The sequence below is a fragment of the Rubrivirga marina genome (assembly GCF_002283365.1).
In the GTDB taxonomy this organism is placed as follows: Bacteria; Bacteroidota; Rhodothermia; order Rhodothermales; family Rubricoccaceae; genus Rubrivirga; species Rubrivirga marina.
Window position 1 is genome coordinate 1,106,202 of record NZ_MQWD01000001.1, and the last position, 54,266, is coordinate 1,160,467.

At 74.1% G+C, this 54,266-nt stretch carries 57 protein-coding genes and 1 tRNA gene (1 of these 58 only partly in view); 8 read left to right on the forward strand and 50 right to left on the reverse strand.

Annotated features, from left to right (window positions below; genetic code table 11):
- The 20 genes from BSZ37_RS21840 to BSZ37_RS04615 form a co-directional block, all read right to left on the reverse strand.
- On the reverse strand, window positions 1–577 hold a 577-nt coding region (locus BSZ37_RS21840; RefSeq protein ID WP_179299472.1), incomplete at its 3' end, for a flagellar biosynthetic protein FliO.
- A 103-nt stretch (window positions 578–680) separates the two neighbouring features.
- A complete protein-coding gene (gene fliN, locus BSZ37_RS04520) occupies window positions 681–1,025 on the reverse strand; it encodes a flagellar motor switch protein FliN (protein ID WP_095509399.1) in 345 nt (114 codons plus the stop codon).
- The gene (locus tag BSZ37_RS04525; protein WP_095509400.1) at window positions 1,022–1,897 is read right to left on the reverse strand and encodes a FliM/FliN family flagellar motor switch protein; all 876 of its coding nucleotides are present in this window, start codon (window positions 1,895–1,897) and stop codon (window positions 1,022–1,024) included. Before BSZ37_RS04525 ends, fliN begins: the two co-directional genes overlap by 4 nt.
- A 69-nt stretch (window positions 1,898–1,966) precedes the next feature.
- Window positions 1,967–2,449: a flagellar basal body-associated FliL family protein gene (locus BSZ37_RS04530; protein WP_095509401.1), complete on the reverse strand. Its 483-nt coding sequence runs from the start codon at window positions 2,447–2,449 to the stop codon at window positions 1,967–1,969.
- Window positions 2,436–3,185, reverse strand: a complete 750-nt coding sequence (locus BSZ37_RS04535) for an OmpA/MotB family protein (protein WP_095509402.1) — start codon at window positions 3,183–3,185, stop codon at window positions 2,436–2,438. Before BSZ37_RS04535 ends, BSZ37_RS04530 begins: the two co-directional genes overlap by 14 nt.
- Window positions 3,186–3,197: 12 nt before the next feature.
- Window positions 3,198–3,980, reverse strand: a complete 783-nt coding sequence (locus BSZ37_RS04540) for a motility protein A (RefSeq protein WP_179299473.1) — start codon at window positions 3,978–3,980, stop codon at window positions 3,198–3,200.
- 208 nt (window positions 3,981–4,188) lie between these two features.
- Window positions 4,189–5,421 (reverse strand): flagellar hook protein FlgE, encoded by a 1,233-nt coding sequence (locus BSZ37_RS04545; RefSeq protein WP_095509404.1) that lies wholly within the window; start codon window positions 5,419–5,421, stop codon window positions 4,189–4,191.
- 121 nt (window positions 5,422–5,542) lie between these two features.
- The gene (locus tag BSZ37_RS04550; RefSeq protein WP_095509405.1) at window positions 5,543–5,914 is read right to left on the reverse strand and encodes a flagellar biosynthesis protein; all 372 of its coding nucleotides are present in this window, start codon (window positions 5,912–5,914) and stop codon (window positions 5,543–5,545) included.
- 46 nt (window positions 5,915–5,960) lie between these two features.
- Window positions 5,961–6,686 (reverse strand): flagellar hook assembly protein FlgD, encoded by a 726-nt coding sequence (locus BSZ37_RS04555; protein WP_095509406.1) that lies wholly within the window; start codon window positions 6,684–6,686, stop codon window positions 5,961–5,963.
- 8 nt (window positions 6,687–6,694) lie between these two features.
- The gene (locus BSZ37_RS04560) at window positions 6,695–7,279 is read right to left on the reverse strand and encodes a hypothetical protein (RefSeq protein WP_095509407.1); all 585 of its coding nucleotides are present in this window, start codon (window positions 7,277–7,279) and stop codon (window positions 6,695–6,697) included.
- A 1,043-nt stretch (window positions 7,280–8,322) separates the two neighbouring features.
- Entirely contained in the window at window positions 8,323–8,862 is a 540-nt protein-coding gene (locus tag BSZ37_RS04570) for a hypothetical protein (RefSeq protein WP_095509409.1), read from the reverse strand.
- Window positions 8,859–9,308 carry a flagellar FliJ family protein gene (locus tag BSZ37_RS04575; RefSeq protein WP_095509410.1) on the reverse strand — a complete coding sequence of 150 codons (450 nt, stop codon included), beginning with the start codon at window positions 9,306–9,308 and terminating at the stop codon, window positions 8,859–8,861. Before BSZ37_RS04575 ends, BSZ37_RS04570 begins: the two co-directional genes overlap by 4 nt.
- Window positions 9,309–9,357: 49 nt before the next feature.
- Window positions 9,358–10,668, reverse strand: a complete 1,311-nt coding sequence (locus BSZ37_RS04580) for a FliI/YscN family ATPase (protein ID WP_095509411.1) — start codon at window positions 10,666–10,668, stop codon at window positions 9,358–9,360.
- Between the two features lie 3 nt (window positions 10,669–10,671).
- Complete coding sequence (locus BSZ37_RS04585; RefSeq protein ID WP_095509412.1) at window positions 10,672–11,403, reverse strand: FliH/SctL family protein; 732 nt, start codon at window positions 11,401–11,403, stop codon at window positions 10,672–10,674.
- 1 nt (window position 11,404) lies between these two features.
- Window positions 11,405–12,403 (reverse strand): flagellar motor switch protein FliG, encoded by a 999-nt coding sequence (locus tag BSZ37_RS04590; RefSeq protein WP_095509413.1) that lies wholly within the window; start codon window positions 12,401–12,403, stop codon window positions 11,405–11,407.
- A gap of 5 nt (window positions 12,404–12,408) precedes the next feature.
- The gene (gene fliF / locus BSZ37_RS04595; protein WP_095509414.1) at window positions 12,409–13,995 is read right to left on the reverse strand and encodes a flagellar basal-body MS-ring/collar protein FliF; all 1,587 of its coding nucleotides are present in this window, start codon (window positions 13,993–13,995) and stop codon (window positions 12,409–12,411) included.
- 30 nt (window positions 13,996–14,025) lie between these two features.
- Entirely contained in the window at window positions 14,026–14,343 is a 318-nt protein-coding gene (gene fliE / locus BSZ37_RS04600) for a flagellar hook-basal body complex protein FliE (protein WP_095509415.1), read from the reverse strand.
- The gene (locus tag BSZ37_RS04605) at window positions 14,343–14,573 is read right to left on the reverse strand and encodes a hypothetical protein (protein WP_095509416.1); all 231 of its coding nucleotides are present in this window, start codon (window positions 14,571–14,573) and stop codon (window positions 14,343–14,345) included. Before BSZ37_RS04605 ends, fliE begins: the two co-directional genes overlap by 1 nt.
- A 46-nt stretch (window positions 14,574–14,619) precedes the next feature.
- Window positions 14,620–15,117: a flagellar basal body rod protein FlgC gene (gene flgC / locus BSZ37_RS04610; RefSeq protein ID WP_095509417.1), complete on the reverse strand. Its 498-nt coding sequence runs from the start codon at window positions 15,115–15,117 to the stop codon at window positions 14,620–14,622.
- A gap of 2 nt (window positions 15,118–15,119) precedes the next feature.
- Window positions 15,120–15,452, reverse strand: coding sequence for a flagellar basal body rod protein FlgB (locus BSZ37_RS04615; RefSeq protein WP_095509418.1), 333 nt, complete (start codon window positions 15,450–15,452; stop codon window positions 15,120–15,122).
- 264 nt (window positions 15,453–15,716) lie between these two features.
- Between BSZ37_RS04615 and BSZ37_RS04620 the strand changes: the two genes are divergently transcribed.
- Window positions 15,717–17,123 carry a sigma-54-dependent transcriptional regulator gene (locus tag BSZ37_RS04620; protein ID WP_095509419.1) on the forward strand — a complete coding sequence of 469 codons (1,407 nt, stop codon included), beginning with the start codon at window positions 15,717–15,719 and terminating at the stop codon, window positions 17,121–17,123.
- 69 nt (window positions 17,124–17,192) lie between these two features.
- Here BSZ37_RS04620 and BSZ37_RS04625 read toward each other — a convergent pair whose 3' ends face one another.
- The 21 genes from BSZ37_RS04625 to BSZ37_RS04725 form a co-directional block, all read right to left on the reverse strand.
- Window positions 17,193–17,546, reverse strand: coding sequence for a flagellar biosynthesis anti-sigma factor FlgM (locus tag BSZ37_RS04625; RefSeq protein WP_095509420.1), 354 nt, complete (start codon window positions 17,544–17,546; stop codon window positions 17,193–17,195).
- Between the two features lie 76 nt (window positions 17,547–17,622).
- Entirely contained in the window at window positions 17,623–17,955 is a 333-nt protein-coding gene (locus BSZ37_RS04630) for a hypothetical protein (protein WP_095509421.1), read from the reverse strand.
- A gap of 2 nt (window positions 17,956–17,957) precedes the next feature.
- A complete protein-coding gene (fliD, locus tag BSZ37_RS04635; RefSeq protein ID WP_095509422.1) occupies window positions 17,958–19,415 on the reverse strand; it encodes a flagellar filament capping protein FliD in 1,458 nt (485 codons plus the stop codon).
- A gap of 9 nt (window positions 19,416–19,424) precedes the next feature.
- Window positions 19,425–19,763: a flagellar export chaperone FliS gene (locus BSZ37_RS04640; RefSeq protein WP_095509423.1), complete on the reverse strand. Its 339-nt coding sequence runs from the start codon at window positions 19,761–19,763 to the stop codon at window positions 19,425–19,427.
- Window positions 19,764–19,973: 210 nt separating this feature from the next.
- Window positions 19,974–21,143: a flagellin N-terminal helical domain-containing protein gene (locus BSZ37_RS04645; protein ID WP_179299474.1), complete on the reverse strand. Its 1,170-nt coding sequence runs from the start codon at window positions 21,141–21,143 to the stop codon at window positions 19,974–19,976.
- Window positions 21,144–21,501: 358 nt separating this feature from the next.
- Window positions 21,502–22,389 (reverse strand): flagellin N-terminal helical domain-containing protein, encoded by an 888-nt coding sequence (locus BSZ37_RS04650; protein WP_095509425.1) that lies wholly within the window; start codon window positions 22,387–22,389, stop codon window positions 21,502–21,504.
- A gap of 22 nt (window positions 22,390–22,411) precedes the next feature.
- Window positions 22,412–23,767: a flagellar hook-associated protein FlgK gene (gene flgK, locus BSZ37_RS04655; protein ID WP_095509426.1), complete on the reverse strand. Its 1,356-nt coding sequence runs from the start codon at window positions 23,765–23,767 to the stop codon at window positions 22,412–22,414.
- A 2-nt stretch (window positions 23,768–23,769) separates the two neighbouring features.
- On the reverse strand, window positions 23,770–24,183 hold the full coding sequence (locus BSZ37_RS04660) for a hypothetical protein (protein ID WP_095509427.1): 414 nt from the start codon (window positions 24,181–24,183) through the stop codon (window positions 23,770–23,772).
- A complete protein-coding gene (locus tag BSZ37_RS04665) occupies window positions 24,180–24,626 on the reverse strand; it encodes a hypothetical protein (RefSeq protein WP_095509428.1) in 447 nt (148 codons plus the stop codon). Before BSZ37_RS04665 ends, BSZ37_RS04660 begins: the two co-directional genes overlap by 4 nt.
- 9 nt (window positions 24,627–24,635) lie before the next feature.
- Window positions 24,636–25,751 (reverse strand): flagellar basal body P-ring protein FlgI, encoded by a 1,116-nt coding sequence (gene flgI / locus BSZ37_RS04670; protein ID WP_095509429.1) that lies wholly within the window; start codon window positions 25,749–25,751, stop codon window positions 24,636–24,638.
- A gap of 2 nt (window positions 25,752–25,753) precedes the next feature.
- Window positions 25,754–26,383 (reverse strand): flagellar basal body L-ring protein FlgH, encoded by a 630-nt coding sequence (locus BSZ37_RS04675; RefSeq protein ID WP_095509430.1) that lies wholly within the window; start codon window positions 26,381–26,383, stop codon window positions 25,754–25,756.
- Window positions 26,384–26,386: 3 nt separating this feature from the next.
- Window positions 26,387–27,052, reverse strand: coding sequence for a flagella basal body P-ring formation protein FlgA (locus BSZ37_RS04680; protein WP_095509431.1), 666 nt, complete (start codon window positions 27,050–27,052; stop codon window positions 26,387–26,389).
- Complete coding sequence (gene flgG, locus BSZ37_RS04685) at window positions 27,049–27,834, reverse strand: flagellar basal-body rod protein FlgG (RefSeq protein ID WP_095509432.1); 786 nt, start codon at window positions 27,832–27,834, stop codon at window positions 27,049–27,051. Before flgG ends, BSZ37_RS04680 begins: the two co-directional genes overlap by 4 nt.
- Window positions 27,835–27,892: 58 nt before the next feature.
- Window positions 27,893–28,612 (reverse strand): flagellar hook-basal body protein, encoded by a 720-nt coding sequence (locus BSZ37_RS04690; RefSeq protein ID WP_179299475.1) that lies wholly within the window; start codon window positions 28,610–28,612, stop codon window positions 27,893–27,895.
- Between the two features lie 191 nt (window positions 28,613–28,803).
- Window positions 28,804–28,877: transfer RNA gene (locus BSZ37_RS04695), tRNA-Lys, on the reverse strand.
- A gap of 107 nt (window positions 28,878–28,984) precedes the next feature.
- Window positions 28,985–29,572, reverse strand: coding sequence for a hypothetical protein (locus BSZ37_RS04700; RefSeq protein WP_095509434.1), 588 nt, complete (start codon window positions 29,570–29,572; stop codon window positions 28,985–28,987).
- Between the two features lie 100 nt (window positions 29,573–29,672).
- Entirely contained in the window at window positions 29,673–31,997 is a 2,325-nt protein-coding gene (locus tag BSZ37_RS04705) for a TonB-dependent receptor (RefSeq protein WP_095509435.1), read from the reverse strand.
- An 85-nt stretch (window positions 31,998–32,082) separates the two neighbouring features.
- Complete coding sequence (locus BSZ37_RS04710) at window positions 32,083–32,430, reverse strand: hypothetical protein (protein ID WP_095509436.1); 348 nt, start codon at window positions 32,428–32,430, stop codon at window positions 32,083–32,085.
- An 89-nt stretch (window positions 32,431–32,519) separates the two neighbouring features.
- Complete coding sequence (locus BSZ37_RS04715) at window positions 32,520–34,064, reverse strand: T9SS type A sorting domain-containing protein (RefSeq protein ID WP_095509437.1); 1,545 nt, start codon at window positions 34,062–34,064, stop codon at window positions 32,520–32,522.
- 101 nt (window positions 34,065–34,165) lie between these two features.
- Window positions 34,166–36,487 carry a CDC48 family AAA ATPase gene (locus BSZ37_RS04720; RefSeq protein WP_095509438.1) on the reverse strand — a complete coding sequence of 774 codons (2,322 nt, stop codon included), beginning with the start codon at window positions 36,485–36,487 and terminating at the stop codon, window positions 34,166–34,168.
- 133 nt (window positions 36,488–36,620) lie between these two features.
- Entirely contained in the window at window positions 36,621–37,319 is a 699-nt protein-coding gene (locus BSZ37_RS04725; RefSeq protein ID WP_095509439.1) for a hypothetical protein, read from the reverse strand.
- A 237-nt stretch (window positions 37,320–37,556) separates the two neighbouring features.
- Here BSZ37_RS04725 and BSZ37_RS04730 point away from each other — a divergent pair, with 237 nt between their 5' ends.
- Window positions 37,557–38,252 (forward strand): bacteriorhodopsin, encoded by a 696-nt coding sequence (locus BSZ37_RS04730; RefSeq protein ID WP_281253043.1) that lies wholly within the window; start codon window positions 37,557–37,559, stop codon window positions 38,250–38,252.
- Window positions 38,253–38,456: 204 nt separating this feature from the next.
- Complete coding sequence (locus tag BSZ37_RS04735) at window positions 38,457–39,881, forward strand: Na+/H+ antiporter NhaC family protein (RefSeq protein ID WP_095509441.1); 1,425 nt, start codon at window positions 38,457–38,459, stop codon at window positions 39,879–39,881.
- 68 nt (window positions 39,882–39,949) lie between these two features.
- Here BSZ37_RS04735 and BSZ37_RS04740 read toward each other — a convergent pair whose 3' ends face one another.
- From BSZ37_RS04740 to BSZ37_RS04765, 6 genes are all read right to left on the reverse strand, one after another.
- Window positions 39,950–40,138, reverse strand: coding sequence for a hypothetical protein (locus BSZ37_RS04740; protein WP_095509442.1), 189 nt, complete (start codon window positions 40,136–40,138; stop codon window positions 39,950–39,952).
- Between the two features lie 55 nt (window positions 40,139–40,193).
- Complete coding sequence (locus BSZ37_RS04745; RefSeq protein ID WP_143537558.1) at window positions 40,194–41,768, reverse strand: hypothetical protein; 1,575 nt, start codon at window positions 41,766–41,768, stop codon at window positions 40,194–40,196.
- 175 nt (window positions 41,769–41,943) lie between these two features.
- On the reverse strand, window positions 41,944–42,597 hold the full coding sequence (gene folE, locus BSZ37_RS04750; RefSeq protein ID WP_095509444.1) for a GTP cyclohydrolase I FolE: 654 nt from the start codon (window positions 42,595–42,597) through the stop codon (window positions 41,944–41,946).
- Window positions 42,587–42,994: a 6-carboxytetrahydropterin synthase gene (locus tag BSZ37_RS04755; RefSeq protein ID WP_095509445.1), complete on the reverse strand. Its 408-nt coding sequence runs from the start codon at window positions 42,992–42,994 to the stop codon at window positions 42,587–42,589. Before BSZ37_RS04755 ends, folE begins: the two co-directional genes overlap by 11 nt.
- Before the next feature lie 99 nt (window positions 42,995–43,093).
- Entirely contained in the window at window positions 43,094–43,852 is a 759-nt protein-coding gene (locus tag BSZ37_RS04760) for a creatininase family protein (protein WP_095509446.1), read from the reverse strand.
- 120 nt (window positions 43,853–43,972) lie between these two features.
- Window positions 43,973–44,374, reverse strand: coding sequence for a DUF805 domain-containing protein (locus BSZ37_RS04765; RefSeq protein ID WP_095509447.1), 402 nt, complete (start codon window positions 44,372–44,374; stop codon window positions 43,973–43,975).
- A gap of 452 nt (window positions 44,375–44,826) precedes the next feature.
- Between BSZ37_RS04765 and purL the strand changes: the two genes are divergently transcribed.
- Window positions 44,827–47,130, forward strand: coding sequence for a phosphoribosylformylglycinamidine synthase subunit PurL (purL, locus tag BSZ37_RS04770; RefSeq protein WP_095509448.1), 2,304 nt, complete (start codon window positions 44,827–44,829; stop codon window positions 47,128–47,130).
- A gap of 36 nt (window positions 47,131–47,166) precedes the next feature.
- Here purL and BSZ37_RS04775 read toward each other — a convergent pair whose 3' ends face one another.
- A complete protein-coding gene (locus tag BSZ37_RS04775; protein WP_095509449.1) occupies window positions 47,167–48,408 on the reverse strand; it encodes a sensor histidine kinase in 1,242 nt (413 codons plus the stop codon).
- Window positions 48,409–48,411: 3 nt separating this feature from the next.
- Window positions 48,412–50,493 (reverse strand): PAS domain-containing sensor histidine kinase, encoded by a 2,082-nt coding sequence (locus tag BSZ37_RS04780; protein ID WP_095509450.1) that lies wholly within the window; start codon window positions 50,491–50,493, stop codon window positions 48,412–48,414.
- Window positions 50,494–50,715: 222 nt separating this feature from the next.
- Here BSZ37_RS04780 and trxA point away from each other — a divergent pair, with 222 nt between their 5' ends.
- The 4 genes from trxA to BSZ37_RS04800 all read left to right on the forward strand — a co-directional run bounded on the left by trxA (window position 50,716) and on the right by BSZ37_RS04800 (window position 53,945).
- On the forward strand, window positions 50,716–51,051 hold the full coding sequence (gene trxA, locus BSZ37_RS04785) for a thioredoxin (protein WP_095509451.1): 336 nt from the start codon (window positions 50,716–50,718) through the stop codon (window positions 51,049–51,051).
- Between the two features lie 72 nt (window positions 51,052–51,123).
- Window positions 51,124–52,188, forward strand: a complete 1,065-nt coding sequence (gene trxB, locus BSZ37_RS04790; RefSeq protein ID WP_095509452.1) for a thioredoxin-disulfide reductase — start codon at window positions 51,124–51,126, stop codon at window positions 52,186–52,188.
- 22 nt (window positions 52,189–52,210) lie between these two features.
- Window positions 52,211–52,729: a LysM peptidoglycan-binding domain-containing protein gene (locus BSZ37_RS21400; protein WP_143537559.1), complete on the forward strand. Its 519-nt coding sequence runs from the start codon at window positions 52,211–52,213 to the stop codon at window positions 52,727–52,729.
- Window positions 52,730–52,787: 58 nt separating this feature from the next.
- On the forward strand, window positions 52,788–53,945 hold the full coding sequence (locus BSZ37_RS04800) for an SMP-30/gluconolactonase/LRE family protein (RefSeq protein WP_218830395.1): 1,158 nt from the start codon (window positions 52,788–52,790) through the stop codon (window positions 53,943–53,945).
- A gap of 184 nt (window positions 53,946–54,129) precedes the next feature.
- Here BSZ37_RS04800 and BSZ37_RS04805 read toward each other — a convergent pair whose 3' ends face one another.
- Window positions 54,130–54,266 carry the 3' end of a M23 family metallopeptidase gene (locus tag BSZ37_RS04805; protein ID WP_095509453.1) on the reverse strand. The gene runs 469 nt beyond the window's last position, so 137 of the gene's 606 nt are visible here — the last part of the coding sequence; the start codon falls outside the window, past its right edge — the gene reads right to left on this strand; it ends in the stop codon at window positions 54,130–54,132.

A 54,266-nucleotide genomic window follows, 5' to 3' on the forward strand; every position in this document is an offset into this window, starting at 1 on the left:
CGAACGACGGCGCCTGGGCGGGGGGCGGCGCGGAGGCGGCCGGGACGGCGGAGACGGCATCGTCGAGGGTCGGCCCGTCGGCGTCGAACTGGACGCGGGGCCAGTGTCGGAGCAGCGTGGTCCCCTCGGCCCCGACGGCGAGGAGGAGCACCTCGTCGGCGCAGGCGACGAGCTGGAGCGACTGGTTCGGACCGAGCGACCGCGTCTCGATCACGCCGAGCGCGGCGGCGGCGCCCGCAGCGGCGACCGGCCGGCGGCGGTGGAGCACGAGGGCGATCCCGCCCCCGGCCGCCAGCAGGACGACCGCCAGCACGCGCCCGCCGGTCCAGGACGAGCGGGGCGGCGCGGCGGGCCGCGCGGCGGAAACGCCTTCCGCCGAGACCGTCGCTTCGTTCCGGTCGGCGAGGGTCGTCGCGGCGGCCGGCCGGCCGGGGCCGAAGGCCTTCCCGGCGGCGAGCAGCGCGAGGAGCAGGAGGCTCAGGAGGCCCGCACGGCGCAGAGGGCCCCGATCGAGGGGGAGCGCGGCGAGCCGCGCGCGGAGCGGGGAGGGCGTCGACATCCGGGGAGAGCGAGTCATGCTTCCCGTCTCGCCAATACGATGCCGCCTGGCCCCTCGGCCCCGACGGCGCCCTCCCTTTCTTCCTCGGCCCCGCCCTGGCCGCCGCCCGCCCGAGGCGGACCTAGCCGGCCGCCGGGCCGGACAGGCTCTGGATCCGGACGCCGAACTGGCCGCCGATCACGACGGCCTCGCCCGTCGCGATCCGCCGGCCGTTGGCGTAGATCACGAGCGGCTCGCCAGCGAGGGTGTCGAGCTCGACGACGCTCCCGACGTCGAGCCGGGCGATCTCGCCGAGCGGCATCCGCCGTCGGCCGAATTCGACGCTCAGCTCGATCTCGACGTCGGCCAGCAGGCCGAGCGAGGCGGCCGCGGCGGGAGGCGCCGAGGCACCCGCCGGGGCCGTCTGGGAGTCGGAGAGGTCGGGGAGGGAGGCGGGGGCGAGCGGGAGGTCGGCGGTCTCGGTCATCGGTCGGAGGGAGGTTCGGGCGGGGTGAGGACTTGGAGCGCGAGCCGCGCCCCGCGGGTGCCGGCGCGGGCGTCGAATCGGAGGCGGTCGCCGATCCAGACCGGTAACGGCGCGTCGGGCGGTCGGCCGAGCGGGATCACGTCGCCGACGGCCAGGTGGAGGAGGTCGCCCGCGGGGAGGCGGACGCGGCCGATCTCGGCGCGGACATCGAGGTGGAGGTCGTCTACGCGCGTCGGTGCGACGGCGTCGGGGGCCATGGCCGGACCCTCGGCCGTCTCCAGCAGGGCGCGGAGGGTCGGGGCCGGGTACGCGAACGCGAGCCGGGCCGTTCGGCCGTCGATCTCAACCGCGAGATCGACGGCGACCGCCGCGGCCTCGGGCGGGCCGAGGGGGAGCGCGACGTCCGCCCGCGGCGGGAGCCCGCCCCAGGCCTCGGCGAAGGCCACCGCGACGAGCGGGAGCCAGTCGTGGGCCAGGACGGACCGCTCGAGATCGGAGAGCGGGCGGCCCTTCTCCGGGAGCGGGTCGGTGCCGCCGAACTGGCGCTCGACGAGGAACAGTGCGAGCGACGTCTCGAAGCCGAGCGCGAACGGCGGGGTCCCCAGCCCGAACCGGACCGTCGGGTCGCCCAGGCTCCGGTCGACGTCGACGGCCAGGACCTCGACGGCCGACGTGCACCGGGCCGCGACCGGCGCGCCGAGCGCGTCGCCGAACGCGGCGGCCAGCCCGTCGGCGAGCGCGGCGTGGACGTCGGCGGTGGCCCGGAGCTGGCGGTCCGAGAAGGACCGCGGCCGGGTGAAGTCGTAGGGCGTCGAGTCGGGCGGGTCGGCCCGCCCGGCGCGGACGAGGGGGGAGAGGGGGGGCGTCGGCATGCGGTAGGGGGTCGGCCGGCGCTCTCGCAAGGACCGGGCCAGACGTCGCTCCGTCCGCCCGGCGTGGCGCTACTGGAGCACGTACTGCGTGAAGTAGATCCGCGAGACCGGCCCGTCCTCGCCCAGCATCTCGTTGAACTGGCCGAGGATCTGGGTCTTCAGCGAGTCCCGCCTCGTGATGTCGGTCAGGGTCTCGACGGGCTGCGCGCTCAGCAGCTCGATCACGGCGTCGACGGCGGCCGGGCGGAGCACGTCGAGCCGGGCCAGCGTCTTGGCGTCCTCGGCCTCGACGCCCACCTTGACCATGAGGTACCGCCGGCCGTCGGTCCCGCGCGGGTTGACGACGATCCCGTCGAGCTCGGTGAACTCGCCGTACTCCACGGGAGGGGCCGTGTCGGCGACGGCGGCGGCGGCCGGCGCGGCGCCCAGGAGGCCGGCCAGCGGGCCGAACTGCGTCAGGCCGAAGGTGGCCGCGACGCCTACCACGAGCGCCAGGATCGGGGCGAGGACGCGCTTTTTCTTGGGGGCGGCGTCGGGGTCAGCGGAGGCCATGGGGCAGGGGGGGCTGGGCGCCCGCGACAGGGTCGTCGGGCGAGGTGCGGAAGAGGACGGTGATGCGGCGGTTGAGCGCCCGGTTCTCGGGCGTGTCGTTCGCGACGCGCGGGCGGAACTCGCCGTAGCCCACGGCGATGTAGCGGTCGGGCTCGAGCGCCGACGGCTCGGCGGCGAGGAACCGGACGACGGCGGCCGCGCGGGCCGCCGAGAGCTCCCAGTTCGAGGGGTAGGCGGGCGTCGAGATCGGGACGTCGTCGGTGTGGCCCTCGACCTCGACGGCCATCGGCCCGTGGATCGCCTCGGCCACGCCGTAGAGGACCTCGCGGGCCGTCTCGTTGAGGGCCACCGAGCCTGGTGCGAAGGCGACCGAGTCGAGGACGGTCACGCGGATCCCGCGCTCCGTGAGGTCGACGCTGACCGACGCCGCGAGGCCCTTCTCCTGAATCTCGCGCGCGATGGCTTCGAACACCTCGGCCTGCTCGCGGGCGTCCTGCTGGCCGGCCACGCCCATGATCCCGGGCATGAGCCCCTCCTGCTCCATCAGCCCGCGGCGCCCGGTAAAGTAGCTGAGGGCCTCCTCGAACTTCTTGACCTCGACCGACGACATCGCCACGAGCATCACGAAAAAGGTCAGGAGCAGCGTCATCATGTCGCTGAACGTCGCCATCCAGAACGGCGCCGTCGGCTCCTCCTCTTCCTGCAGGGGCGGGGCGCCCAGGTCCACGAAGTCCATGGCGGCGGAGGGCTAGGCGGCCTTGCGGAGCGGGGTCGGCTCGGCGGCGCCGGCCGGGACGCCGGTGTACCGGCTGAGCTGCTGGGCGAGCGCGCCGGGGGCCTCCCCGGTCAGGATGGCGTGGGCCCCGACGCGGATCATCTCGTGGGCCTTGGCCTGGGCCGCGATCTGGGCCTGCACCTTGCCCGCCATCGGCAGGAACACGAGGTTGGCCAGCAGCGCGCCCCAGAACGTCGTGATCATGGCCACGGCCATGGCCGGGCCGATGGCCGCGGGGTCGTTGAGGTTCTGGAGCATCTGAATGAGCCCGATGAGGGTACCCACCATGCCGAAGGCCGGGGCGTACATCCCGGCCTTGTTGAACACCTTGACGAGGAGCCCGGGGCCGGCCACGGCCTCGGCGGCCTCGGTCCGGAGCACGGCCCCGGCCTTCATCGCCGGGACGCCGTCGACGGCCATCTCGATGGCCGACCGGAGAACGGGGTCCTCGATCTCGTCGAGCCGCCCGTCGAGGGCGAGTGGGCCGTCACGCCGGGCCGTCCGCGCGAGGTCCGTGATCTGGTCCGCGAGCGCCTCGTAGTCCGGTGGCTGGAACCCCAGGAACCCCTTCGTCAGCGGCACCGCCTGCTTCATCTCGTCGATCGTGAACGTGACGAGCAGCCCGCACACCGTCCCGCCCATCACGATGATGAGCGACATGGGGTCGAAGAACGTGGCGGCCCCGTCGCCCATGGCGACGGTGCCGAAGATGAGGCCGAGGCCGGCGACTAGGCCGATGGGGGTGGACTTCTCCATGATGGGGGGCGTGTGGTCCCGTTCTCGATTCCCCCGGCCGCGCCTGAACCCCTCCCCGTTCGGGAGGCGCTGACGGAAACGGACGGTCCCGGACCGCCCGCGTGATTGAGCCGGCCCGCACTCCCGACGCATCGCCCGAACGCACGGCGGCCCCGGAGCCGATCGCCCCAGGGCCGCCGCGGAACCCCTTGTCTCGATCCGGGCGCGCCTAGCGCTTGAGCTGGACCGTCTCCTGCAGCAACTCGTCCGACGTCGTGATGACGCGGGCGTTGGCCTGGTAGCCCCGCTGGGCCACGATCATGTCGGTGAACTCCTGGGCGAGGTCGACGTTGCTCGACTCGAGCGCGCCCGAGACGATGCCGGCCGCGATCTCGGCCCCGGACCGGCCCACCTGGAGGTCGCCCGACGACGCCGTGGTCGCGTAGAACCCGTCGCCGATCTGGTTCAGCCCGTCGGGGTTGGCTACCATCCCGAGCGCCACCTGGGCGACCGGCCGGCGGACCCCGTTCGAGAACGACAGGATGATCCGGCCGTTCTGGTCGACCCCGAAGTCGACGAGGGCGCCCGCGGTCGAGCCGTCCTGGGCCGAGACCGACGCCGTCGTCGAGCCGCCGTACTGCGTCACGCCCGTGAGGTCGAGGTCGAACGCGAGGGCGGACCCGTTCGGGAACGCCCCGCTGATCTGGACCTCGCCGCCGGCCGTGAGCGTGCCGCTCTCGGGGTCGAACGTGAGGTCGCCGTTGGCCACCGTCAGGTCCACCTCGGCGTCACCGTCGACCAGCTTGGCCCCGACGACGGACCACGCGTCGTCGCCGGTCTTGACGATCTCGAACACGGCCGTGTGGGCCGTGCCCGTCCCGTCGTAGATCACCGACGACATCGTGACCGGGTCGTCGGTGCCGACCTCGCGCGCGGCCGAGAGGTTGCCGGTTGCCGTCATGCTGGACGTCGCGACGGGCGCCGCTGTGGCGGAGGGGTCGATCTGGAGGTCCTGGAGGGCCCCGGTCGCGATCGACCCATCGGCGCTGGCCGTCCAGCCCTGGACGCGGAGGCCGCCGGCCGTCACGAGGTAGCCGTCGGCGTCGAACTGCATGGCGCCGTGGCGCGTGAGGACCGTGCCCTGGGCGCTGTTGGCCAGGAAGAACCCGTCGCCAGCCACGGCGAGGTCCGTCGCGAGGTCGGTGTACTCGAGGGCGCCCTGGCTCCAGATCTGGTCGACGGCGCTGACGGACACGCCGTTGCCGACGTTCGAGACGGTGGACGGGTTGGAGCCGAGGAGCCGGCCGCCGGTCGAGATGCGCTGGGCGAGGGCGTCCTGGAACAGGACGCGGGACCGCTTGAACCCCGCCGTGTTGACGCCGGCGATGTTGTTGCCGATGACGTCGAGGCGGAGCTGGTTGGAGCGGAGACCGGTGATGCCGGTACGGAGGGAGCGAATCATGGGGGGGTGGGGAGGGCCGCGGCGTCGGTCGGTCGGCCACGGCGCCGGCGTCCCGGTGCGCCTCGGGGGCGCGGTGGGTCCAGCCGAATGGGAGGGAAACGAGGGGGCGGAGACCCCGGGGTTAGAGGAGGAGCGCGCTGTCGATCTGCGTGACCGCGCGGTCGCGCATCTCGTCGGGCGCCAGGGCCGTGACGACGGTCCGGTTCGGGACGTTGACGACGAAGGCGGCGTCGGGCCCGAGAAGGACGGCGTCGCGAGCGCCCTTGGCGTCGAGGGTGTCGAGGGCCTCGGCGATCCGGGTCTGGAGCGCGTCGGAGAACTCGATCCCCCGGTCGCCGAGCCGCTCGGCGGCGTGCGCCGAGAGGGCGACGGGCCGGCCGGCGGCGCGCTCGAGGAGGTCAGCGAAGGCGGGGCCTCGGGAGGGCGCGGCGCCCGGCGTCGCGGGCGGGGCCGGCGGCAGGGTGACGCGGCCGGCGATCTGTTGGACGGTCATGGCATAGGCGGGAGGGTGGTGAGGAAGGACCCGGGGGCTTGGGGGGTTAGAGGACGGCGAGGAGGGCGTCGAAGGCGAGCGGCCGGCCGCCGACCCACAGCGCGACGCCGTCGGCGTCGACCGTAATCCGCTCGACCGTGCCGGTCGTGACGGCCGTGGCGCCGACAGGCTGCCCGTCAGGCCCGACAGCCGAGACGGACACGGAGTAGGCGCCGGCCGGGGCGTCCGAACCGTCGGCGAGCGCGCCGTCCCACGCGATGGCGTGGGCGCCGGCCTCGAGCGACCCGGTGCGCAGCGTCCGGACCACGGCGCCGTCGGCGTCGCGGATGGTGACCTCGACCTCGCGCGCCGCGCCGTCGAGGCGGACGGGGACGTCGGTGGCCGTGGCGCCGTCCCACGAGAGCGTGGCCCCGGCCATCTCGACGGTCTGCCCGATGAGGGCCGTCGCGGCCTGGAGGTCGATCCGGCCCGAGAGCCGATTCGCCATGTCGGTCTGGCCGGTGTGGAGGCCGTCGACGGAGCCGGCCAGGGCGGCGAGCTGGCCGGCCTGGGAGCCGATCGCGGCGTTGATGTTCGTCAGCTGCTCGACCTGGGAGAACTGGGCGAGCTGGGCGGCGAACTCGTGGCCGTCCTGCGGGCTCGTCGGGTCCTGGTTGCGGAGTTGGGCGACGAGGAGTTGGAGGAACTCGTCGCGCCCGAGTTGAGCACCGCCCGGGCTCGCCGCGGTGGAGAAGGCAGAGGCCGCCGAGTTGGCAGAGGAGAGGGGAGACATGGGCTGGGCTAGCCGATCCACTCGCGCCGGCCGGCGGCCGTGCGTGCGATCGGGGGGGGAGGGTCGGGGGAGGCCGCCTCGGGCGCGGCGCCGTCGGTGCCGGAGGACGCGGAGGGGCGCCGGGCGCCACGATCGGCCGCGTCCTCGCCGCCGGAGTGGGGGCCTGCGTGAGCGCCCGTGTCGTTGAACTGGAGGCGGACGGGCTCAGAAAAGTGAGCCTCGAGGGCGTCACGGATCCGCGACGCGTGAGCACCGGCCAGCGCCTGGAGCTCGGGGTCGCTGAACTGGACGCGGACGGTCACGGCATCGGCCTCGCGGACCGTGTCGAGCCGGACGCTTCCGCCCTCAGCCAGCGCAACGCGGACGCTCGTCCGGCCGGCGGGCGTCGCCAGCGCGTGGAGCCACGCCGGGACGGCCAGGCGAGGAGGGACCGGCGCTTCCGCACGACCGGTAGAGGCGGTTGCGGACGGGAGCGCGAGGGACGCCGCGTCGGGGGTGGCATCGAGGTCGACTGCGTCGGGGGGCGCGTCGTCGAGGGGGCCGTGCGCTTCGGCCACGGCGGCGGCCACGGCCACGGTCTCCGCAGAGGTCATCGTTGGCGCGGAGCCCGGGGCTGGGACGACCGGCACCGTGCGGCCAGCGTCGGGCCGAGAAGAGGCCGGGGCGCCATTGGGCCGACGATCCTCGGGGGGGTCGGTGGAGGGGGGCTCCGGTTCTTTGCGCTCGGAGGAGGGGGACGGGCCGGACGGAGGCTCCGACGGGGAGGCCTCGAAGGTCGGCGCGGTTCGGGCCGGCGGGCGAGGCGAGGCGGAGTCCGAGGGCGGCTGCGAGGAGGCCGCGGTCGAGACGGCCTTCGGGGAAGGAGGCTCGTCGGGCGCAGCCTCCGGCGTCGCGGGCGTCGCGGGCTCCGTCGGGCTGGCCGATGCGAGGGGCAGCGCGGCGGAGCCCGCCTCCGGACGCGGCCCGACGGGAGGGCCCGTCGCTGGCCGATCGTTCGTGGGCGAGCGCTGGCTCTGCTCGTGCGAGCTCCCGCCGAGCTCCCGAGAGGACATGGCGGGGGCGGAGGGAGCGACGGCGGGAGGAGCCGAAGCGGCTCGGGTCGTGATCGCCGGATCTGGCACCTCGGCGGTCTCGTCCGCTGTAGGCGGAGCCGCCAGCTGGCGCGGGCCGACCGACGCCGCGGCGTCCGGAGTGGAGGCCGGGGGGCGTCCGTCGTGTGGCTGAGCCGGGTGACGGAAAGAGGGGCGGTCCGCAGAGTCACCCCCGTCTGGGGCGACCGTCGATCGGGCCGACTCCACGGCCTCGGGTGCAGCCGCCGGGGCCGCCGGTTCGGCCAGCGGGGCGGCGGGAGAGTCTGCTGCGACGGCCGGCGAGGACGCCGGCGTGGCAGGCGTCCGGGTCTGGAGGAGCTCGAGATGGGGCGGGGGGGCGCCTGTCAGCTCGGCCGCAGTCGGGTCCGCGTCGCTCGTCCCGTCCGTCACCTCGTCCGGGCGCGTCTCCGAGGCGGGGTGAGGCACCGCCGACGGTGCGGCCTCGGCCGCGAGGAGGGCGGAGAACCCTTCGGCCGGGGTGCCCGCCGGCGCGTCGTCGCGTGACGGAGCCGAGAGCCGGGTGGTCAGGGTGTCGAGGAGGGGCATCATGTCGCGTCGGCGGCCGTCGTGTCGCGCGAGGCCGCCGCGTGGGCCGGCCCCGACGACCCGCCGGGCAGCCGGTGGCGGACGAAGGCGGCGGCCTGGGTCGGCGTGAGCGCGTCGAGCAGGCGGAGCCGGTTCCGCGCCGAGGCGGCGTCGTAGAGCCGGACGAACGACGTGCCGTCGAGCCGCTGGACGACGCCCGAGAGCGCCTCCTCGTCGAGCTTGGTGAGCGTGGACGCGAGGTCGGCCGCCTCGGCCTGGGCCTCCGCTTCGAGCGTCTGCTCGTCCTCATGCCGGCCCTCGACGAGGACCCGGAGCGAGTCGGCGCGGGCCTCGGCGGCCGCGAGCTCCGTACGCATCTGGGCCAGCTGGCCGCGCAACTCGGCGACCTCGTCGGCGCTGGGAGGGGGAGCCGTGAGCGGCGCCGTCGAGTCGGCCGCGGGGCCGCCGAGGGCGGGGACGCCGGGGACCTTGCCGAGGTAGGCGAGCGCGCCGGCCGTGCCGAGGACGCTGAGGACGAGCGTGAGGAGGGCGGCCTTCATGACGGGGAGAGGGCCGAGGCGGCGCGTCCGGCGGAGGCGAGGTCGTCGAGCGCGGCGGTCTCGACGCGGAGGGCGTGGAGACGGTGATCGCGGGCGGCCTCCTCGCGGAGCCCGTCGAGGGCCTCGTGCTGGCGGATGGCGTCGGCGAGCGCGCGGCGGGCGCGGGCCTCGTCGGCGCGGAGGCGCTCGGCGGCCCGGCGCGCCTCGGCGACGGTGCGGGCGAGGCCGCCGCGGTGGGCCGCGGCGTGGCCCAACTGGCGGGCGGTCCGGCCGTTGCCGCCCGCCGCGAGCCCGTCCTCGAGCCGGGCCTCGGCTCGGGCCACGTCGGCCTCGGCGGAGGCCCGCGCGTCGACCGCGCGCCCGAGCGCCTCACGGGCGGCGTCGACGGCGCGCTCGCGGATCTGGAGCACGGGGGTGAGCGCGAACTGGAACGGGCGGGTCGGCATCAGGAGCGGTGGGAGGCAGTCGGGAGCCCGGCAATGACCGGGCCAGGATTCAGGAGAGGAGCGCGGCGAGCCGGCCCGCGACGTCGTCGGCGTCGGCGTCGGCGGGGCCCTGGCGGAGGAAGGCGGTGAGGGCCGGCGCGAGCTCGACGGCCCGGTCGGCCTCGGGGTCCTGGCCCGGCTCGAAAGCGCCGACGCGGACGAGCGGCTCGACCTCGCGGTAGGCCGCGATGAGCGCCCGCGCCTGCCGCGCGGCCTCCTGCTGGGCCGGCGGCGTCACGCGCGGCATCACGCGGCTCACGCTCGCGGGCACGTCGATGGCCGGGAAATGGCCCGAATCGGCCAGCTTCCGCGAGAGGACGACGTGGCCGTCGAGGATGCCGCGGACGGCGTCGGCGACGGGCTCGTCGAGGTCGCCACCGTCGACGAGGACGGTGAACAGACCGGTGATCGTCCCGCGCGCGCCGGGGCCGGCGCGCTCGAGGAGGCGGGGGAGGAGCGCGAACACGCTCGGCGTGTAGCCCCGCGTCGTCGGCGGCTCGCCGGCGGCCAGCCCGATCTCGCGCTGGGCTTGGGCCACGCGCGTGACCGAGTCCATCATGAGGAGGACGTCTTTTCCGGCGTCGCGGAAATGCTCGGCGATGGCCGTCGCCACGAGCGAGCCGCGGACGCGGGCCAGCGCGGCCTGGTCGCCGGTGACGGCGACGACGACGGATCGCTTGAGCCCCTCCTCGCCGAGCGTGTCGTGGACGAACTCGCGGACCTCGCGGCCCCGCTCGCCGATCAGCGCGATCACGTTGACGTCGGCCTCGGAGCGCGCGGCGATCGTCCCGAGGAGCGTGCTCTTGCCCACGCCGGACCCCGCGAAGATGCCGACGCGCTGGCCCTTGGCGAGCGTGAGGAGCGCGTCGATGGCGCGGACGCCGGTCTTGAGCGGGGCGTCGATGAGCTGGCGGTCGAGCGGCGGCGGCGGCTCGGCCCGGACGGGGCGGCGGTCGGGGAGCGCCAGCGGGCCCTTCCCGTCGATCGGCCGGCCGGCGGCGTCGACCACGCGGCCCAGGAGCGCGTCGCCGACGGCGACGGCGTGGGGGCGGGCGGCGCGCTCGACGAGGCTGCCGGCGCGGAGCCCCGCGGCCTCGCCGAGCGGCATCAGGAGCGCGGCCGAGCCGCGGATTCCGATGACCTCGGCCTCGACCGGGGCCACGCCGTCGGCCCGGCCGTCGGGTCGGATCGTGCACATCTCGCCGATGGCGGCGTCGAGGCCGGCGGCCTCGACCACGAGGCCGGTCGCGGAGCGGACGCGCCCGTAGCGGATCGGGCGCGGCGGGGCCTGGCGGAGCTCTTGGAGGCAGTGGCTGAGCATCGGCTAGAGCGGGTCGAGGCCGAGGCGGTCGCGGAGCCCGGCCAGCATCTCGTCGCGGACCCGACGGACGGTGGCGACGGACGTGGTGGCGGTCCAGTCGCCCTCGGCGAGCGACGGGTCGGGCTCCCAGCGGAGGCCCGGGTGGGCCCCGCCCAGCGACGCGGCGAGGCCGGCCTCCTCGATCCGGAGGAGGTCGACGGGGTGGAGCGCCACGACGACGGGGCCCTCGCCGGCGAGGGCGTCGATGGCCTCGGCCACGGCCGCCTCGGTGGCCGCCCGCTGGGGGTCGGAGAGGGGCGCGGCGAGGACGGCCTCGGCCGTCTCGATCGCGAGCGCGGCCAGCGTCGGCTGGAGCTCGCGGACGGCCCCGTCCCACAGTCCGCGCAGCCGCTCGGTGGCGGCGTCGACGGTGGCGGCGCGGGCCTCGGCGGCGGCTTCTGCCTCGGCGAGCGCGGCCCCGAGGCGGTCGACCTCGGCCTGGAGCGCCTCGACCTCGGCGTCGCGCGCGGCGTGGCCGGCTCGGCGGCCCTCCTCGAACGACGCGGCGGGGTCCGGCGGGGGCTCGGGCGTGGCCTCCGGCGGGGCCTCCGGCGGGGCGGCGGCGATCAGCCCCGCAAGCGGGACGAACGCAGGGAGATCGTTGCCAATCACCTGAGCGTCGGCCGTCAGCTCGGCGAAGCGGTGGGGCGCCGGCTCGGCGCCGCGGAGGACACGGACGGGGGGCGACGGCGTCACGTCAGGCCTCGCTAGGCTCGAGCGAGACCTCGCCGGCCTCAGCCAGCTCGAGCGCCACGCCGACGACGGTCCGCTGGGCGTCCTCGATGTCGGCCGCGCTGGGCGAGCCGGCCATCTCCATCTCCTCGCGGAGCGCGGCCCCGACGCGCTCGCTCACGCAGGAGAAGAGGCGGTCGGTGAGGGTCGGGTCGGCCCCGCAGAGGGCGCGGGCGAGCGCGCCCTGGTCGGCGGCGGCGAGGATCCGGCCGAGCGCGCGGCCGTCGAGCCGGGCGAGGTCCTCGAAGACGAAGAGGAGCCCCTCGATCCGGTCGGCGAGGTCGGGCGTGCGGGCCTTGAGGTCGTCGAGGACGGCCTGCCCGGTCGAGCGACCGGACTGCATGAGGATGTCGGCGGCGCGCTTGACGCCGTCGGGGCCGACGGGCCGGCCGGCGGGGCCGAACCGCTGGCGGAGCGCGGCGTCGAGCGCGGCGAGCCGCTGCGGCGGGGGCGGCGTCAGCGTCGAGAGCCGGCGGATCACGTCGGCGCGGGTCTCGGCGGGCAGTTGGGCGAGGGCGTCGGCGGCCGGCCGGGCCGGCAGCTGCGACAGCACGACGGCGGCCGTCTGCGGGTGCTCGAGCGTGAGGAACGCGGCCAGCTCGGCCGGCGGGACGGACTGGACGAGGTCGAACCCGGTCCCGGCCGTGGCCGCCTCGACGCGCGGGAGGATGGCCCCGGCGCGGGCCTCGTCGAGCCCGCTCTGGAGGAGGGTCCGGGCGGCGTCGAGCCCGCCGGCGGCGTCGGGCGGCGGCGGCGCGGCCGAGGCCGACCGGTAGGCGGCCAGGACCTCGGAGACGAGCGGGGCCGGGACGCGGTCGAGGCGGGCGACCTCGACCGAGAGCCGCTCGGCCTCGGCGTCGTCGAGGGTCGGGAGCAGCTTGCTCGCCGTCTCGACGCCGAGGGCGACGACGAGCACGGCGGCCCGCTGGGTGCCGGTGAGGGCGGCGGCGGAGGGGGCGATCATGGGGGCTAGGCAGTGGGGGTGTCCTCGCGGAGCCACGCCCGGACGACGTTGGAGGCGGCCTCGGGGTCAGCGTCGACCGCGGCCCGGAGGTCATCGGCCAGGGACGAGGTGTTGGCGAGGGCCTGGGCCTCGGGCGAGAGCTTGGCGGCGTACGGGTCGTCATCGACCGCCTCGATGGTGGCCCGGACGGGGGCGCTCTCGGGGAGCCCCAGGAGCTCGCCGTCCTCGCCGACGGCCAGCCCGTCCCCGAGGAGGCGGTCGGCCTCGGCGGCGTCGAGGGCCAGGGCCTCGCGCTCGGCCGGCGCGGCGAGCGCGTCGGCCAGCCGCTTCAGCAGGCGGTAGGCCAGGAGGAGGACCAGCAGGACGATGCCGTACCGCAGGCCGAGGCCCGCCCAGACCGTCGCGTCGGCCGAGGCGAGGAGGCCGCCGGCCTCGGCCGGCGTCGAGAACCGGAGCTGCTGGACCGCGAACCGGTCGCCGCGCTCCTCGTCGAACCCGACGGCGTTCTTGACGAGCGACTCGATCTGGCGCAGCTGGTCGTCGGTGAAGGGGGTCGGCGTGTCGGCCTCGGCCGCGGGGTCGGCCGGCGGCGCGGCCTCGTCGAGGAGGACCGAGACGGTCAGCGCGCGGATCGAGCCGGCCTCCTGCTCCTGCCGCGTCGTCGTCCGCGTGACCTCGTAGTTCCGGACGGTCGACGTGGCGCCGCCGACCTCACCGGCCTCCTCCTGGAGCTCCTCCGAGAGGACCGTCTGGCTCTCGGGGTCGACGGCGTTCGTCTCCGAGGTCGTGCGCGCCAAGTCTAGGTCGGCCGCGACGCGGACGACGGCCCGGCCCGGCCCCAGCAACTGGTCGAGCATCGACTGGCCGGCCTCGGCGAGGTGGCTCTCGACCTCCTCGCGCATCCGGAGCTGGGCCGTCGAGAGGCCGCCTTCGGGGCCGGCCGCGTCGGGGCCCGCGAGCATCCGCCCGGCCTCGTCGAGGACCGTCACCTCGTTCGTCGAAAGGCCCTCGACGGCGCCGGCCACGAGGGCCGTCACGCCGGCCACCTGGTCCGGCCCGAGCGAGCCGCGCACGCCGAGCACGACCGACGCGCTGGCCGGGACCTGCCGGTCCTGGAACGGGCTCCGCTCGGGGAGCACGAGGTGGACCCGCGCGCGCTCGACCTGGCGGACCGACGCGATCGTGCGGGCGAGCTCGCCCTCGAGCGCCCGCTTCACGTTCAGGCGCTGCATGAAGTCGGTCATGCCCAGCGTCCCGCCGTCGAACAGCTCGTAGCCGGCGGGCCCCTCGCTCACGACGCCCTCGGTCGCCAGCCGGAGCCGGAGGCCGTAGACGTCCTCGCGTGGGACGTAGATGGAGGCGCCGCCGTCGCGGAGGTCGTAGGCCACGCCCTGGCTCTCGAGCTGCTCCACGACCTGGCCAGCCTCCTGAGCCGGGAGGCCTCCGAAGAGGAGCGCGTAGTCGGGCTGGCTGGCCCAGCGGGCCACGAGAAGCAGCGCGCCCACGACCCCCACGACCACGCCCCCCAAGAGGAGGCGCCGGCGCGGCGGCAGCTGTTGGACGGCCTCACGGGCCTGGACGATAGCGGACATGGGCGGGGGAGTCGGGGGGCGGGCTCGCTATCAGACCTGCATCCGCATGAGCTCCTGGTAGCCGTCGAGGAGTTTGTTGCGGACCTCGGTGAGGAGCTGGAAGTGGAGCTCGGCCTGGTTCAGCGCGATCATCACGTCGTGGACGTTCTCGGTTTCGCCGGCCACGAAGGCCTCGACCTGGGCGTCGGCCGCCTTCTGGGCGCCGTCGACGCGGTCGACGGCCTGCGCGAGCGTGTCGCGGAAGGCCGGCCCCTCCGAAGGGCCCGGCGTGCCTTCGGACGGCTGGCTCTGGACGCGGACGGGGGTCCCCGGGCCCTGGGCGCGAGCGGCGATGGCGGCGACGGTCATCAGGCCGAGAGGTCGAGGCGCGCCCCGAGCTGGGGGGCCTGCTGGACCTGCCGGCTCGGGCCGTAGAGCTTCTGCGCGACGGCCGGCCGCGCGGGGAACGCGTCGGCGATCCGGGCCTCTTCAGCGGCCGTGAGCGGGGCGGCCGGAGCGGCGAGTGACGGGCGGGCCGTGCGGGTGGACGGGGCGGTCGGGGCCGTCGGGAGGGCGGTGTGGAGCGAAAGTCCAGTCATGGGGTGTGAGCCTGCGTGGTGGTGCTCGGGCCTCGCAGCGCGAGCGTCAGATCTCGAGCGAGCGCTTGATCATCTCCTTGGCCGCCTTCACCGAGGTCAGGTTGGCCTCGTAGATCCGGTTGGCGGAGATCATGCGCGCCATCTCGTCGACGACGTTGACGTCGGGGTAGTGGACGTACCCGTCGGCGTCCGCGTCCGGGTGCGTGGGGTCGTATTCGAGCCGCTCGCGGGCCTCGCCTACGACCTCGGTCGTGGGTCCTAGCTCGGGGCCGTTGGTGGCGAGCTGGTGGCGGACGCCTCCGATGTGGCGGCCGTTCGCCGTCTGGAGCGGGAGCCGGGCCGCGCGGAGGGAGGACTCGAAGGCGCGGAGCGCGGCGGGCGCCTCGTGGACGGCTCGCTTCGGCTGGTACGGCGTGCCGTCGGCCGTCCGCGTGGTGGTCGCGTTGGCGATGTTTTCGGTGGCCACGCCGAGCGCAACGCGCTGGGCCTCGAGGCCCCGGGCGGCCGTCCGGAACGGGCTGAACGAGCGGAGCGGAGACAGCATCGTTAGCCCGCGCGCCCGGTGATGCCCGTCCGGATCCGAGCGAAGTGCTCGTGGAGCGCCCGCGTCGCCAGCTGCACGCGCATCTGGGTGTCGGCGATCTCCATCAACTCGTCCTCGAGGAGCGGCGCCCGGCCTTCCTCGACCATCTCTGCTGCGACGGCGTCGACGTCCCCGTCAGCGCTGCGGCGGGCGTCCTGCAGCGACTCCTCGAACCGGACCGCGAGGCGGTTGTAGCCCGGCGTGTCGAGGTTGGCGACGTTGGAGGCGAGGCTTTCGAGGCGATATGTGTACGCCTGCATCGCGTTCTGAAGCAGGCGGAGAGGGGGGGGCGTCACGAGTCGAAGGAGGGTGGGAACCGGTGGGTGCGGATACCGCTGGGGGACGTCCTGAGGTTTTCGCCGAAACCGTGCCAACGCCTCCGATGGCCGCCAGTGGCGGCGTTAGTCGTGCATGCGAGAGGGTTAGGCCACGGTCAGGGTCCGTCCTGCACCGGGAAAACCCTTCCGGCGGCGGCAGCATCAGCCGGCCGGCGGGAGCCCCCTCCTCAAGGGCTATGTGTGGATGTAACCTTGTGTTTCTAGAGTTCGCCTCCCCCCGGAATGCCCTCCGCGCCTGACACGGCCCGTCCCCGCGTGCTATTCGTCGATGATGAGTTGCCTCTTCGTGACGTCGTATCTCGCCTGTTGGATCGCCGCGGGGTCGACGTCACGACGGCCGGCGACGCGATCACGGCCGTCGAGATCCTGCGCGACGAGCCGTTCGACCTCGTCCTGACGGACTTCCAGATGCCCGGCATGGACGGGCTCGAGCTGCTGGCCCACGTGCGCGAGCACTACCCGGATCTCCCGGCCGTCATGATCACGGGCCACGCGAGCGTCCAGCACGCGGTCCGAGCCATGGCCGGGGGGGCCGTCGATTACCTCCCGAAGCCGTTCGCCGTCGACGCCCTCGCGGAGCGCGTGCTCGAGCAGATCAGCGCGCGGGCGGCTCGTCGGGCGAGGCGGGCGGCCCGGCCCGATCGGCCCGTTCCGGCGAAGCGGCTGGCCGCCGGGGGGTTCGTCGGCGAGCACCCCGCGATCGTCCGGCTCCGCAACCTGGTCGACCTCGTGGCGGCGAGCCAGGCGCCCGTGTTCGTCCACGGTGAGAGCGGGACGGGGAAGGAGGTCATGGCCCGCTACATCCACCAGCGGAGCGAGCGGCCCGGCCCGTTCGTGGCCATCAACTGCGCGAACCTCCCGCGCGAGCTCGTCGAGAGCGCGCTGTTCGGGCACAAGAAGGGCGCGTTCACGGGGGCTACGGGCGACCACACGGGCGTGTTCGAGGAGGCCCACGGCGGGACGCTCCTGCTCGACGAGGTGACCGAGGTGGAGCCGGCCGTCCAGGCCAAGCTCCTCCGGGTGCTCCAGGAGGGCGAGGTCCAGCCGGTCGGCGCGAAGCGGCCGAAGAGCGTCGACGTCCGGATCGTGGCGACGACGAACCGGGACGTGTCGGGGGCGATCGCGGAGGGCGCGTTCCGGGAGGACCTCTACCACCGCCTCGCCGTCTTCCCGGTCAGCCTGCCGCCGCTCCGAGAGCGCGGCGACGACATCCGGCTCCTCGCCGAGCGGTTCGTCGAGAAGTACCGGGCGCTCTACGGGCTCGGGCCGAAGACGATCGCGCGCGAGCTGATGGACCGGTTCCTCGCGTCGGCGTGGCCCGGCAACGTCCGCCAGCTCGAGAACCTCGTCCATCGGGGCGTCGTGCTCTCGGCCGGTCGCGAAGCGATCGAGGTCGGCGACGTGGAGCACGTGGACCTCATCGACGCCACGCCGTCGGAGGGGGAGCACCGCCTGGCCCCTCGCGCCCATGCCGTGACGACGCTCGACGAGATGGAGCGGGCCATGATCCTCCGGGCGCTTGAGGAGACGGGGGGCAACCAGGTCCAGGCCGCCGAGCGGCTGGGGATCAGCGACCGAACGATCCGGAACAAGCTCAAGCGATACAAAGAAGAGGGGCACGTCGACTAGCGACGTGCCCCCGTGGCTCGTACCCCTACGAGCCCCCAGCCCGGTTGCCCGGGAGTCGTACCGGCCCGGCTACTCCGCGAGGTCGCGGGCCGCGGCCTCCGCGATCCGGTCGATGGCGGGCGGGTTGTCGTAGTACCCCGTCCGGACGCGCTCGCGGAGCTCGTGGAGCCGGGCGGCGTCCATCTCGCCGCCCTGTCGGAGGGCGAGGCGGGCGACCTCGATCTCGAGGCTGCCCGCCTCGGGGGCGCCGGCAGCGCGGGCGCGGGCCGCATCGGAGATCTCCAGCCGGTCGCCCTCGCTGGGCGCGGCGCCAGCGGGCGCGGTGTCGGAGCGGGGCCCCTCGGCCGACGCGGCGTCGGATCGGACCGGGCCGACGGCGGCGGCCGCAGCGGCGGGGGAGTCGGAGGCGGGACGGATGGTCATGGCGGAAACGGCAGCGGGGCCTGTAACGGACTCATCGAAGGGGGGCGGGCGACTTTAACCCCGTCCCGAAAAAAAATCAGCGCGGGGCCGTATCGAGGAGGGGGCGCACGGCCGCGGCGGCGTAGCGCCCCTGGGCCGCGGCGACGCGTTCGGTGCTGGCGCGGGCGTCGTCGAGCGTCGCGTGGAGGTCGGCGAGGGCCGTTCGGAGCCGGCGGTCCTGGTCGCGGAAGCGGACGGCGGCGGCGGTCGGCGGGCGCATGCGGGGCGCGGCCGACAGCGCGTCGATGACGCGGGCCCGCTCGGCGAGGGCGTCCGCCGCGGCACCGAGGTCGCCGGCCTCCAGGGCGTACACGACCCGGTCGCCGGCCTCGAGGGCCGCCTCGTGAAGGTCGGGGGTGGCGTCGGTCACGGCTAGAAGTAGAACAGCGACATGAGCGACGACTGCTGGGACTGGGCGACCGTCGAGATCTGCTCGAACTGGGCGAACTGGGCGCGCAGCGACTCCTCGCGGAACGAGAGCCGGGCCTCCCACCGCTCGATCTGGGTGTCGAGCCGCTTGATCCGCGCGTCGGCCGTCTCCTTGCGCTGCTCGATCGTGCCGGACGAGCCGAGGAGCCCGTCGATCCGGCCGGCCAGTCGCGCCACGTAGCCGTCGTCGTCGGTGAACAGGCGGCCGACGGCGTCGGGCGAGGCGGCGATGGCCGCCTCCAGCGCCGCCGTGTCGATGGTGAGCGTCCCGTCACGCTCGGTGGTGATGCCGAGGTCGGCGAGCCCGCGGAACGTGCCGTCGCCGGCCGCGCGGGTGAGGTCCGAGCGGAGGCCGGTGCGGAGGCCGCGGACGGAGGCGTCGCTGGCGAACGTTCCCCGCGTGCCGGCGTCGGCGTCGACTTTCGTCTTCGTGTTGAGGAACGTGGCGAGGCCGTTGTAGGCCTTGACGAACGCTTCGACCTCCTTGCGGATGCCGGCTACGTCGGTCCCGACGTCGAGCGAGACGGCCGCGTCGGTCGGCGCCGTGAGCGTGAGCGTGACCCCGTCGAGCGCGTCGTCGACGGTGTTGCTGTCGCGGTACATCGTGAGGCCGTCGAGCGTGAACGACGCGCTCAGCGCCGAGTCCTCGGCGCCGGTCCCGACGGCGTGGACGGCCCCGCCGCCCGTGCCGGAGGCGGCCGTGGTTCGGTCGACCTCGAGCGCGGCGAGGAGACCGTCAGGGTCGGAAAAGGTGAGGCGGTTGGCGTAGCCGGTGGCGTGGCCGCGCAGCGAGAGCCGCGACGTGCCGGCCGTCTCGTGGACGACGGAGGCGCCGAGGCCGGTCCCCTCGGCGAGGCGGCCGTCGCCCTCGGCCTCCGTCACGGCCGCGTTGACGGCGCTGGCGATCCCGGCCAGGACCTCGTCGTCGGTCGCGTCGGCGGCCACGGCGTAGGCCACCTCGAGGGCGACGGGGTCGCCCTCGGGCTGGGCGACGTGGACGGTGAACGAGGTCGTCGTCCCGCCGAACTGCGTGGCGAGCGCGGTGCCCGCGGCGTCGACCCGCTTCGAGATCCGGGCGTCGGCGCGGGCCAGCTGCGTCACGCGGACGTCGTGCTGGCCGAAGGCCGCGTCGTCGCTGGCGGAGGCCGTGAACCCGGCGCCGGACCCGGGCGTCGCGCGGCGCCCGGCGAACGGGGCCCGGAGCGGGTCGGCGAGCCGGTCGAGCACGGCGTCGAGGGCCGAGGCCTTGCTCGAGAAGTCGCTGAGGACGCCTTTGTAAACCGAGTGCTCGGTCTGCTCGGCCCGCAGCTTCAGCTTCGGCTGCGACTCCACGGCGATCACCTGACTGATGAGCTGCTCGTAGAGCGAGCTCGAGTTGTAGATGGTGGAGAGGTTGGCCATGGAGCGGGATCAGGCGGCTGCGAGGGCCGGGGCGCGCTCGGCGGCGAGCGGGCCGGCCCGCCACGCCTCGCGGAGCCCGCCGAGGAGCTCGGCGACCGTCGTGAAGTCGCCGGCGGTGACGGCGCGGAGGGAGAACTCGTAGAGGCCCTGGAGCTGGGCCGCGATCTCGCCGCCCCGCTCGAGGTCGAGGGCGGCCGTGAGCTCGACGAGGGCGCGGCGCGCGCGCGAGGCGTCGCCGGCGTGCGCGGCGGCCACGCCGATCTCGTAGAGCTTGTCGACGAGGGCGGCAGGCGAGGCGGAGCGCACGGCTTGCTGCTGGTAGAGGCGGACGGCGTGGAGAGCGGGCATGGCAAGCAAAGGGTGTTCCGGGGCGGGCATCGTGCCCGTACCGCTCTGATCGAACGCCGTGGCCGGTCTTAAAGGGGGGCGACGGCGCGGCCGCGGAAAAAGTGTCCGGCCCGCCAGCGCAGCGCGCCGGCGGGCCGGAAAGGGCGGGGCCCGGAGTGGTCGCCAGAACCGGGGGCCCCAGAGGCCCCGCCCTGGCCGCTCTCGGCGGGCCTAGAAGAACGAGAGGACCGACTGGCCGCTCGCGTTCGACTGGGCGAACATGGCCGAGCCCGTCTGCTGGAGGATCTGGAGCTTCACGATCTCCATCTGCTCCTTGGCGAAGTCGGCGTCGGCGATCCGGCTGTTGGCCGCCTCGTAGTTCGTCTTCGAGGTCTCGAGGTTCTGGGCCTTGAAGTCGAGCCGGTTCTGGACGTCGCCGAGGCTGGAGGCCGTCCGGCTGATCGACGAGATGGCCGCGTCGATCGTCGTCAGCGCATCGGCCACGCCCGAGTCTGAGGTGAGGTCGAGCGAGCTGGTGAAGTCGCCCTCCGTGACGGCCTCGGTCTTGGCCGTCAGGTTGAGCGTGAACTTGTCGCCGCTGGTCGCGTTGGTGTCGACCTCGATCGTGACGCCTTCGAAGCCACCCTTGGCCTCGTTGTTGGCATCGGCGATGGAAATGGTCTGCGTCCGGCCGTCCTCGTCTTGGTAGGTCAGGTCCGAGCCGTCGACGGTGAATTCGATGACCTTGTCCTCGGTGCCGGAGTAGGCGCCGCCGAGCGTGAAGCCGCCGGTGGTGATGGCCGTGCCGTCGCCGTCGTCGCTAACCGAAGAGACGGTCGCCACGGCATCCGCAGCGGGGGTGGTGGTGGTAGCGACCGTCCCGATGCCGAGCGACGAGACGCTGGTGCGGCCGATCGTGGTGCTGAAGGTGTCGCCGGACTTGTCGCCCACCTGGAAGGAGAGGTCGGTGCCCGCAGCGTCGTTGGTGAAAAGCTTGGTGCCGTTGAAGTTGGCGCCGCCCAGGATGTCCGAGACCTCGGCGCCGAGCGCCGCGACCTGGCTCTGGATGGCGGCGCGCTCTTCGTCGCCCATCGAGCTGTTGCCGGCCTGGACGGCCTTCTCCTTCATCGTCTGGAGGATATCCATCGTGGACCCGAGCGCACCCTCGGCGACGGTCAGCATCGACTTGGCGTCGCCGATGTTGCCGAGCGCCTGAGCCTGGCCCCGCGTCGTGGCCTGGAGCTTGTTCGAGATCGTGAAGCCGGCCGAGTCGTCGGCGGCCGAGTTGATCCGGCTGCCCGTGGCGAGGCGGAGCTGGCGGGAGCCGATCTCGCTCGTCGTCTTGTTGAGCGAGGACAGCGCGAGCGCCGACTGCGTGTTGGTGTTGATGCGGAAGGACATGGCGTGTACCCGTGGGGCGGTGTGGTGAGGTTCTGGCGAGCCGGGCTGTCCGGCCTCTGGCTCACTCATCGAAGCGCCCGGCGGGCTCTTTACCCTGGAGATCCTCCCCGCCACCGTTTTTCGTCTACCCGTCGCGGTGGGAACGAAACCGTTCCGTCGCGGCGACGCCAGACGCCGATCGGGCGGCCGCGGGCGGAGGGCGGGGCGGCCTGGTGCCGTGCCCGCCCTACCCGCCTCGGGGGCACCCGGCGCCACTCGGGACCGACCGATCGCTCGGGACCGTCCGAGGGCCGTTGCCTCGAGAGCGCCCGGCGCGGCGTCGCTCGACCGGTGGGGCCTGGCCTCCGGAGGACCTCGCCTACTGGAGGTAGTCCAGCAGCGACATCTGGACCGTCGCGGCGGAGGCGCGGAGGGCGGCCTCGAGGCCCGTCTGGCGGCGCTGGAGCTCGCCGAGGACCTCGGTCAGGTCGATCTCCTCAATCGACGCGCGGCGCTCGCCGATCAGGACGTCCTGCGTCTCGACGGCGTCGCGGGCGTGGGCGAGCGTCCGCGAGACGGCCCCGCTCTGGCCGCCGAGGCGGGCGTAGTGGTCGATCCCGGCGTTGGCCCCGTCGAGCGCGGCGGCCAGCGCGTCGGCGTCGCCGGAGCGGATGGCGTCGGCGAGGGCCTGGAGCCGGTCGGTCGCCGGGACGCCGCCAATGTGGAGGGCGTCGGTGGCGTTGAGCGTGACGGTCACGCCCGGGGCCACCTCGCGACGGCGCTGGCCCGAGAAGTCGCCGGGCGCCAGCGTTCCGTCGGCGTGGACGGGAGCGGTGTCGGTCGCGTTGCCGGCAAAAAGGTGCTCGTCGCCGCTCTTGGCGTTGAGCCGGGCGATGACCTCCTCCCGGAGTGACTCGACCTCGTCGGCGAGGCTCTCGGTGTCGAGGACGCCGTTGGCGGCGCGGAGGCCGAGGTCGCGGGCGTCGGCGAAGAGGTCCGAGAGGCCGTCGAGCTCGGCTTGCGTCCGGTCGGTCCAGAGCGTGGCCGCGTCGAGGCTCCGGCCGTACTGCGCGAGCCGGTCCTGGACCCGGCCGAGCGTGCGGGCCTGCGTGAACCCGCCGGGGTCGTCGGACGGCCGCTGGATCCGGTAGCCCGTCGCGAGCTGGCTGTTGAGGACGTCGACGGCCGTGCGGGCGTCGGGGAGTGCCCGCCGGGTCCCCGATTGGGCGACGGCGCGCGTGAGCGCGGTGACGACGGGGCGGGGCATGGCGCGGCGCCGGACGGCGGGGCTAGAGGGCGAGGAGCGTGTCGAACAGGGTCGTGGCCGTCTCGAGCACGCGGGCCGAGGCGGCGTACGACTGCTGGAACTGGATGAGGTTGGCCATCTCCTCGTCGAGCGAGACCGACGAAACGCCCGCGCGGAGGGCCTCGGCGTGGGCCGTGACGGCCGCGCTGGCCGTCGCGCTCGACGCGGCCCGCCGCGCCTCGGTGCCCACGTCGGCCAGGAGCCGCGCGGCGTCCGCCCCGACGGCGTCGCCGAGGCCGGCGAGGAGCGTGGCCACGCTCCCGTCGCCCGGCCCGCCGGTCCCGGCGGCGACGGCCTCGGCCGAGAGACCGGGCGCGAGGGCGAACGTGGCCGCCGTCGTCCCGGTCGGGTCGAAAAAGTCGAGGCCGGACGAGCCGTCGAGGCCGGTCCCGCCCGCGTGTGCGGCGTTGACCTGGGAGACGACGCTTCCCACGAGGGCGTCGAGCCCCGCGCGTGCCGTGGGGAGGGCCATGCCGATGACGTGGAGGCCGGCCCCGAGGGCGCCGTTCTCGATGCCCGGCAGGGGGAGCGGCGCGTCGGACCCCGTGGCCCGGATAGCCGGTGTGGCGACGGCCGGGGGGAGGGCCAGCCGGAGCGGGAGCGCGTCCTCGCCCTGGACGGCCATCATTCCGCCGATCGAGAGCGAGACGGTCCCGTCGGCCTGGGCCTCCACCTTGAACGGAGCGAGGCCGGCGAGCTCGTCGAGCAACTGGTCGCGGCGGTCGAGCGCGTCGAGGTCGTCGGCGCCCTGCGAGCGGGCCGTGCGGATGGCGACGTTGAGGCCGGCGACCTCGGCGAGCAGTCCGTTGGTGCGGTCGATGGAGCCGCGGAGGTCGGCCGCGGCCGAGGCGCCGAAGGCGTCGAGCCGCTCGGCCGCGCCGCGGACGGTCTGAGTAAGGTGGCCGGCGGCGGCCAGGAGCGCGTCGCGCGTGCCGAGGTCGGTGGGCGCGTCGGCGACGTCGGACCAGGCGGCGAAGAAGCCGCCGACGGCGCCGAGGAGCGCGTCGCCGCCGTCGGGCGCCAGCTGGCCCTCGAGCCCGGCGAGGAGGAGCGCGCCCTGCTCGGCGCCGCCCGTCCCCGCGCGGCCCTGGCGGACCGCCGCGTCGAGGACCCCGTTGCGGACCCGTTCGAACCCGCCGATATGGACGCCCGCGCCTGCGCTCGGGAGCCCGCGGATGACGAGGCCGCCCCGCGTGGCGGGCGTGGCCCGGAGCCCGACCGTTCGCCGCGTGTAGCCGGGCGTCTCGACGTTGGCGATGTTCTGGCCGGTCGCGTTCGTCGCGGCCATGCTCGCGAGGAGGCCCTGGCGGGCGGTCGAGAAAAGGCTGTTGAGGCTCATGGCTAGCCGGTCTGGCGGACGCGCCCTGGTCCGGATGCGCCGACGGCGCCCTGGGCGGTGTAGACCTGGGCCGTCGGCGGGGCCGTCAGCTGCTGCCACGCCCCGAGGAGGTCGCGGCCGAGGGCGACCGCGTGGGTCAGCGCGAGCTCGAGGTCGTCGCAGGCGGCGCGGGCCTCGCGGGCGGCGGCCTCGAGGGCGGTCCGCTGCTCGGGCGCCGCGGCGGGCGCGTCGGGCGCGGCCACGCGGCGCTCGCGAGCGCGGCGCCGGCGGTCGAGCTCGGCCACGGCGTCGAGCGTCTCGGCCGAGGCGGCCTCGAACGTCTCGGGCGAGGCGTCGCGGAGGGCGGCGAGCTGGGCGCGGGCGGCGTCGCGGAGGGCGGCGAGCGCCTCGCGCTCGGGAGCGAACACGTCGGTCATGGGGAGTCCTCGAGGGGATCGATGGAAACGGGCGGGTCTTGAGCGGGCGGGTACAATCGGAGCGCCTCGTCCATCGACATCGCCCGTCGCGGGGTGCGCGCCGCGGGGCCGCCCGCCTCAGGCGCGGCGTCGCCGAGGCCGGCGGGGTCAGCCGGGAGCCGCCCGGCCCGGGCCCACTGCGCCATCAGGAGGTCGGCGATCCCGAACGTTCCGGTGTCGACGAGGTGGTCGGTCAGCGTGTCGGTCAGCGTGTCGCGCTGGAGGTCGGCCTGGCCGGTCATCATCCCCTCCTCCTCGCTCTGGAAGAGGTCCTTCGTCATGACCTCGACGAACTGGCGGACGAGGACGGCCTCGAACTGGCGGGCCGCCTCGACGGGGTCGTCGGGCGCGGCGGCCCGGGTGGGGCCGGGGCCGGCGGCGGTCGCGGGGGAGATCGGGGTCATGGGGCGGGGCTAGAGGACGACGAGCTCGCCCTGGAGCGCGCCCGCGCGGTCGATGGCCTGGAACACGGCGATCACGTCGCGGGCCGCCAGTCCGAGCTCGTTGAGCGCCGCCGCCAGCTCGGCGACCGTCGTGTTCGGCTGGAGCACGACCGACCGGGCCGGCGCCTCGTCGATGTCGACGCTGCCGACGGGCACGGCGACCGTCTCGCCGTTGCGCGAGAACGGCCCGGGCTGGGAGATCGCGGGGTCGACGGCCGTCGAGATCGTCAGCGAGCCGTACGTGATCATGACCTCGGCGATGGAGACGGCGCCGCCCGCCACGATCGTCCCGGTCCGCTCGTTGACGACGACGCGCGCGGGCACGTCGACGCCCACGCGGAGCCCTTCGAGCGCGGCCATCAGCCCGGCCGGCCCGCCCGCCTCGGCGGGCACTTCGACCCGGACGAGCCCGGCGTGGACCGTGTTCGCGGCCCCCGGGAACGCCGCGTTGACGGCCTCGGAGATGGCGGCGGCGTTCGTGAAGTCGGGGTCGCGGAGGACGAGGTCGAGCGCGCCCGTCGGGAGCGCCGTCCCCGCCGTCAGGCGGACGATCCCGCCCGACGGCACGCGGCCCGTGTTGGTCGGGCCCGTCCGCGCGGAGGTCCCGGCGGCGTCGGCCAGGAGCGTCCCGGTCAGGACCGGCCCCTGGGCCATCGCGTAGACCTCGCCGCCGCTCAGCATGTCCTGGAGCGGCGTCTGGAGCAGGACGCCGCCCGACAGCGAGCGCGCGTCGCCCAGCGAGGCGACGGTCACGTCGACGGACGAGCCGGGCCCGGCGAACGGGTCGAGCGTGGCCGTGACCATCACGGCCGCCGCGTTGCGCGAGCCGAGGTGCTGGGGGTCGACGGCGATCCCGAACCGCTGGAGCATGTTGGCGATGCTCTGGACGGTGTACGGCGCGCCGGACCGGCCCCGTGCGCGGTCGCCGGTCCGGTCGAGCCCCACGACGATGCCGTAGCCGGTGAGTTGGACGGGCGCGGCGCCGGCCGGGACCACGAGGTCCTTGAGCCGGGCGCTGGCGGTCGTCTGGGCCGGGGCGTCGGCGGCGAGGGCCGCCAGGAGGAGAATGACGAGGAGCGGGCGCATGGCTAGGGGGTGCCGGCGGCGCCGGCGGCGGACGCGCCGAGGACGACGGCGCCCACGATCACGGCGGCCGTGCCGACGAGCGTGAGGAACCGCCCGCGCAGGAACGACGGGCCGCGGCCCTCCTGCTGGTAGGCCACGTCGGCCCCGGCGATCTGGTAGGACAGGACCGTGTTGGCCGTCGTCACGTCGGCCGGGCGGACGAGCCCGCGGACCGTCATGAGGTGGACGTCGCCGTCCACGTTCAGCCGGCGCTCGCCCTCGATGGCCAGGTTGCCGGCCGGGTCGACGTCGACGACGCGGGCCGTGATCGTGCCGGAGAGGAGGTCGCTCTGGACCGTCCGGCTGTCGGCGTCGCGCTGGCCGCCGACGCGGGCGTCGAGGCCGAAGTACCCGCCGAGCGACGACGAGCCGGCCCCCGAGACCGCCGAGGTGGCCTGGGCCGAGCTCTCGGACTGGCGCCGCGCCGACGTCCGCTCGGCGAGGACGACCGTGAGGAGGTCGCCGGCCTGGTAGGCGCGGAGGTCGGAAAAGAGCGAGACGGGCCGCCGTGGGGCGGGCTCGGCCGCCGGCTCGGCGACGGGCTGGGCCCACACCGGGGCGGCGACGAGCAGGAGGAGCAGGACGCGGGTCATGGGTCAGAGGGTGGCGGTCCAGTCGCCCTCGCCGGGCGCGGTGAGCTGGACGCGGTAGGTGGCGCCGGTGGCGGCGCAGACGGCGCGGACGGTCTCGCCGAGGGCCCCGCGCTCGCGGGCCTCGCAGTCGAGCGTGACGGCCACGGCGCCGCGGGCGTAGCGGACGCGGAGGGCGTCGCCGGTCTCGGCCGCGGCCGGGGCCTCGACGAGCCGGCCGGTGAGGACGGTCCCGGCGCGGAGCGACCGGGCGGCCGTCCAGCCCGCACCGAGCGCGTCGGCGGGGAGAACGGCGGACAGGCGGGTGGTCTCGACGCGGTCGAGGCGGACCGCACCGGCGACGGGCTCCCCTCGATCGACGTCGGTGATCAGGACCGGCGCGGTCTCGAACACGGCGACCTCGAGGTAGGCCCAGCCGGCGGGCGCCCAGGTGCCGTCGGGCTCCTGCGCTTCCACTTCGGCCGAGACGCGCCCGCGCGGGGCCGCGTCCCGGAACCGGACGCGGAGCGGGGGCGGCGCGGCCTCGGCCCCGCCGCTGAGGCGGACGACGCGGACCTCGGCGTCGGGCCAGACGTCGGCGACGGCCGCCTCGGCGGCCGCGACCACGTCGGCCTCGGTCGCCGAGGCGGCCGGGGCGGCGAGGAGCGCGAGCAGGAGGCCCAACCGGGTCATCGCTTGACGCCGTTGGCGATCTGGAGCATCTCCTCGCCGGCCTGCACCATCTTCGAGTTCATCTCGTAGGCCCTCTGGGCCGCGATGAGGTCCACCATCTCCTGGACGACGTCGACGTTGGAGCCCTCGAGGAAGCCCTGCTGGATCGTGCCGAGGCCGTCCTCGCCGGGCGGTGCGATGACGGGCGCCCCGCTCCCCTCGGTCTCGGCGAACAGGTTGCCGCCGAGCGCGCGGAGCCCGGCCGGGTTCTGGAACCGCGACAGCTCGACCTGCCCCAGCTCGACCGGCTCGGTCTCGCCGGGCAGCAAGGCGCGGACCGTCCCGTCGGCCTGGACCTGGACCTCGAGCGCGTCGGGCGGGACCTCGATGCCGGGGTCGAGCGCGAACCCGCTCTGGGTCACGAGGAGCCCGTCGGCCGTCAGCGTGAACGCGCCGTCGCGGGTGTAGGAGCGGCTGCCGTCGGGCATCTGGACGGCGAAGAAGCCGTCGCCGTTGATGGCGAGGTCGAGCGCGTTGCCGGTCTCGCTGAGGCCGCCCTGCGTGAACGTCGCGACGGTGGCGACGGCGAGGGCGCCGTGGCCCATCTGGAGCGAGGCCGGCGCGCCGGCCGCCCCGTCCTCGCCGCCCGCCGCGCGGACGCGCTGGTACAGGAGGTCCTGGAAGGCGACCCGGTTCCGCTTGAACCCGGTCGTGTTGGCGTTGGCGAGGTTGTTCGCCGTGTTGTCGACGCTCGTTTGTTGAGCGCTCATGCCGAGGGCGGCGGTGCGGAGGGCGCGGAGCATGGGGCGGGAGGGATGAGGGGAAGGAGGGACGCCAGGGGGATCTGCGTCTCCCTCTGGATCAGAACGTGCCGAGGTCGCGGGTGACGGCGCCGAGCGTCTCGTCGGTGGTGCGGAGCGCCTTCTGCTGGCTCTCGAAGAGCCGGACGTGGTTCATGAGCTCGACCATCTCGCCGACGGCGTCGACGTTGGAGCCCTCGAGAAAGCCCTGACGGACGCGGGCCTCGGCCGGCGCGAGCGCCAGCCCGGTGCCGTCGAACGTGGCCCCGTCGAGGCGGGCTAGCTGACCCGGGTCTTCGACGGCGACCGTCTGGACCCGCCCGGCCAGGACGCCGCCGACGGTGACGTCGCCGGCCGTGTCGACGGCGATCTCGCCGCCGGAGGGCGGGAGCGTCAGCGGCGTCCCGTCGTCGCGGAGGAGGAGGTGGCCCTGCGGCGAGCGGACGGTCCCGTCACCGTCGAGGACGAACGCGCCGGCGCGCGTGAGGCGCGTCCGGCCGTCGGCGTCCTGGATGGCGAAGAAGCCGTCGCCGTCGAGCGCGAGGTCGAGCGCGTTGCCGGTCTGGATGAACTCGCCCGGCGCGAGGTCGGCGACCTGCCCGCCGACGCGGGTGCTTTGCGGCGCGCCCTCGGCGTCGATCCGCTCGCGGAGCGCCGTCGCGAAGGCCTGGTCGCGGCGGTAGCCGACGGTGCCCGCGTTGGCGAGGTTGTTCGCGACGCGGTCCTGGCGCTGGGCCAGCTCGGCCATGGAGGCGGCGGCGTTGCGGAGGCGGAGGAGCATGGGGGCGGGGCGGTTGGCCCAGCGCCTCTGCAAATGCCCCGCCGCGCCCCCGCGGCCCGATTCCGCGCCCCACGGCCACGTCGGCCGCGTCGTCCCTTTCCGGACTGCGGAAAGTCGTTCCGCCATCGCGCCCACGGCGCCGGCCTCAACGAACGACGGCCCGCGCTTTTCCAGCGCGGGCCGTCTCAGGGTGCCCCCAGTAGGATTCGAACCTACGACACGCGGATTAAGAGTCCGCTGCTCTAACCAACTGAGCTATAGGGGCACCCGCAAGGTACAGAGCCCCCCAGCGAGGGCAAGCGGAGGCGTTATGAAACTGCGACCCCGCCCGCCTCGGCACCCGCGCGGAGCCACCGAGGCGGGAGCGGTGGGTTAGAACGAGACCGGGAAGGCCACGTCGACGTCGATCTCGTCGCTCGTCGCCGTCGAACTCGTCTTCGGGCCCTCGTCGAAGTGGTAGAGGAGCACGTTCATCGTGCCCGTGCCTGACGCGCCGGCGGCCGTCGTGACCTGGAACGTGAGGCCGACGGCGTAGTCGCCGCCGTTCTCGTCCTCCGACGTGTAGTCGCTCTCGGAGTCCGTGACAGTCACGGTCCCGAGCGAGGCCGGGGAGAGGGCGTAGCGGAATAGGTGCTCCTCCGACTCCTCCTCGATCTCCTCGGTGATGTCATCGTCGTTGAACGTGTCCCGCAGCTGGATCGACCCGTTGTACGTGGTGCCGGGTTCGAGGGCCAGCGCCGTAGGCGTGAACGTCGGGTTCGTGCCGTCCGCGTCGAAGTTGGCCTGGATCGTGACCGGCGAGGCCGTGCTCGACGTGGGCGTGAGCGAGAGCGTGACCTGCGTAATGAGCTCCTCCTCGCCGGCGTTGCCGTCCGGCGCACCGGAGTCGCAGGCGGTGAGGGAGAGGGCGCCCAGGAGGGCGAGCGCGCCGAGGGCGCGCGTCGTGTTGTGCGTAACCATGGGAGTGGGGGGAGGGAGTGGACGTCGCCCCCGAGAGGCCAACCGGCCCGCTCGGCCGGCGACAGGGAACGGCCGGGACGGTCCCGGCCGAGTCGGTCGCCTAGCCGAGCGGGACCGCCACGCGGAGCGTGACGTTGCGGCCGGGCTCGTCGACGAAGTAGCGGAAGCGCCCGAGGGCGTCGCGGTACCGGACGTCGAACAGGTTCTGGACGCCGAGCTGGACCCGGAACGGGGCTCCGACCCAGTCGACGGTCCCGCCGAGGCGGAGCCCGACGAGCGTGTAGCCGGGCGGGTACGGCGCGGCGAGGTAGGCCCCGGGCTGGACCCGGTCCTGCCGCGTCACGTGCTGGACGTCGGCCTCGGCGAAGAGGCCGTCGAGGCCGAGCGCGCGGCCCGGCTCGACGCGGACGTGTCCGCCGAAGCGGTCCGACGGGACGCCGTAGAGCGGGCCGCCGAGGTCGAGGTTGTCGGCCCGGAGGACCGACGCCCGCGCGCCGAGGTCGAGCCAGTCGAGCGGGCGGATCTCGACCTGCGCGTCGACGCCCGCCAGCCGGGCGTCGGTGTGCGTGTAGGCGTAGGTCGGGAAGGTGCCCCGGATCGTGACCGTCGGGTCCGGCTGCTCGAGCGCGTAGACGTAGTCGAACACGTGGTTGACGTAGCCCGCGACCTCGGCGCTCACGTGCTCGCTCTCGTGGCGGAGCGTGGCGTTGACGTCGAGGCTCCGCTCGACGCCGAGGTCCGGGTCGCCGATCTCGAACTGGGCCGTCCCGTGGTGGACGCCGAACGAGTACAGCTCGCTCACGTTCGGCGGGCGCCACGCGCTGCCCACGTTGCCGGCGATGCTCCAGTGCTCGCCTAGCGAGTACAGGCCGCCGAGGACGGCCGCGCCGCCGACGAACGTCCGGCGGACGTCGGCGAACCCGCGCGTCTCGACGTCGCGCGGGAAGGCCCGCTGCGTCCGCGCGTCGAGGCGGAGGCCGGCGTCGAGCGTCAGCCGGCCCGTCGCCGCGAACGAGCCGTGGGCGAAGAGGCCGCCGTCGTACGCCCGGAAGTTGGGGACGAGGAAGCCCGTCTCGCCGTTCTCGTTGAGCTGCGTCCGCGCCTGGAGTCCGACCGTGAGCCGCGCCCGGTCCGAGACGTTCGGCTCGACCTTGAGATCGACCGATTGCGTGAGGAGCGAGAGGTCGAACGAGGGCGCCTCGCCCGGCGTCTCCTCGAACCGCCCGTGCGCGTCGAACTCCTGGCGGCGGTTGTTCTGGACCGCGTACTGCGCGTCGACGTGGTGCCCGTCGCCGAACGTCGTGTGGGCGTGGAGGCTCGCCACGTCGTGCGTGACGGCCTGCTTCGGGGCCTCGATCTCGTACGAGAACTGGTAGTCCCACGCCGGGTCCGGCCCGCCGCGGGCGATGATCTCTTCGAGGTTGCGGAGGTTGCCGAAGTGGGAGCCCTTGTAGATCCCGAGCTCGGTGGTGTACCGGCGGAGGTGGCCGTCGACCTCGAGCGGGCCGCGGCGGTAGCCGAGCGTGAGGTGCCCCGCGGCCTCGGCGAACGCCGAGTTGCGGATGACGACGTCGGGCGTCCGGGCGTCGCCGGCGCGGCGGACCGAGCCCTGGAGCCGCCACGCGAACCCGGGCAGCGCCTCGGAGGCGCCCTCGACGACCGCCGAGCCGGCGCCCTGGCCGCTGTTCGAGAACGCCTGCAGCGAGAGGTCGCCCCCGACGCCCGGCTCGAACACGAGGTCCGGGTCGTCGATCCGGACGACGCCGCCGATGGCGCCGGCCCCGTACTCGACGCCGGCCGCGCCCTTGACCACCTCGATCCGCCCGGCCGCGAACGGGTCGATCTCGGGCGCGTGCTCGCCGCCCCACTGCTGGCCCTCTTGGCGGACCCCGTTCTCGAGGATCAGCACGCGGTCGGAGTGGAGCCCGCGGACGACGGGCTTCTGGATCGTCGGGCCGGTCGAGAGCGACGTGACGCCGTTGAGCCGGGCGAGCGTCTCGCCGAGCGAGGCGCCGCGGAGCTCCTCGAGGTCCTCGGCGTCGAGCACGTCGACGGCGCGCGTGTCGCGCCCGAGGCGCTCTTGCGCCTCGTCGGCGGTGACCTCGACCTCGTCGAGCACGTCCTCCGCCGGCGCGAGGCGGACGTCGAGCGGCACCGTCCGCGGCACCCCGATCACGTCACGGAACGGCTCGTAGCCGACGAAGCTCACGACGACGGTCGCGGTGTCGGAGGGGAGGTCGGGAATCGAAAAGCGGCCGTCGGCGTCGGTGGCCGCCGCGCGGTCCAGCGTGGGCAGGCGGACGGCGGCGCCGGGGAGCGGGTCGCCGGTGGCCGCGTCGGTCACGCGGCCGGAGAGGGATTGGGCGGAGACCGCGCCGCCCAGGAGGGCCAGCGCGACCGCCAGGAGAAAGCGGGGGGAGGTCATCGGTGCTGTCGCAGGACCGCGGACGCGCGGTCAGAGCCAGAGCCGGCGCACGCGCGCCGGACGAACCGCTGCCCCGGGGGCAGCGCTAGGCGACAGCGGGGGGGCCTCGGGCCGGGGCGACCGCCCGGCGGAAATCGACGTAGGCCTCGACCGCGGCCTGTTGGCGGTCGGGGTCGGCGACGGAATCGGCGGGGTCGACGACGTCGTCGAGCATGGCGAAGCTCAGGCCGGAGCAGACTGCGCAGTCGATGGCGTGGACGTCGCCGCCGGTGCACGGCGTCGAGGCGTGGTCGGCCCCGTCGTCGTGGTGGTCCGCCTCGTGCGACTGTTGGGCCTCCGCCCACTCGACCGCGTGCGCCGCCCGGTGGACGGACGACGCGCCGAGCCCCGCGAGGAGCACGGCGAGCAGGAGCAGGGCGGGGGCGCGACGCATCGGGGGGCTAACGTACGAACACGTCGAGCGGTGCCCGCCTCGGCGACCTCACGGAGACTCCGAGGAGAGAGGCGCCGAGGCGGGCGGGGTCAGCGCGCGACCGTGAGCGGGAGCGCCGCGAACGTCTCCGTCGTCGACACACGGACGATGTAGACGCCCGCGGGGAGGCCCTCGACTGGGACCGGCACCGTCTGCCGACCTGCTGCCCGCGCGCTCGCCAGCTGCCGGACGACGCGGCCGAGCAGGTCGACGATGGAGACCTCGACCGCCCCGGTCTGCGCCACGTCGAACGACACGGCCACGCCGGTGGCAGCCGGGTTCGGAGTCAGCGCGAGCCCGAGCGCCGCGCCCGGCCCGTTCTCCGTCGCCACGTTGTCGACGGCGTCCACGTCGATGGCCTCGCTGAACTCGCTCGTGTTGCCGTTGGCGTCGGTGGCCGTGGCCGTCACGTAGAGGCCGGGGTCGACCGGCTCCGCTAGCTCGATGGAGAACGGGGCGTCGCCGTCGGGGCCCGTCGTCACCTCGGCCGCCCCCAGGAACGCCTCGCCTTCACCGTAGCCGGTCGGGTCGACCGCGCCGTTGGCGAACAGCTCGACCCGGTACGTCCCGTTCGGTCGCGACGAGAGCGTCCCCGTGATCGTCGTCGTCGTCGTGTTGGAGTAGGTCGTGGCCGCGTCGAGGACGGGGAAGTTCTGTCGGTCGTTCGGGCCGCTGTCGCCGTCGCCGGGGTCGTTGGGCGTCCGCCCGTCGGGTTTGATCTCGATCCCGAGGGAGCCGTTCTCGAAGATGGCGTTGCCGAGGATCCGGTTGCGGACGCTCGACGCCTCCTCGATCTGGACGCCGTTGTCGCCGCTGTAGGCGATCACGTTGCCCTCGCCCGGCTCGGTCCCGCCCACGACCGAGTCGGCCGCGCCGAACTGGAGCTCGACCCCGTCGTCGCCGTTGCCGAGAGGGCTCTCGCCGTCGACTGCGACGCCGATGTAGTTGCCCTGGATGACGTTCCGGAGCGCCACGTCGTCTTGGCCGAGCTCGTTGTACCCGTCCACGTCGACGCCGTCCGTCGTGTTGCCCGAGATGAGGTTGCGGGCGGAGGGCGAGGCCCCGCCGATCACGTTGTCCGATGAGGCCACGTCGAACCCGTCGTCGCCGTTCGGCATGGCCATCGTGCCCGTCACGTCGGTCCCGACGAAGTTGCACTCGAACGTGTTGCCCCCCGCGCCCTCGACGTCGAACCCGTCGCTGGAGAACCGGTGGATGACGAGCCCGCGGACGGTCGCGCCGCCGCCGCGTTCGATCTGGATGCCCTCGATGTCGCTGCCCGCCTGCTGCCCATCGAGGACGATCTGGAGCGTGGCCGGCCACGTCTCGCAGTCGGCCCCCTGCTGCGTGAGCCCGTCGATCACGACGGGCTCGAGGACCGACGGCAGTTGCGAGAGCGGCCGGATCGTGTGCGGGCCGCCGCCTGGGATGTCGAACGCGATGACGTCCTGGCCGTCGCCGTTGGGCGCGTTGTTGGCGTCGACGATGGCCGCGCGGAGGGAGCCCGGTCCGGCGTCAGCGACGGTCGTGACCGTGAACGTGGTCTGGGCCGCGACGGCCGGGGCGAGGAGGGCGAGGAGAAGCAAGGGGCGCATGAGCGGAGGGGAAGGGAGTCCCACACAGAAGCGGAATCCCCGACCGGACCGGCTCACCTCTCCGCCTCAGTCTCCCCACGGAGTCCTCGAGGTGGGCGGGGTCAGGAGGCGCCGTTCCCGTCGCTCGTCGCGATCTGGAAGCCAATGGGGCGGCTGCCGCGCGGGTCCTCCTGCTTGAGCTGCTTCCGCATCCGCTCGTACTCCTTCTCGACCTCCGGCGTCACGCTCGGCCGCGTGTCCTCGAGCGCCCGCTCGAAGTCGCTAGAGGTGACGGTCTCGGTGTCGAGGTCGGCGCGGAGCGCCAGCAGGCCGGCCTTCCGGACGAGGTTCTCGAGGTCGGCCCCGGAGAACCGCTCGGTCCGCTCGGCGAGAGAATCGAGGTCGACGTCGTCGGCGAGCGGCATGGCGCCGGTCTGGATCTCGAGGATCCGGCGGCGGCCCTCCTGGTCGGGCACCGGCACGTACACGATCTCGTCGAACCGGCCCGGGCGGAGGAGCGCCGGGTCGAGGAGCGTCGGCCGGTTCGTCGCGCCGACGACCACGACGCCCTGGAGCTCTTCGAGCCCGTCCATCTCCGCGAGCAGCGTGTTGACCACGCGCTCGGTCACGTTCGAGTCGCCGAACGAGCCGCCGCGGGCCGGCGCCAGCGCGTCGATCTCGTCGATGAAGATGACCGTCGGCGAGACCTGGCGGGCGCGCTTGAAAAGCTTCGACACCTGCTTCTCGCTTTCGCCGACCCACTTGCTCAGCAGGTCGCTCGACTTCGTCGCGATAAAGTTGGCCTCGGCCTCGCGGGCGACGGCCTTCGCGAGGAGCGTCTTCCCGTTGCCGGGAGGCCCAAAGAGGAGGAAGCCACGGGCCTGGCGGATGCCGAGCCGGCGGAACGCGTCGGGGTGCTTGAGCGGGAGCTCGATACCTTCCTGGAGCTGCTGCTTCGTCTCCTCCAGCCCGCCGATGTCGTTCCAGCCGACGTTCGGGACCTGGATCTGGATCTCGCGGAGCGCGCTCGGCTGGACCCGCTTGATGGCGTCCCCGAAGTCGTCGTCCGTTACGACGAGCTCGTCGAGGACCTCGGCCGGGATCTCGTCCAGGTCGAGGTCGAGCCCGGGGAGGACGCGCCGGAGCGCAGAGATGGCGGCCTCACGCGCCAGCGCGCCGAGGTCGGCCCCGACGAACCCGTAGGTCGTCCGCGCGAGCGTCTCGAGGTCGACGCCCTCGGCGAGCGGCATCCCTCGGGTGTGGATGTTGAGGATCTCCCGGCGGCCCTGCGTGTCCGGCACGCCGATCACGATCTCGCGGTCGAACCGGCCCGGCCGGCGGAGCGCCTCGTCGATGGCGTCCGGCCGGTTCGTCGCGCCGATCACGACGACGTTGCCGCGGGCCTCCAGCCCGTCGAGGAGCGTCAGGAGCTGGGCGACGACGCGGCGCTCGGCCTCGCCGGTCTCGTCGCGCGCCGGCGCGATCGAGTCGATCTCGTCGATGAAGATGATGGCCGGCGCCTGCGCTTCGGCCTCCTCGAACACCTCGCGGAGGCGGCCCTCGCTCTCGCCGTAGTACCGGCCCATGATCTCGGGCCCGTTGATGACCGAGAAGTGGGCGTTCGTCTCGTTGGCGACGGCGCGCGCCAGCAGCGTCTTGCCGGTCCCGGGCGGTCCGTAGAGGAGCACGCCCTTCGGCGGGTCGATGCCGAGGCGGGCGAACAGCTCGGGGTGCTTGAGCGGGAGCTCGATCATCTCGCGGACCTGGTCGACCGTGTCGCCGAGGCCGCCGATGTCGTCGTAGGTGATGCCGATGGGCGGCTCGCCGTCGCTGGGCTCCTGGTACTCCGGGAGGAGCTCGATCTCGGTCTGCTCCGTGACCTGGACGATCCCGCGCGGGCTCGTGCTCGTCACGATGAGGCGGATCTCCTGGAGCCCGAACGCCCGCTGCTGGCCGAACAGGCGCTGCGCGACCTCGGGCGGGAGGCCGGGGATCCCGTCCTGCGGGCCGGGCTGGCTGCGGTAGACGCTCGTCGAGACCGTGTCGCCGGTCACGAGCGGGCGGCCGAGGAGCGTCCGGAGGAGCGCCTGGCCGCGGCCCTGGAGGCGGACGCCCGGCTGGGCCGGCGCCAGCGTCACCCTCGCCGCCGGCTGGACGCGCGCGACGGCGACCTCGACGTGGTCGCCCATCGACACGCCGGCGTTGGCGCGGACGAGGCCGTCGAGGCGGATGATCCCGAGCCCGGCGTCGGCGGGGTAGGGCGGGAAGGCGATGGCGGCCGTCGTATTTTTCGGCCCACGGAGCTCGACGATGGCGCCGGGCGAGACGCCGAGCTCGGTCAGCGCCTCCTGGCTCAGCCGAGCGATGCTCTTGCCGAAGTCGGGGTTTTGGGCGCCGGCCACCTGGAGCCGGACGGTGTCGGTCTGAGTCGGGACTTCGGCCATGTCGATGCGGGATCGGGGCCGGTTCCACGAGGAGCCGCGCGCGATGTTCGGCCCCTCACGGACGCTTCAGGGAGCGAGCCCGTCGCCGCTCCGGCTCCCTCGGCCTCGGCGCCGAGGTGGGGCGACCGGAGTGCTAAAACGTGAACGTCACGCCGAGGTGCGGGGCCAGGAAGTCCGTCCGCGACCGGCGCGGGTACACGCGGATCGTCCCGTCGCGGAACCGGTCGATGTCGCCGCGTCCGAGGAACGTCGCTTCCGTGCCCGAGAGGTAGCGGACGCGGGCGTCGAGCGAGACCGACCCGGGGCGCCCCTCATCGGTGTCGAACGACCCGAGGCGGACCTGCACACCGAGGCCGGCGCCGGTCGTGAACGCGAGGTCGTCGTAGTTGACCGACGAGAGCGGCTCGCCGTACCCGCTGCCGTAGTGGTCGTCGTCGCCGACGCTCGTCTCGGTGAACAGGTACGTCAGCCCGGCCACGCCGTCGACGTACGGTCGGACGGCGCCGCCGGGGACCTGGAGCCGGAGGACCGCCAATCCCTGGGCGAGGTTGTTCGACGTCGTCACGCCGACGCGGACGTCGGGGATCGTGAGGGAGAGCGGGACTTCGCGGCGCTCGTAGCCGTAGAGCGCGACGGTCCCTTCGAGTCCGACGGCGACCGGCGAGCGTGGGACGTTGTAGAAGGCGCCGACCGCGAGCCCGCCGCCGGCCGTTCCGAGCGCGTCGGCGAACGAGCCCTGGGGGACGGCCGCGAAGCCGGAGACGGTGACCGACGGCTGGGCCGAGACGGCGACCGAGGCGAGCAAGGGCACGAGGAGGAGCAGGGTGCGCATGGCCAGGGGGAGAGGAGGTGTGAGCACGTTCTCTGCCGCCGCGCGCTCGCCTCAGGTCACACGGGCAAGCCCCGTTTCTGAAGGGGTTGGCGACGGGTCCGATACAGATCTCTCGCTGTCGGGCCGAGGCCCTGGGTCGAGGTCAGGTCGACCCCGACGGGCGCGCCCCGGCGAACGGAGGGCGACGGCGCGGGTTGACGTCCTCCACTTATCCCTCCGCCCGGGGATCTCGAGTCCATCCTCTACACCGTCTACGTGGCCTCCATGGCCGCCGGCGCGCTCCTGTTCATTACCTGGTCTCGTGACCCGAAGGGCGTTCCGGTCTGGGAGTACCTGGTCGCCGCGATCATCCCGGTGTGGTCGGGCCTCGCCTACCTCGCGATGGGGCTGGGCCTGGGGACCGTCGAGGTCGCCGGTCAGACGACCTATTGGGCCCGCTACGCCGATTGGGTGGTCACGACCCCGCTCCTCCTGGCGGCCCTCTGGATGACGGCGACGACGCGCTCCGACAAGCGGCCCCACGTCCCGACGCTCCTCACGCTCGTCGCCGCCGACGTGGTGATGATCCTGTCCGGTCTCGTCGCGGACCTGTCCGAGGGCAGCGCGCGCCTCGTGTTCTACGGCGTCGGCGTGGCCGCATTGGCGGTCGTGTTCTGGACGGCGTTCACGTCGCTGCGCCGGGTGGCCCATCAGGACGCCGCAGTGGGGCGGATCTACGACCGCGTCGCCCTCTACCTCGCCCTGTTCTGGGTCGGCTACCCGCTCACCTGGATCCTCGGGCCGTCGGGCTTCGGGGTCGTCGGCCAGGACGTCGACACGGCGCTGTTCATCTTGCTGCCGATCTTTTCCAAGGTCGGGTTCAGCGTCTACGACCTGAGCCTGCTCCGCCGGCTGAGCACCGAGGGCGCGCGGGTCCCGGCGCGCCCCGCTTGATCACCGAGCCGGGCCCGCAACGGGTGCGCCGTGGCCTCCCCGAGTGTCTCGCGGTGGGAGTTCGGGGCGGGCACGGCAGAGGAGAAGGGGCCGTCGTCCCTGTGGATCTCGCTGCGCCGAGGGTGACATCGCCCGCCTCGGTGGCTCCCCGGAGCCCGCCGAGGCCGGAGGTGTGGGTACCATCGGGCGTCCCCCCGCCCCGCCATGCCGCCCGAGATCGACCCGACCTGGACCAGCCTCCTCCCACCGATCCTCGCCATCGGCCTCGCCATCGGGACGCGGCAGGTGTACCTCTCGCTCGGGGCCGGCGTGTGGCTGGGCTACACGATCCTGGCCGGGTGGAACCCGCTCGCTGGCCTCGGCGGTGCCATTGAGGGGGCCGTCGGCGTGTTCGGGGACGCCGGCAACACGCGCGTGCTGTTGTTCACGCTCGTCATCGGGGCGCTCATCGCGACGGTCGAGGCGTCGGGCGGCGTCCGCGGGTTCATCGACACGCTCGAGAAACGGGGCTGGGCGTCGTCGAAGCGCGGGGCGCGGCTGTTGTCGTTCCTCGTCGGGATCGTCATCTTCATCGAGTCGAACATCACGGTGCTCGTGGCCGGCGCCGTGTCGCGCCCGCTGTTCGACCGCCAGCGGAGCAGCCGCGAGATGCTGGCCTACCTCATCGACTCGACGAGCGCGGCCGTCTGCATCCTCATCCCGCTCAACGCGTGGGGCGCCTACGTCCTCGGGCTCCTCAACGAGCAGGGCGTCGAGGAGCCGCTCCGCCTGTTCGTCCAGTCGATCCCGTTCAACATCTACGCCATCGCCGCGGTGCTCCTGGCCGGCGTCGTGGCCGTCACCGGCTGGGCGTGGGGACCGATGAAGCGGGCCGAGGACCGGGCCTCGCGCGGCGAGCTGTTCGATCCCGCCGCGGCGCCCGACGTGGACGAGTCGGCCCTCGTGCCGGAGCCGATCGGGACGATCCCGCCGCGCCTCGTCAACATGCTGGTGCCGCTGGGGGTGATGGTCGTCATGATGCCCGTCGGGCTCCTCGTCACGGGCGACGGCAACCTCCTCGACGGGTCGGGCTCGACGAGCGTGCTGTGGGCCGTGCTGAGTGGCCTCCTGGTGGCGTGGGTCCTCATGCTCGTCCAGCGCGGGATGACGGTCGAGCAGCTCACGACGACCGGGCTGAAAGGGGCGGGCGGGATGCTCGGGATGGCCTTCGTGCTCCTGCTCGCCCTCTCGCTCGGGAGCATCACGCGCGAGCTGGGGGCCGGCGTCTATGTCGCCTCCGGCGTGGCCGAGGCAGGCGTGGGGCCGGCGCTCCTCTTGCCGCTCGTGTTCGTCACCGGCGCGTTCGTCGCGTTCTCGACCGGGACGAGCTGGGGCACGTTCGCCATCATGATCCCGATCGCCGTTCCGGCCGCGGCGGCGCTCGGGCTGCCGCTCGCGCCGTTCCTCGCCGCGTCGCTGGCCGGCGGCATCTTCGGCGACCACGCCTCGCCGATCTCCGACACGACGATCGTCTCGTCGCTGGCCGCCGCCACGGACCACATCTCGCACGTCCGGACGCAGCTGCCGTACGCGCTCCTCGCGGGCAGCGTCGCCATCGTGGGGTTCGCCCTCATCGGCGCGCTCGTGTAGCCGGGAGGGGGCCGCCTCGGCGGCTGACCCGCCGAGGCGGGCGGGGTGGCTGCGCCGCCGCTCTGCGGTCAGGCGCGGAGCCGCTCGTTCTCCTCGGTCAGCCGGGCGACCTCCTGGATCGAGCCCTTGAGGTGGGCGCGGAGGTTCTCGTGCTCCTCCCGGAGGGCGGCGAGGTCGCGCTTGAGCTGGTCGATCTCGGCCTTCACCTCGCGGAGGCGGGCCTTCGGGACTCGGATCGTGTCGGCGTCGTCGCTCATGTCGGGGCGTGGCGCCCGGCGGTGGGGTCGGCCGAAAGCTACGGCGGGGGCGGCCTCAGCGCCGCCCGCCGTCCGGCGCGTTGTCGATGGGCTGCGGCCGGTAGTTCTCGTCGTCGTTGGCCGGCGGCGGCGGGGTCTCGCGGCCGAGGGCGTCGGCGCCGGGCAGGCGCGGGATGTCCTCGGACGTCACGGCCGCCTCCTGCTCCAGCGTCGTGCGCGCCACGCCGCTCCCGTCCGTCGCCCCGACGATGACGCGGTACGTGCCGGCCGAGGGGAGCGTCAGGCGAAGCCGCGCGCGGTCGCCGTCGGGCGAGGCCGGCGTCCGCTCGCCGTCGGGCCCGACGAGCGTGAGCGACGGCGTGAACCCCTCGGCGCGGACCTCGAGGCGGACCCGGTCGCCGACGCGGCCGCGGATCGAGTAGGTCTGGGTGTCGCCGGCCTGGAGCGAGTCGGTCACGGCCTGGCCGTTCGTCGGGAGCGTCCGCGTCACGACCTGCTCGGGCTCCTCGGCCGCCTCGACGGCGAGCTGGACCGTGTAGGCCCCGGTCTTCCCGGCCGATTGCGACGTGACGACGAGCGTGTGCGTCCCGTCGCGCTGGGGCGTGAACACGAACGTGACCACGCCACCGGCCCGGCCCGTCTCGCCGCTCACGGCCCCGCCTGGGCCCTCCATCTGGACGACCGGCGCGAACGCGCTCGACCGGACGGTCACGGTGTGCTCGCGGCCGGCCGCGCCCGTGAACCGGTAGCGGTCGCGGAAGAAGCCCTCGACGCGCTCGCTGAACTTCCCGAGCTCGGCCTGGACCGCCGAGCCGTTCGGCGTGAGCGGGCGGACCGGGTTCTCGCTCACGATCCGGAACGCGTAGTCGCCCGTCTCGCCCGGCCGGCGCGCGGCGATGAGGATCCGGTAAAGGCCTGGCCCGCGGAGGCCGGTCACGGCCACGACGCGCGCGCCCGTGTCGGGGTCGTCGGAGAGCGTCTCGGCCTCGACGCGGTCGCCCTCGGGCGTCTCGACCACGAGGTCCGGGAAGAAGTCCTCGGAGGAGGCGCGGAAGGCGAGGACGGCGCCGGACGAGTCGGCGGCGAACGTGTAGAGGTCCTGGTAGCGCCCGTCGGGCGTCTGGTAGTCGCCTTCGGCGAGCGAGCCCTCGACGAGGCTCGGCTCGGCGATGACGATGGCCTGGGGCCCGGTCGGGCCCGCCGGCGTGTCGTCGGTCTCGACGACGGTCGTGTCGTTGCCGTCACGGAGCATCCCCACGACGACGATGCCGAGCACGACGAGCCCGGCCACGCCCACGGCCACGAGGAGCCACGTCAGCCAGCGGCCCTTCGGCTCCTCGGGCGGGGGCGCCGGGCGGGCGGCGCCTCGGGCGGGCGGTCGCGGCGCCGCGGTCGCAGCGCCGTCGCCTGCGCTCAGCGCGGCCGAGACGTCCCACGCGGCGGCGCGGCGGTGGCCGTTGGGGCAGCCGCCGAGGGCCTCCCACGTCTCGCGCAGCGACACGGTCCCGCACGCGTCGCACATCACGACCTCGTTGGTCGGGCGGAAGGGGGTGCGGGTCAGCGGATCGGCGACGCGGGCGCGGAGGAAGCGGGCGTCGGCGTCGGCGTCGAGGCGGTGGAACTCGGGCACGGCGGTCACGGGCAGAGGGGCGGTCAAGCTAGCGCGCGCCGCGCGGGGCGTCCTTCACGGGACCGCCGCCAGCGGGGCCGGCGGGCCCTCTCGCGTAGCCGAGGTCCAACGCTCCGGGCCGCCCCCGTCGTCTGTCTCCCCCCGCCTCGGCACCGAGGCGGAGGCACCCGGCGGGCTACCCCGAGATGAGCCGCATGAACTCGGACCGCGTGTTCGCGTTGTCGAGGAAGACGCCGCTCATGGCGCTCGTCGTCGTCATCGAGTTCTGCTTCTCGGCGCCCCGCATCATCATGCAGAGGTGCTGGGCCTCGATGACGACGGCCACGCCCTCCGGCTTCAGCACGCGGTCGACGGCGTCGCGGATCTCGAGCGTCAGCCGCTCCTGGACCTGGAGCCGCCGCGCGAACACGTCCACCACGCGCGGGATCTTGCTCAGCCCGACGATGTGCCCGTTCGGGATGTAGGCCACATGGGCCTTGCCGAAGAACGGGAGCGCGTGGTGCTCGCAGAGGCTGTAGACCTCGATGTCCTTAACGAGGACCATCTCGGAGTAGTCCTCGGCGAAGAGGGCCGAGCGCAGCACCTTGTCGGGGTCGAGCCCGTAGCCGTGCGTCAGGAATTGCCACGCTTTGGCGACGCGCTCGGGCGTCTTCAGCAGGCCCTCGCGCTCGGGGTCCTCGCCGACGAGTTCGAGCTGGCGCTTCGAGAGCGCGGCGAGCTCGGCCGTCGTGTCGTCGTGGTAGACGTCCTGCCGCTCGTAGAGGAGCGGGCTGGCGTCTTTTACGGCGAGGTCGCTCGCCCCGCCCTCGTGCTGCTCGTTACTCGCCACGGTAGACCACGGAGTTGTTGGGCGTCTCGCGGAGGACGATCTCGTGGAGCCCCGGCACGTGCGGCGCGAGTTGCTCCCAGATGGCGACCGCGAGCGTTTCGGTCGACGTCTTCTTGCCCTCCAAGAAGGGGACGTCGAGGTTCAGGTTCTTGTGGTCGAGCGGCTCGACCACGCGCTCTTCGAGGACCCGTTTCAGGTCGGCGAGGTCGACCACGAAGCCGGTGTCGGGATCGGGCTCGCCGGCCACAGTCACGTCGAGCTCGTAGTTGTGGCCGTGCCAGTTGGGGCTGTTGCACTTCCCGAACGTCGCCCGATTCCACTCGTCGGACTGGTCCGGGTTGTGGAGGCGGTGGGCGGCGTTGAAGTGGGCCTTGCGGGTGACGTAGACCGTCGGCATGGCAGATCGGCGGGGGGCCGTCGGGTACCGCCCGCCGCGCGCGCCGTTCCGGCCGGCTCCCCTCCGCCTCGGTGAGTCCGCGGGCGTGCCGAGGCGGGGCTACGCGTAGGCGTCGGCCGGGTCGAGGGCGGCGAGGTCCACGAAGAACGCCGCGATCCGCTCGGCACAGGCGTCGACGAACGCCGCGCCGGCCTCGGGCGTCGCCTCACGCGGGTCGCCGACGCCCGTGTCGGCCGTGACCTGCCGCCAGTCGCGCGGCGCCCAGGCCCACCCCTCGTTGAAGGCGTCGACGCGCCACCGGCGGGCCGCCCCGTCGCCGGCCTCGGCGAGCGGGCGGACGAGGTCGGGCCGGAGGTGCATCACGGCGGCCGTCTCGAGCGCGCCCGCGTGGTCGCCGGGCTCGGCGAAGAACGGCCGGGCGTCGGCCGCGCGCCACCAGTCGAGCGCGCAGAGGAACACGTCGGTTTTCGCCTGGAGCTCGCGGACGAGCGGCTTGAAGTCGTTCCCGCCGTGCCCGTTGACGATCGCGAGCCGCCCGATCCCCGCGGCCTCCAGGCTGGCCACCACGTCGCGCAGCACGAGCGCCTGCGTCGACGGCCGCATCTCGACGGTCGGCCCCAGACCAAGCTGCATTGCGTTCGACCCGAACGGGACGGCGGGCAGCACGAGCACGCGGGCGCCGCGCTCCCACGCCCGCCGCGCGGCCTCCGTTGCCACGCCGCCGGCCAGGATCACGTCCGTGGCGTACGGCAGGTGGAGGTTGTGGGGCTCCGTCGCCCCCCACGGCAGGACGGCGAGGTCGTAGGCGGTGTCGCGGGCGTCGGCCCAGGTGATCTCGGCGAGGACGTAGGGGCGCACGGTCGGCAGGGGAGGGGGCGGGCGTACGCCTGCCGAGGCCCGACGGTCCGCCCCGACACGACGAGGCCCCCCGCGAGCCGTCGCCGCGGGGGGCCTGCCGAGCGAGTGAGGTCGTGGCAGTTAGAACGCGAGGTCGCCCATGACCGGGTCGGCGGCCATCTTCGGGTCCGGGCCGTACTCGTTCGGGCCGGAGTCCCCCTCGATGACCATGAAGTAGATGAGCACGAGGCCGAGCAGCGGGATGAGCCCGAGCAGGAGGAGCCAGCCCGTCTTGCCCGTGTCGTGGAGCCGGCGGATCGACACGGCGATCCCGGGGACGATCACGGCGAGCGCGTACCCGATGTACACGAGGTAGCCGAGCCACCCGAGCGGCTCCCAGATCGCGCCGAGGATGCCCGCAACGATCGACAGGCCGATCATGATGCCGACGTTGATGAGCGTAAACATCCAGTACTCCTTCCGGCGCGCGCGCCCGTCGAAGTCGGCGTAGTGGTTCTTGAGGACGTCGAGGTACCACTCCATGGAGGTAGGAGGCTGTGGGAGGGAAGTCGGGGGGCTGCCCTGAGATACGGCAAACTGGCCATATAGAGGTCAACTCCCTCGCTTCGATGGGCCCGTCTCGGCGGCCCACTCCCATTCAGCTCCCCCGTCGTCGGCGCATGACCCGTCGGCCCGGTGCGGGCGGAGGCGGGTGAAAGGGGCGGGGTCGACCATGTGAAGGGAAACCGAGCGCCGGCCCGCACGCTCGAAGCCTTGACGACGACGCACGCCGTCGAGCTGAGCCAGGGGCCCGCTGGCCCGACGCTCACGCGCTCCCGCGACGTCGCGTACTTACGACGAACGCATCCGCTCGCAGGAACGCCGCCCGCCTCCCTCCGCCTCGGCGTGCCGACGGGGGCCCCGAGGCGGGGCGAGTCCGGCAGTCGCAGGGCCCCGCCCGCCGGTACCTTTCGGGCCCGTCCTCCCCGCGTCCGATGCCGCCCGTCTCCCTCCCCCACGACCGCGAGGTCACGCCCGACCTCGCCCGCGAGCACGGCCTCACCGACGACGAGTACGCCCGCGTCTGCGAGATCCTCGGTCGCACGCCGACCTACACCGAGCTCGGCGTCTACTCGGTGATGTGGAGCGAGCACTGCTCGTACAAGAACTCGATCGCCATCCTCAAGACGCTCCCGCGCGACGGCGAGAACCTCCTCGCGGCGGCCGGCGACGAGAACGCCGGCCTCGTCGACATCGGCGACGGGCTGGCGGTCGCGTTCAAGATCGAGAGCCACAACCACCCGAGCGCCGTCGAGCCGTACCAGGGCGCGGCGACGGGCGTCGGCGGCATCCAGCGGGACATCTTTACGATGGGCGCCCGGCCCATCGCGAGTCTCAACAGCCTCCGGTTCGGGAGCCTCGACAATCCGCGCGTGCGGTTCCTCTTCGACGGGGTTGTCCGCGGGATCGGCGGCTACGGCAACTCGTTCGGCGTGCCGACGGTGGCCGGCGAGGTCGTGTTCGACCCGGCCTACGAGGGCAACCCGCTCGTCAACGCGATGTCGGTCGGGATCGTCAAGGTCGGGGAGACCGTGAGCGCGACGGCGGCCGGCGTCGGCAACCCGGTCTACATCGTCGGCTCCTCGACCGGCCGCGACGGGATCCACGGGGCGACGTTCGCGAGCGAGGAGATCTCGGAGGAGAGCGAGGCGAAGCGTCCGAGCGTCCAGGTCGGCGACCCGTTCACGGAGAAGCTGCTCCTGGAGGCGTCGCTGGAAGCCATCAAGACCGGCGCCGTCGTCGGGATGCAGGACATGGGCGCGGCCGGGATCACGTGCTCCTCGTCGGAGATGAGCGAGAAGGGCGGCGTCGGGATGGACCTCCAACTGGACCGGACGCCGCAGCGCGAGACGGGCATGACGCCGTACGAGCTCCTCCTGAGCGAGAGCCAGGAGCGGATGCTCGTGGTCGTCGAGAAGGGCCGCGAGGCGGAGGTCGAGGCCGTCTTCGAGAAGTGGGACCTCCACGCCGTCCAGATCGGCGAGGTCACCGATACCGAGCGCGTCCGCGTGTTCTGGAATGGGGATCTGGTGGTCGACGTCCCGGCGGAGTCCCTCGTGCTCGGCGGCGGGGCGCCGGTCTACCACCGCGAGACGTCCCGCCCGACGTACCTCGACGCGACCCAGTCCGCCGACCTCGGCGCGCTCGCGGACCTGACCGGCGAGACGGCTGGCGACGCGCTGGTGAAGCTCATGGGCTCGCCGAACGTGGCGTCGAAGCGGTGGGTGTTCGAGCAGTACGACCACGAGGTGCGCACGAACACGGTCTCCGGGCCGGGCCCGACGGACGCCGCGGTCGTCCGCCTCAAGGGCACCGGGACCGACGGCGGCCCCGAGCGCGGGCTCGCCATGAAGACCGACTGCAACGGGCGCTACGTCTACCTCAACCCGCGCCGCGGGGGCCGGATCGCGGTCGCCGAGGCGGCGCGGAACGTCGTCTGCGCCGGCGGCAGGCCGCTGGCGGTGACCAACTGCCTCAACTTCGGCAACCCGTACAAGCCCGAGGTCTACTGGCAGTTCACCGAGGCCGTCGGCGGGATGGGCGACGCGTGCCGCGCGTTCGACACGCCGGTCACGGGCGGGAACGTGAGCTTCTACAACGAGAACCCCGACGGCGCCATCTTCCCGACGCCGACGATCGGGATGGTCGGGCTGGTCGAGGACGTCGAGCGGGACACGACGACGGCCGCCTTCGTGGCGCCCGGCGACGTGCTCCTGCTGGTGTCGCCCGCCGGGTGGTGGCAGACGGGCGGGATCGAGGCGAGCGAGTACCTCCACCACGTCCACGGTCAGACGGCCGGGGACGCGCCGCACCTCGACCTGGGGGAGGAGAAGGCCGTGCAGGCCGCCGTGCTCGACGCGATCCGCGCCGGCCGCGTCCGCTCGGCGCACGACGTGTCGGACGGCGGGCTGGCGGTCTGCCTCGCCGAGAGCGCCGTGTTCGCCGGCCTCGGCGCCGACGTGGCCCTCCCCGAGACGGGCGCCCGGCTCGACGCGATTCTCTTCGGGGAGGCCCAGAGCCGCGTGGTCCTGTCCGTCGCCCCCGACGACGCCGAGGCGGTCCGCGCGCTCGCCGAGGCGGCCGGGGCTCAGGCGCTCCCCATCGGGACCGTCACGGACGGGCCGCTGCGCGTGTCCGTCGGTGCGAGCCACGTGCTGGAGGTGTCCGTCGACGCGCTCCGCCGGCCGTACGAGACGGCGATCCCGGAGGCGATGGGCGAGGCGGTCGCGGCCGTCTGATCAGCCATCCCCGCCTCGGCGCCGAGGCGGGCGGGCTCAGGCCTCGATCTCCTCCAGATCCTGGACCTCCGCGGGCCGCGCGGTCTCCCCGCGCGGGAGCACGACCGTCACGGCCGTCCCCGACCGCCAGCGGCTCTCGACCGAGATCGTCCCGCCCATGAGCCGGACGAGCCGCTCGGAGATGGCCAGGCCGAACCCGCCGCCCGGCCGCTCGAAGCCCTGGAAGAGCGTCCGCTGCGCGTCCTCCGGGATCCCGATCCCCGTGTCGATTACGCGGACCGAGACGTCCTTTGCGTCGGCGTCGATCTCGACCGTCACGCCGCCCTTCTCCGTGTAGCGGACGCCGTTGCCGACGAGGTGGGCCAGGACCCGTCCCAGCGCGTTGGCGTCGAGCGTGGCCGGGATCTCGTCGTAGGCCGGCTCGACGTCGAGCGCGACCCCCTTGTCCTCGGCGTAGTGGCGGAGGGGCGCGACGGCGGCCTCGACCGCGTCGACGACGTCGAGCGAGGCCGGGCGGAGCGTCTCGCGGCGCGCGTCGAGCGTGGCGAGGTCGAGGACCGAGTCGAGCGTGGCGAGGAGCCGCTGGCCGCCGGCCGCGATGGCGTCGACGAGGCCGCGCTGGGCCTCGTCGACCTCCTCGCGGAGGATCTCGGTGAACCCGACGACCGACGTCAGCGGCGTCCGGATCTCGTGGCTCAGCGAGGCGAGGTACTGGCTCCGTACGCGGGCGGCCTCCTCGGCGTGGTCGCGGGCCTCGGCCAGCGCGCGCTCGCGCGCCCGGCGTTCGCCGACGTCGCGACCGACGGAGAGCACGCGGCGCCGGCCGTCGACTTCGATCGTCTCCGAGACGAGGTCGAGGAGGACCGGGGCGCCGCTCGGCCCGCTCACGCGGACGTCGGCGCGGGCCCGGCCCGCCGTGGCGGCCTTCGTGAGGTGAGTCCGGAGCGTGGCCCGGTCGGCCACGGCGACGGCGTCGAGGAGCGAGAGCGACGGGCTCGGCGTGGCGAGGCTGAGCGCGGCCTGCCCGGCCCGGTTCGTCCACAGTCCCGAGCCGTCGGGGTCGTGGACGAGGACGACGTCGGGCGCGTGCTCCACGAGCCGACGGTAGCGCGCCTCCGACGCCACGACCGATGCGTGCTCGCGTTCCAGCCGGCCACGGACGACGGCCGCCGCCGCCGCGGCCCCGATCGCGAGGCCGAGCCCGACTCCGAGCCCGACCGCGAGGGGGACCGACACGGCGAGGGCGACGAGCATTCCGACGGAGACGAGACCGAACATGGGTTAGGCGGGAACGCCGAAGGCGGTGGGGGGCGCGGCGTGGGACGAGGCGCCGTCCGCCCGGACGGCCTCGCGCGTCGCGACGAGCTCTTCGGGCGACGGGATGTGGGGGATCTCGGGCGGCGCCTCGGGCGCGTCCGCGTTGGGGGCGTGGAGCGGGAGGGCCACCTCAAACAGCGTGCCCTCGCCCTTCTGGCTCCACACGCGGATCTCGCCGCCCATCAGGTCCACGAGCCGCCTCGTGATGGCCAGCCCGAGGCCGGTCCCCTCGAAGTCGCGGCCGTGGCCGTGGGACTCCTGCTTGAACGCCTCGAACAGCTCGGGCAGGAACGCCTCCGAGATTCCGACGCCCGTGTCCTGGACGCGGATGGCGAAAAAGTCGGGCGCGGCGTGGAGCGACACGCGGACCTCGCCGCGCTCGGTGAACTTGATCGCGTTGCCGACGAGGTTCGTCACGACGCGGCCGAGGGCCGGCTCGGAGTGCGTGGCCGGCACCGACGACGCCGTCGACTGGAGGTGGAGCCCGAGCCCCTTCTGTTTGGCGAGGGGCGCCAGGAGCGCGACCGACTCGCGCACGACGACGGCCGCGTCGATCGGCTCCGGCAGGACCCCGGCCCGCTCGGCGTCGAGGCGGGCGAAGTCGAGGATGTCGTTGAGTGTGTCGAGCAGGCGCTGGCCGCCCGTCCGGATCGTGTCGGCGTACTCGTAGAGGTCGTCGGCGACCTCCTCCCGGAGGATGTCGGCGAAGCCGAGGATGGCCGTGAGCGGCGTCCGGATCTCGTGGCTCATGTTGGCCAGGATCGCGCTCTTGAGGCGGGCGGCCTCCTCGGCCTGCTCGCGGGCCTCCTCGGCGGCCGAGATGGCCGAGAGGAGGCCGTGCTCGTAGGCCCGGCGCTCGGTCACGTTCCGGGCGATGGCGACGAACGTCCGACCCTCCTGGAGCCGGCGCGTCACGATCTCGTAGGGGACGTGGGTGTGGTCGGCCCAGGTCAGCTCGAGGACCCCCGAGGCCGACCCCTTCTGGTCGGCCTCGGCGAGGTGGAGCGAGGCCTCGTCCTCGTCGGCGGCGAGCTGGGCGAGGCGGACCGAGCGCCCGTCCGGTCGGTCGCCGTTGACGTCGATCCCGAAGGCCCGCTGGGCGGCCCGGTTGGCCTCGATGACCTCCCCGCCTCGCTTCACGTCCAGGAGCAGGACGGGGTCGGCCGCTGCGTTGAAGAGGTGGCCGTAGCGGACCTCCGAGGCCCGGAGGGCCTCCGATCGCTTCCGTACCTGGCGCCGGAGGAGGACGGCCCACAACACCGCGATGAGGAGCAGCCCGGCCACGCCGAGCGCCCCGTTGCGGTATTCGGTCGGCGAGAGCCCGGCCTTCTTGACGTCGCCGTCGACGAGCGGGTAGACGAGGTACGAGCCGTCGTAAGGCGGCTGAGGGTCGTACTGGGCCGCGATGCCGCGGACGCGCGCGTAGTCGCCGATCCGGACGGCGTCGAACGAGACGGGCGCCGGCCGGAGCGTGTAGGCGAAGACCTGAATGAGGTCGGTCCCGCTCAACAGGATCATGATCCGCCCACCGGGGGTGTTCTCGATCTCGAGCACCCGGCCCTCGACGACGACGAGCTCGCCCTCGTGGCCCTCGATGTCGGGTCCGGAGCCCCCGTCGGGCCGCTTGTCCGGGGTCAGCCGGGCGGGCTCGATCTCGCGCGCCGGGCCGGGGAGGGCCCGGGCCTCGGGGTTCTGCAGCTCCAGCATCCCGTCGCGGAACCCGAGCGTCCCGGCGAGACGGAGGCTGTCGCCGGAGAGGACGGCGTCGGCGTCGGGGGGGAAGACGAGGCGGAGCCCGCCGGTGCCGTCCTGGACGTACGCCTCGCCGAGCCCGGCCCGGATGAGCCCCGTCCCGGCCGTCACCCGCCCCGTCACGACGACGCGCTTGCCGACCCGGTCGGGGACGCCGTCGCCGTCACCGTCGTTGCGGAGGGAGCGGATGGACGAGAGGTCGCCCTCGCCGGCCGTCTGGGCGTGCGGCGTCCCGGCCGCGCACAGGCAGGCGAGCGCGGCGATCCAGAGGACGCGGGGGCGGAAGCGGGGCACGGTGGCTGGGGGTGCGCCTCGTGTATCGTCCGCCCCCACTCGCTGGATAAGCGCCGGCCCGTCAGGACGGACTCCCTCCTACAGCGCGTTCGCCCCGTAGCTTGCCCCGATGCCGACTCCGTAAGAGCGCGCCCGGACGCCCCGTCTGAGCCCTCGACAGACTCTGAGAACGAACCCGGCACCGTCCGGGCCGTATCCACACGACCCAACCCACCTTATCCAATGTCCGCCTACGTCACCGGCACCGACGCCAACTTCGAAGCCGAGGTCCTCAACAGCGACCAGCCCGTCCTCGTCGACTTCTGGGCCACCTGGTGCGGCCCCTGCCGCACGATCGCGCCCACCATCGAGGAGATCGCCTCCGAGTACGACGGGAAGGCGAAGGTGGTCAAGCTCGACGTCGACAACAACCCGCAGACGGCGATGAAGTACGGGATCCGCTCGATCCCCTCGCTCCTGTTCTTCAAGGACGGGAAGCCCGTCGACCAGATGGTCGGCGTGGTGCCGAAGCGGGTCCTCGCCGAGAAGCTCGACACGCTCGCCGGCCAGGCCGCGTAACGCCCGCCGGCCCGAGCCCTCGGGGGCGCCGCCCACCGGTGGCGCCCCCGCGTTTTTAGTTCGTCTCTGCTCATGACCGATCTGCCCACCCCCCTCCCCGACGGCCTCGACTGGGGCGCCGCCGAGCGCCACGCTGTCGTCATCGTCGGGACCGGCCCGGCCGGGTTCACCGCCGCCCTCTACGCCGCCCGCGCCGGCCTCGACCCGCTCGTGGTCCAGGGCCCGGCCCCCGGCGGCCAGCTCACGACCACGACCGACGTCGAGAACTTCCCCGGCTACCCCGACGGCGTCATGGGGCCAGACCTCATGCAGGACTTCGAGAAGCAGGCCGTCCGGTTCGGCGCCGTGCTCCGCTGGGGGACCGTCACGCACGTCGACTTCTCCGAGACCCCGCACAAGCTCGTGATCGACGAGACGACGCCGATCCTGGCCGACGCCGTGATCGGGTCGACGGGCGCGAGTGCGAAGTACCTGGGGCTGGAGAACGAGAAGCGCTTGCTGGGGCGCGGCGTCAGCGCGTGCGCGACGTGCGACGGCGCGTTCTTCCGCGACGAGGAGATCGCCATCGTGGGCGGCGGCGACACGGCCATGGAGGAGGCCCTCTTCCTGACCCGGTTCGCCTCGACGGTCCACGTGATCCACCGGCGCGACGCGTTCCGCGCCAGCCAGATCATGCAGGACCGCGTGCTCTCGAACGGGAAGGTCCAGGTCCACTGGAATACCGTCGTGACCGACGTGCTCGGCGACGACGCCGTGACGGGCCTCCGGCTGGAGGACACGGAGACCGGCGAGGCGCGCGAGCTGCCCGTGACGGGCTTCTTCGTCGCCATCGGCCACCAGCCGAACACCGACATCTTCCGCGGCTGGCTGGAGATGGACGACGCCGGCTACGTCCAGACGCACCCCGACTCGACGCACACCGACGTCGAGGGCGTCTTCGTCTGCGGCGACGCGCAGGACCACGTCTACCGCCAGGCCGTGACGGCGGCCGGGACCGGGTGCATGGCGGCCATCGACGCCGAGCGCTGGCTCGCCGAGCGCGACGTGATCGACGAGACGCGGACCGAGACGGAGTACCACGCGGCCCCGGCCGAGGACTCGGAGACCCACCGGCCCGTCGCCGAGTCCGAAGCGTAACCGGGCCGGTCCCGATCAGCATATGCGCGCCGCCGTCCTCGTCCTCCTGCTGCTGGCCCCGTCCGCCTCGGCACAGGTGGCGGCCCGGCTGGCCGACCTCCGCCTCGAGACGGCCGTCCGGCTCGCGCTCGTGGACGACGCGCGGACGCGGGCGCTCGACGTGGCGGTCGCGGCGCGCGACGGCGGCGTCGAGGTCCGCGGCGACGTGCCGCCGACGCTCCAGCCGCTCGTCGCCGAGATCGCGCGCGGCGTCCGGGGCGTCCGCGTCGTGGGCGGGGCCGCCGTCCCCGACCGGCCGGCGCCCTCGACCGACCGGGCGGCGGCGCCGCTCCGGGTCCAGCCGGTGCCCGAGGTGGAGCGGTCTGCGGCCCCGGTCCGGCCGACCTCGACCGACGCCGGCCCGACCTACCACACCGTCGAGCGCGGCGACACCCTCTTCTCGCTCGCCCGCCGCTACGACACGACGGTCCAGGCGATCCTCGACCTCAACGGCCGCGACTCGACGGACATCCGGATCGGCCAGCGGCTCCGCGTGCGGTAACGCCCGTTGCGGCACCGGCGCGGCGGGAGCGTTCTTGGGCCTCCCCCCCGATCGACCCATGCCGCTCCGCCTCGTCGCCCTCGTCCTCGTGTTCACCATCGCGGCCTCGGCCCAGTCGCCCGTCGCGCCCGGTGCGGAGCCGGAGCGGATTGCGAGCGGCTTCCAGTTCACCGAGGGGCCGGTCTGGTTTGAGGGCACGCTCCTCTTCAGCGACATCCCGGCGAACCGCGTGTATCGGTGGGACCCCGAGAGCGGCCAGACGGAGACGTTCCTGAGCCCGTCGCAGAAGAGCAACGGACTCGCCCTCGACGCCGACGGGAATCTCCTCCTCGCGCAGCACGCGGCCCAGCGCGTCGCGCGGCTCGACGGCGACGTCGAGACGGCGCTCGCGGAGGCCTACGAGGGCGACGCGTTCAACAGCCCGAACGACCTCACGCTCCACCCCGACGGCTCGATCTACTTTTCCGACCCGACGTGGGGGCTGGAGGGCCGGCCGTCGGAAACCGGGTTCACGGGCGTCTACCGGCTCGACCCGGACGGCACCGTCGACCTCCTCGCCGACGACCTCCACCAGCCCAACGGCGTCGCGTTCTCGCCCGACCTCGCGACGTTCTACGTCAGCACGTCGGACGAGCGGACGGTCGTGGCCTACGACCACGCCGACGGCGCGCTCTCGAACGGCCGCGTCTTCGCGACGCTCACGGGCGGCACGCCGTTCGACGCCGCCGACGGGATGGAGGTCGACGGGCAGGGCCGCCTCTACGTCGCCGGTCCGCGCGGCGTGTGGATTTTCGCTCCCGACGGGACGGTCCTCGATGTGGTCGACGTGCCGGACCAGACGACGAACGTCGCGTTCGGGCCCGACGACACGCTCTACATCACCTCCGGCCCCGGCGTCTACCGCCTCTCCCTCGTCGCGGGCACGACGGCGGGCGAGGCCGGTCCGGTCCGCCTCGGGCTCACGATCGAGACCGTCGCGCCGAACCCGAGCCGGGGCCTGACCGCCGTCACGATCCGGCTCGACCGGGCGCGCGCCGTGGGGATGGACGTCGTCGATGCGCTCGGTCGGACGGTCCGGACGCTCGACCTCGGGCCCCTGGCGGCCGGCGAGCACCGTGCGGAGGTCGACCTCGGTGGGCTCGCCCCGGGCGTCTACACCGTCCGCCTTGAGGCCGGCGGCCAGCGCGTCACGCGGGCCGTGACCGTGGCGCGCTGAGGCCCACGACTCCTCGACGAGCGCGAGCGCGTCGCCGTCGAGGCAGAACGTGGAGCGGCCCGGCGCCAGCGGCTCCTCCCCGGTCTAGTCGATGGGCTGGACGCCGCGTTCGCCCGCCTCGGCCTCGACGCGGACGTGGCCGTCGCGGCCCGCCGTCTCGGACGGCACGGCCACGCGCCCGGCGTCAGCCGCGGACGCCGCGCTCGTAGAGGTCGCTCGCCTGGAACAGCCGGTACGGGTTGACCGGCGTGCCGCGGCCGCTGCCGCTCTGGCGGAGAACCTGGAAGTGGAGGTGCGGCGGGGTGCTCCGCGCGTTGCCGG

Excerpts from the sequence above, each read along its gene's own strand:
- fliN (WP_095509399.1), bottom strand. The coding sequence starts at position 1,025 with ATGACCGAGACCGCCGACCTCCCGCTCGCCCCCGCCTCCCTCCCCGAC.
- BSZ37_RS04525 (WP_095509400.1), bottom strand. The coding sequence starts at position 1,897 with ATGCCGACGCCCCCCCTCTCCCCCCTCGTCCGCGCCGGGCGGGCCGAC.
- BSZ37_RS04530 (WP_095509401.1), bottom strand. The coding sequence starts at position 2,449 with ATGGCCTCCGCTGACCCCGACGCCGCCCCCAAGAAAAAGCGCGTCCTC.
- BSZ37_RS04535 (WP_095509402.1), bottom strand. The coding sequence starts at position 3,185 with ATGGACTTCGTGGACCTGGGCGCCCCGCCCCTGCAGGAAGAGGAGGAG.
- BSZ37_RS04540 (WP_179299473.1), bottom strand. The coding sequence starts at position 3,980 with ATGGAGAAGTCCACCCCCATCGGCCTAGTCGCCGGCCTCGGCCTCATC.
- BSZ37_RS04545 (WP_095509404.1), bottom strand. The coding sequence starts at position 5,421 with ATGATTCGCTCCCTCCGTACCGGCATCACCGGTCTCCGCTCCAACCAG.
- BSZ37_RS04550 (WP_095509405.1), bottom strand. The coding sequence starts at position 5,914 with ATGACCGTCCAACAGATCGCCGGCCGCGTCACCCTGCCGCCGGCCCCG.
- BSZ37_RS04555 (WP_095509406.1), bottom strand. The coding sequence starts at position 6,686 with ATGTCTCCCCTCTCCTCTGCCAACTCGGCGGCCTCTGCCTTCTCCACC.
- BSZ37_RS04560 (WP_095509407.1), bottom strand. The coding sequence starts at position 7,279 with ATGACCTCTGCGGAGACCGTGGCCGTGGCCGCCGCCGTGGCCGAAGCG.
- BSZ37_RS04570 (WP_095509409.1), bottom strand. The coding sequence starts at position 8,862 with ATGAAGGCCGCCCTCCTCACGCTCGTCCTCAGCGTCCTCGGCACGGCC.
- BSZ37_RS04575 (WP_095509410.1), bottom strand. The coding sequence starts at position 9,308 with ATGCCGACCCGCCCGTTCCAGTTCGCGCTCACCCCCGTGCTCCAGATC.
- BSZ37_RS04580 (WP_095509411.1), bottom strand. The coding sequence starts at position 10,668 with ATGCTCAGCCACTGCCTCCAAGAGCTCCGCCAGGCCCCGCCGCGCCCG.
- BSZ37_RS04590 (WP_095509413.1), bottom strand. The coding sequence starts at position 12,403 with ATGATCGCCCCCTCCGCCGCCGCCCTCACCGGCACCCAGCGGGCCGCC.
- fliF (WP_095509414.1), bottom strand. The coding sequence starts at position 13,995 with ATGTCCGCTATCGTCCAGGCCCGTGAGGCCGTCCAACAGCTGCCGCCG.
- fliE (WP_095509415.1), bottom strand. The coding sequence starts at position 14,343 with ATGACCGTCGCCGCCATCGCCGCTCGCGCCCAGGGCCCGGGGACCCCC.
- BSZ37_RS04605 (WP_095509416.1), bottom strand. The coding sequence starts at position 14,573 with ATGACTGGACTTTCGCTCCACACCGCCCTCCCGACGGCCCCGACCGCC.
- flgC (WP_095509417.1), bottom strand. The coding sequence starts at position 15,117 with ATGCTGTCTCCGCTCCGCTCGTTCAGCCCGTTCCGGACGGCCGCCCGG.
- BSZ37_RS04620 (WP_095509419.1), top strand. The coding sequence starts at position 15,717 with ATGCCCTCCGCGCCTGACACGGCCCGTCCCCGCGTGCTATTCGTCGAT.
- BSZ37_RS04625 (WP_095509420.1), bottom strand. The coding sequence starts at position 17,546 with ATGACCATCCGTCCCGCCTCCGACTCCCCCGCCGCTGCGGCCGCCGCC.
- fliD (WP_095509422.1), bottom strand. The coding sequence starts at position 19,415 with ATGGCCAACCTCTCCACCATCTACAACTCGAGCTCGCTCTACGAGCAG.
- BSZ37_RS04640 (WP_095509423.1), bottom strand. The coding sequence starts at position 19,763 with ATGCCCGCTCTCCACGCCGTCCGCCTCTACCAGCAGCAAGCCGTGCGC.
- BSZ37_RS04645 (WP_179299474.1), bottom strand. The coding sequence starts at position 21,143 with ATGTCCTTCCGCATCAACACCAACACGCAGTCGGCGCTCGCGCTGTCC.
- BSZ37_RS04650 (WP_095509425.1), bottom strand. The coding sequence starts at position 22,389 with ATGCCCCGCCCCGTCGTCACCGCGCTCACGCGCGCCGTCGCCCAATCG.
- flgK (WP_095509426.1), bottom strand. The coding sequence starts at position 23,767 with ATGAGCCTCAACAGCCTTTTCTCGACCGCCCGCCAGGGCCTCCTCGCG.
- BSZ37_RS04660 (WP_095509427.1), bottom strand. The coding sequence starts at position 24,183 with ATGACCGACGTGTTCGCTCCCGAGCGCGAGGCGCTCGCCGCCCTCCGC.
- BSZ37_RS04665 (WP_095509428.1), bottom strand. The coding sequence starts at position 24,626 with ATGACCCCGATCTCCCCCGCGACCGCCGCCGGCCCCGGCCCCACCCGG.
- flgI (WP_095509429.1), bottom strand. The coding sequence starts at position 25,751 with ATGCGCCCGCTCCTCGTCATTCTCCTCCTGGCGGCCCTCGCCGCCGAC.
- BSZ37_RS04675 (WP_095509430.1), bottom strand. The coding sequence starts at position 26,383 with ATGACCCGCGTCCTGCTCCTCCTGCTCGTCGCCGCCCCGGTGTGGGCC.
- BSZ37_RS04680 (WP_095509431.1), bottom strand. The coding sequence starts at position 27,052 with ATGACCCGGTTGGGCCTCCTGCTCGCGCTCCTCGCCGCCCCGGCCGCC.
- flgG (WP_095509432.1), bottom strand. The coding sequence starts at position 27,834 with ATGCTCCGCGCCCTCCGCACCGCCGCCCTCGGCATGAGCGCTCAACAA.
- BSZ37_RS04690 (WP_179299475.1), bottom strand. The coding sequence starts at position 28,612 with ATGCTCCTCCGCCTCCGCAACGCCGCCGCCTCCATGGCCGAGCTGGCC.
- BSZ37_RS04700 (WP_095509434.1), bottom strand. The coding sequence starts at position 29,572 with ATGGTTACGCACAACACGACGCGCGCCCTCGGCGCGCTCGCCCTCCTG.
- BSZ37_RS04705 (WP_095509435.1), bottom strand. The coding sequence starts at position 31,997 with ATGACCTCCCCCCGCTTTCTCCTGGCGGTCGCGCTGGCCCTCCTGGGC.
- BSZ37_RS04710 (WP_095509436.1), bottom strand. The coding sequence starts at position 32,430 with ATGCGTCGCGCCCCCGCCCTGCTCCTGCTCGCCGTGCTCCTCGCGGGG.
- BSZ37_RS04715 (WP_095509437.1), bottom strand. The coding sequence starts at position 34,064 with ATGCGCCCCTTGCTTCTCCTCGCCCTCCTCGCCCCGGCCGTCGCGGCC.
- BSZ37_RS04720 (WP_095509438.1), bottom strand. The coding sequence starts at position 36,487 with ATGGCCGAAGTCCCGACTCAGACCGACACCGTCCGGCTCCAGGTGGCC.
- BSZ37_RS04725 (WP_095509439.1), bottom strand. The coding sequence starts at position 37,319 with ATGCGCACCCTGCTCCTCCTCGTGCCCTTGCTCGCCTCGGTCGCCGTC.
- BSZ37_RS04735 (WP_095509441.1), top strand. The coding sequence starts at position 38,457 with ATGCCGCCCGAGATCGACCCGACCTGGACCAGCCTCCTCCCACCGATC.
- BSZ37_RS04740 (WP_095509442.1), bottom strand. The coding sequence starts at position 40,138 with ATGAGCGACGACGCCGACACGATCCGAGTCCCGAAGGCCCGCCTCCGC.
- BSZ37_RS04755 (WP_095509445.1), bottom strand. The coding sequence starts at position 42,994 with ATGCCGACGGTCTACGTCACCCGCAAGGCCCACTTCAACGCCGCCCAC.
- BSZ37_RS04765 (WP_095509447.1), bottom strand. The coding sequence starts at position 44,374 with ATGGAGTGGTACCTCGACGTCCTCAAGAACCACTACGCCGACTTCGAC.
- purL (WP_095509448.1), top strand. The coding sequence starts at position 44,827 with ATGCCGCCCGTCTCCCTCCCCCACGACCGCGAGGTCACGCCCGACCTC.
- BSZ37_RS04775 (WP_095509449.1), bottom strand. The coding sequence starts at position 48,408 with ATGTTCGGTCTCGTCTCCGTCGGAATGCTCGTCGCCCTCGCCGTGTCG.
- trxA (WP_095509451.1), top strand. The coding sequence starts at position 50,716 with ATGTCCGCCTACGTCACCGGCACCGACGCCAACTTCGAAGCCGAGGTC.
- trxB (WP_095509452.1), top strand. The coding sequence starts at position 51,124 with ATGACCGATCTGCCCACCCCCCTCCCCGACGGCCTCGACTGGGGCGCC.
- BSZ37_RS21400 (WP_143537559.1), top strand. The coding sequence starts at position 52,211 with ATGCGCGCCGCCGTCCTCGTCCTCCTGCTGCTGGCCCCGTCCGCCTCG.
- BSZ37_RS04800 (WP_218830395.1), top strand. The coding sequence starts at position 52,788 with ATGCCGCTCCGCCTCGTCGCCCTCGTCCTCGTGTTCACCATCGCGGCC.